The 57,671-nt window shown below is 33.5% G+C and carries 57 protein-coding genes (1 of these 57 running past the window's edge); 37 read left to right on the plus strand and 20 right to left on the minus strand.

Annotated elements, in window-relative coordinates; translation table 11 throughout:
• Positions 1-413: 413 nt before the first annotated feature.
• Genes EKM01_RS00525 through rnr form a run of 3 tightly spaced genes read right to left on the minus strand, consistent with a single transcriptional unit; the run spans position 414 to position 4,071 of the window.
• On the minus strand, positions 414-1,091 hold the full coding sequence (locus EKM01_RS00525) for a LysE family translocator (protein WP_126452318.1): 678 nt from the start codon (positions 1,089-1,091) through the stop codon (positions 414-416).
• A gap of 41 nt (positions 1,092-1,132) precedes the next feature.
• A complete protein-coding gene (locus tag EKM01_RS00530; protein ID WP_126577111.1) occupies positions 1,133-1,876 on the minus strand; it encodes a head GIN domain-containing protein in 744 nt (247 codons plus the stop codon).
• A gap of 5 nt (positions 1,877-1,881) precedes the next feature.
• Positions 1,882-4,071, minus strand: a complete 2,190-nt coding sequence (gene rnr / locus EKM01_RS00535; protein ID WP_126766209.1) for a ribonuclease R — start codon at positions 4,069-4,071, stop codon at positions 1,882-1,884.
• Between the two features lie 108 nt (positions 4,072-4,179).
• On the opposite strand from rnr, the gene EKM01_RS00540 reads away from it, so the two are divergent.
• The gene (locus EKM01_RS00540; RefSeq protein ID WP_126454931.1) at positions 4,180-4,413 is read left to right on the plus strand and encodes a DUF2007 domain-containing protein; all 234 of its coding nucleotides are present in this window, start codon (positions 4,180-4,182) and stop codon (positions 4,411-4,413) included.
• A gap of 718 nt (positions 4,414-5,131) precedes the next feature.
• The gene (rpiB, locus tag EKM01_RS00545; RefSeq protein WP_126454933.1) at positions 5,132-5,560 is read left to right on the plus strand and encodes a ribose 5-phosphate isomerase B; all 429 of its coding nucleotides are present in this window, start codon (positions 5,132-5,134) and stop codon (positions 5,558-5,560) included.
• Here rpiB and EKM01_RS00550 read toward each other — a convergent pair.
• Positions 5,557-5,835 (minus strand): DUF1294 domain-containing protein, encoded by a 279-nt coding sequence (locus EKM01_RS00550; RefSeq protein WP_126766213.1) that lies wholly within the window; start codon positions 5,833-5,835, stop codon positions 5,557-5,559. The genes rpiB and EKM01_RS00550 overlap by 4 nt on opposite strands.
• A gap of 64 nt (positions 5,836-5,899) precedes the next feature.
• Between EKM01_RS00550 and EKM01_RS00555 the strand changes: the two genes are divergently transcribed.
• Positions 5,900-8,023 carry a Tex family protein gene (locus EKM01_RS00555; RefSeq protein ID WP_126766217.1) on the plus strand — a complete coding sequence of 708 codons (2,124 nt, stop codon included), beginning with the start codon at positions 5,900-5,902 and terminating at the stop codon, positions 8,021-8,023.
• A 40-nt stretch (positions 8,024-8,063) separates the two neighbouring features.
• Here the strand turns inward: EKM01_RS00555 and tatA are convergent, their stop codons facing one another.
• A complete protein-coding gene (gene tatA / locus EKM01_RS00560) occupies positions 8,064-8,237 on the minus strand; it encodes a twin-arginine translocase TatA/TatE family subunit (protein ID WP_126454940.1) in 174 nt (57 codons plus the stop codon).
• Between the two features lie 214 nt (positions 8,238-8,451).
• Between tatA and EKM01_RS00565 the strand changes: the two genes are divergently transcribed.
• The 7 genes from EKM01_RS00565 to EKM01_RS00595 all read left to right on the plus strand — a co-directional run bounded on the left by EKM01_RS00565 (position 8,452) and on the right by EKM01_RS00595 (position 16,964).
• Positions 8,452-8,973: a peptidase gene (locus EKM01_RS00565; RefSeq protein ID WP_126552842.1), complete on the plus strand. Its 522-nt coding sequence runs from the start codon at positions 8,452-8,454 to the stop codon at positions 8,971-8,973.
• A 67-nt stretch (positions 8,974-9,040) separates the two neighbouring features.
• On the plus strand, positions 9,041-10,540 hold the full coding sequence (locus EKM01_RS00570) for a GH3 auxin-responsive promoter family protein (protein ID WP_126766223.1): 1,500 nt from the start codon (positions 9,041-9,043) through the stop codon (positions 10,538-10,540).
• A gap of 36 nt (positions 10,541-10,576) precedes the next feature.
• Positions 10,577-12,256: a hypothetical protein gene (locus EKM01_RS00575; RefSeq protein ID WP_126561364.1), complete on the plus strand. Its 1,680-nt coding sequence runs from the start codon at positions 10,577-10,579 to the stop codon at positions 12,254-12,256.
• A 7-nt stretch (positions 12,257-12,263) separates the two neighbouring features.
• Entirely contained in the window at positions 12,264-13,247 is a 984-nt protein-coding gene (locus tag EKM01_RS00580; protein WP_126457764.1) for a hypothetical protein, read from the plus strand.
• Between the two features lie 34 nt (positions 13,248-13,281).
• Positions 13,282-14,592 (plus strand): MATE family efflux transporter, encoded by a 1,311-nt coding sequence (locus EKM01_RS00585; RefSeq protein ID WP_158616075.1) that lies wholly within the window; start codon positions 13,282-13,284, stop codon positions 14,590-14,592.
• 31 nt (positions 14,593-14,623) lie between these two features.
• Complete coding sequence (locus tag EKM01_RS00590) at positions 14,624-15,688, plus strand: hypothetical protein (RefSeq protein ID WP_126561362.1); 1,065 nt, start codon at positions 14,624-14,626, stop codon at positions 15,686-15,688.
• Entirely contained in the window at positions 15,660-16,964 is a 1,305-nt protein-coding gene (locus EKM01_RS00595) for an O-antigen ligase (protein ID WP_126766228.1), read from the plus strand. The genes EKM01_RS00590 and EKM01_RS00595 overlap by 29 nt, the downstream gene beginning before the upstream one ends.
• Here EKM01_RS00595 and EKM01_RS00600 read toward each other — a convergent pair.
• Entirely contained in the window at positions 16,900-18,006 is a 1,107-nt protein-coding gene (locus tag EKM01_RS00600; protein WP_126766232.1) for a glycosyltransferase, read from the minus strand. The genes EKM01_RS00595 and EKM01_RS00600 overlap by 65 nt on opposite strands.
• Before the next feature lie 290 nt (positions 18,007-18,296).
• Between EKM01_RS00600 and EKM01_RS00605 the strand changes: the two genes are divergently transcribed.
• The 3 genes from EKM01_RS00605 (at position 18,297) to EKM01_RS00615 (ending at position 21,538) form a co-directional block, all read left to right on the plus strand.
• Positions 18,297-19,280, plus strand: a complete 984-nt coding sequence (locus EKM01_RS00605) for a UDP-glucuronic acid decarboxylase family protein (RefSeq protein ID WP_126457769.1) — start codon at positions 18,297-18,299, stop codon at positions 19,278-19,280.
• Between the two features lie 120 nt (positions 19,281-19,400).
• Entirely contained in the window at positions 19,401-20,753 is a 1,353-nt protein-coding gene (locus EKM01_RS00610; RefSeq protein WP_126457770.1) for an exopolysaccharide biosynthesis polyprenyl glycosylphosphotransferase, read from the plus strand.
• A 2-nt stretch (positions 20,754-20,755) separates the two neighbouring features.
• Complete coding sequence (locus EKM01_RS00615) at positions 20,756-21,538, plus strand: glycosyltransferase family 2 protein (RefSeq protein ID WP_126577100.1); 783 nt, start codon at positions 20,756-20,758, stop codon at positions 21,536-21,538.
• Here the strand turns inward: EKM01_RS00615 and EKM01_RS00620 are convergent.
• The 3 genes from EKM01_RS00620 to EKM01_RS00630 are packed head-to-tail and all read right to left on the minus strand — an operon-like array spanning position 21,522 to position 23,426.
• The gene (locus tag EKM01_RS00620) at positions 21,522-22,832 is read right to left on the minus strand and encodes a phenylacetate--CoA ligase family protein (protein WP_126766235.1); all 1,311 of its coding nucleotides are present in this window, start codon (positions 22,830-22,832) and stop codon (positions 21,522-21,524) included. The two genes, EKM01_RS00615 and EKM01_RS00620, sit on opposite strands and share 17 nt — an antisense overlap.
• On the minus strand, positions 22,832-23,134 hold the full coding sequence (locus EKM01_RS00625; protein ID WP_126766238.1) for a HigA family addiction module antitoxin: 303 nt from the start codon (positions 23,132-23,134) through the stop codon (positions 22,832-22,834). Before EKM01_RS00625 ends, EKM01_RS00620 begins: the two co-directional genes overlap by 1 nt.
• 10 nt (positions 23,135-23,144) lie before the next feature.
• Positions 23,145-23,426: a type II toxin-antitoxin system RelE/ParE family toxin gene (locus EKM01_RS00630; protein WP_126766240.1), complete on the minus strand. Its 282-nt coding sequence runs from the start codon at positions 23,424-23,426 to the stop codon at positions 23,145-23,147.
• A gap of 95 nt (positions 23,427-23,521) precedes the next feature.
• Here EKM01_RS00630 and purD point away from each other — a divergent pair, with 95 nt between their 5' ends.
• The gene (gene purD, locus EKM01_RS00635; protein ID WP_126766243.1) at positions 23,522-24,796 is read left to right on the plus strand and encodes a phosphoribosylamine--glycine ligase; all 1,275 of its coding nucleotides are present in this window, start codon (positions 23,522-23,524) and stop codon (positions 24,794-24,796) included.
• Between the two features lie 27 nt (positions 24,797-24,823).
• On the opposite strand, the gene EKM01_RS00640 is transcribed toward purD, so the two are convergent.
• Positions 24,824-25,054, minus strand: a complete 231-nt coding sequence (locus EKM01_RS00640; protein WP_126454980.1) for a uracil phosphoribosyltransferase — start codon at positions 25,052-25,054, stop codon at positions 24,824-24,826.
• Positions 25,055-25,197: 143 nt separating this feature from the next.
• On the opposite strand from EKM01_RS00640, the gene EKM01_RS00645 reads away from it, so the two are divergent.
• Positions 25,198-26,127: a DUF6427 family protein gene (locus EKM01_RS00645; protein WP_126766245.1), complete on the plus strand. Its 930-nt coding sequence runs from the start codon at positions 25,198-25,200 to the stop codon at positions 26,125-26,127.
• Here EKM01_RS00645 and upp read toward each other — a convergent pair.
• Positions 26,122-26,775 (minus strand): uracil phosphoribosyltransferase, encoded by a 654-nt coding sequence (gene upp, locus EKM01_RS00650; protein ID WP_126561355.1) that lies wholly within the window; start codon positions 26,773-26,775, stop codon positions 26,122-26,124. The genes EKM01_RS00645 and upp overlap by 6 nt on opposite strands.
• 86 nt (positions 26,776-26,861) lie before the next feature.
• Here upp and EKM01_RS00655 point away from each other — a divergent pair, with 86 nt between their 5' ends.
• Positions 26,862-27,467: a DUF4254 domain-containing protein gene (locus EKM01_RS00655; RefSeq protein WP_126563525.1), complete on the plus strand. Its 606-nt coding sequence runs from the start codon at positions 26,862-26,864 to the stop codon at positions 27,465-27,467.
• A 43-nt stretch (positions 27,468-27,510) separates the two neighbouring features.
• A complete protein-coding gene (locus EKM01_RS00660; protein WP_126766249.1) occupies positions 27,511-28,518 on the plus strand; it encodes a glycosyltransferase family 9 protein in 1,008 nt (335 codons plus the stop codon).
• A 237-nt stretch (positions 28,519-28,755) separates the two neighbouring features.
• On the opposite strand, the gene EKM01_RS00665 is transcribed toward EKM01_RS00660, so the two are convergent.
• On the minus strand, positions 28,756-29,301 hold the full coding sequence (locus EKM01_RS00665) for a GNAT family N-acetyltransferase (RefSeq protein ID WP_126766253.1): 546 nt from the start codon (positions 29,299-29,301) through the stop codon (positions 28,756-28,758).
• A gap of 174 nt (positions 29,302-29,475) precedes the next feature.
• On the minus strand, positions 29,476-30,528 hold the full coding sequence (locus EKM01_RS00670) for a ferredoxin--NADP reductase (RefSeq protein WP_126454992.1): 1,053 nt from the start codon (positions 30,526-30,528) through the stop codon (positions 29,476-29,478).
• 151 nt (positions 30,529-30,679) lie between these two features.
• Between EKM01_RS00670 and EKM01_RS00675 the strand changes: the two genes are divergently transcribed.
• From EKM01_RS00675 to atpG, 15 genes are all read left to right on the plus strand, one after another.
• Entirely contained in the window at positions 30,680-31,021 is a 342-nt protein-coding gene (locus tag EKM01_RS00675) for a PadR family transcriptional regulator (RefSeq protein ID WP_091259149.1), read from the plus strand.
• 10 nt (positions 31,022-31,031) lie between these two features.
• Positions 31,032-31,703: a hypothetical protein gene (locus EKM01_RS00680; RefSeq protein ID WP_126561352.1), complete on the plus strand. Its 672-nt coding sequence runs from the start codon at positions 31,032-31,034 to the stop codon at positions 31,701-31,703.
• Between the two features lie 6 nt (positions 31,704-31,709).
• Positions 31,710-32,411 (plus strand): hypothetical protein, encoded by a 702-nt coding sequence (locus EKM01_RS00685; protein WP_126561351.1) that lies wholly within the window; start codon positions 31,710-31,712, stop codon positions 32,409-32,411.
• A 47-nt stretch (positions 32,412-32,458) separates the two neighbouring features.
• Positions 32,459-33,928: a DUF5687 family protein gene (locus tag EKM01_RS00690; protein WP_126561350.1), complete on the plus strand. Its 1,470-nt coding sequence runs from the start codon at positions 32,459-32,461 to the stop codon at positions 33,926-33,928.
• Positions 33,929-33,978: 50 nt separating this feature from the next.
• The gene (locus EKM01_RS00695; RefSeq protein ID WP_126563518.1) at positions 33,979-34,674 is read left to right on the plus strand and encodes an ABC transporter ATP-binding protein; all 696 of its coding nucleotides are present in this window, start codon (positions 33,979-33,981) and stop codon (positions 34,672-34,674) included.
• A gap of 324 nt (positions 34,675-34,998) precedes the next feature.
• Complete coding sequence (locus tag EKM01_RS00700) at positions 34,999-37,623, plus strand: tetratricopeptide repeat protein (RefSeq protein ID WP_158616076.1); 2,625 nt, start codon at positions 34,999-35,001, stop codon at positions 37,621-37,623.
• Positions 37,624-37,625: 2 nt separating this feature from the next.
• Positions 37,626-38,036 (plus strand): polymer-forming cytoskeletal protein, encoded by a 411-nt coding sequence (locus EKM01_RS00705; protein ID WP_126457781.1) that lies wholly within the window; start codon positions 37,626-37,628, stop codon positions 38,034-38,036.
• Positions 38,002-38,229 carry an AtpZ/AtpI family protein gene (locus EKM01_RS00710; protein WP_126455003.1) on the plus strand — a complete coding sequence of 76 codons (228 nt, stop codon included), beginning with the start codon at positions 38,002-38,004 and terminating at the stop codon, positions 38,227-38,229. Before EKM01_RS00705 ends, EKM01_RS00710 begins: the two co-directional genes overlap by 35 nt.
• 102 nt (positions 38,230-38,331) lie before the next feature.
• Complete coding sequence (locus EKM01_RS00715) at positions 38,332-38,724, plus strand: hypothetical protein (RefSeq protein WP_126561349.1); 393 nt, start codon at positions 38,332-38,334, stop codon at positions 38,722-38,724.
• A 120-nt stretch (positions 38,725-38,844) separates the two neighbouring features.
• Positions 38,845-39,981 (plus strand): F0F1 ATP synthase subunit A, encoded by a 1,137-nt coding sequence (gene atpB / locus EKM01_RS00720; RefSeq protein ID WP_126563517.1) that lies wholly within the window; start codon positions 38,845-38,847, stop codon positions 39,979-39,981.
• Between the two features lie 107 nt (positions 39,982-40,088).
• Complete coding sequence (atpE, locus tag EKM01_RS00725) at positions 40,089-40,280, plus strand: ATP synthase F0 subunit C (protein WP_073353856.1); 192 nt, start codon at positions 40,089-40,091, stop codon at positions 40,278-40,280.
• A 117-nt stretch (positions 40,281-40,397) separates the two neighbouring features.
• Positions 40,398-40,898, plus strand: coding sequence for a F0F1 ATP synthase subunit B (locus EKM01_RS00730; RefSeq protein WP_126455009.1), 501 nt, complete (start codon positions 40,398-40,400; stop codon positions 40,896-40,898).
• A 5-nt stretch (positions 40,899-40,903) separates the two neighbouring features.
• Positions 40,904-41,437: an ATP synthase F1 subunit delta gene (gene atpH, locus EKM01_RS00735; RefSeq protein WP_126455011.1), complete on the plus strand. Its 534-nt coding sequence runs from the start codon at positions 40,904-40,906 to the stop codon at positions 41,435-41,437.
• A gap of 38 nt (positions 41,438-41,475) precedes the next feature.
• Positions 41,476-43,053, plus strand: coding sequence for a F0F1 ATP synthase subunit alpha (gene atpA / locus EKM01_RS00740; RefSeq protein ID WP_126457785.1), 1,578 nt, complete (start codon positions 41,476-41,478; stop codon positions 43,051-43,053).
• Positions 43,054-43,151: 98 nt separating this feature from the next.
• Positions 43,152-44,012, plus strand: a complete 861-nt coding sequence (gene atpG, locus EKM01_RS00745) for an ATP synthase F1 subunit gamma (protein WP_126766257.1) — start codon at positions 43,152-43,154, stop codon at positions 44,010-44,012.
• An 89-nt stretch (positions 44,013-44,101) separates the two neighbouring features.
• Here atpG and EKM01_RS00750 read toward each other — a convergent pair whose 3' ends face one another.
• From EKM01_RS00750 to EKM01_RS14685, 4 genes are all read right to left on the minus strand, one after another.
• Positions 44,102-46,276, minus strand: coding sequence for a peptidase domain-containing ABC transporter (locus tag EKM01_RS00750; protein WP_126766261.1), 2,175 nt, complete (start codon positions 46,274-46,276; stop codon positions 44,102-44,104).
• Positions 46,277-46,354: 78 nt separating this feature from the next.
• On the minus strand, positions 46,355-47,497 hold the full coding sequence (locus EKM01_RS00755) for an HlyD family secretion protein (RefSeq protein ID WP_199736771.1): 1,143 nt from the start codon (positions 47,495-47,497) through the stop codon (positions 46,355-46,357).
• Between the two features lie 279 nt (positions 47,498-47,776).
• Positions 47,777-47,962, minus strand: coding sequence for a hypothetical protein (locus EKM01_RS14610; RefSeq protein ID WP_091259184.1), 186 nt, complete (start codon positions 47,960-47,962; stop codon positions 47,777-47,779).
• 24 nt (positions 47,963-47,986) lie between these two features.
• Positions 47,987-48,160, minus strand: coding sequence for a bacteriocin (locus EKM01_RS14685; protein WP_231507447.1), 174 nt, complete (start codon positions 48,158-48,160; stop codon positions 47,987-47,989).
• A gap of 513 nt (positions 48,161-48,673) precedes the next feature.
• On the opposite strand from EKM01_RS14685, the gene EKM01_RS00770 reads away from it, so the two are divergent.
• From EKM01_RS00770 to EKM01_RS00790, 5 genes are all read left to right on the plus strand, one after another.
• A complete protein-coding gene (locus tag EKM01_RS00770; RefSeq protein WP_158614838.1) occupies positions 48,674-50,380 on the plus strand; it encodes an AraC family transcriptional regulator in 1,707 nt (568 codons plus the stop codon).
• A 141-nt stretch (positions 50,381-50,521) separates the two neighbouring features.
• Positions 50,522-50,701 (plus strand): hypothetical protein, encoded by a 180-nt coding sequence (locus tag EKM01_RS00775; protein ID WP_126457790.1) that lies wholly within the window; start codon positions 50,522-50,524, stop codon positions 50,699-50,701.
• Positions 50,698-52,362, plus strand: a complete 1,665-nt coding sequence (locus tag EKM01_RS00780) for a S8 family serine peptidase (protein ID WP_126457791.1) — start codon at positions 50,698-50,700, stop codon at positions 52,360-52,362. The genes EKM01_RS00775 and EKM01_RS00780 overlap by 4 nt, the downstream gene beginning before the upstream one ends.
• Complete coding sequence (locus tag EKM01_RS00785; RefSeq protein ID WP_126457792.1) at positions 52,362-54,572, plus strand: lantibiotic dehydratase family protein; 2,211 nt, start codon at positions 52,362-52,364, stop codon at positions 54,570-54,572. Before EKM01_RS00780 ends, EKM01_RS00785 begins: the two co-directional genes overlap by 1 nt.
• Before the next feature lie 3 nt (positions 54,573-54,575).
• Complete coding sequence (locus tag EKM01_RS00790) at positions 54,576-55,424, plus strand: thiopeptide-type bacteriocin biosynthesis protein (RefSeq protein ID WP_126457793.1); 849 nt, start codon at positions 54,576-54,578, stop codon at positions 55,422-55,424.
• A gap of 60 nt (positions 55,425-55,484) precedes the next feature.
• Here EKM01_RS00790 and EKM01_RS00795 read toward each other — a convergent pair whose 3' ends face one another.
• The 3 genes from EKM01_RS00795 to EKM01_RS00805 all read right to left on the minus strand — a co-directional run.
• Positions 55,485-56,462, minus strand: coding sequence for a hypothetical protein (locus EKM01_RS00795; RefSeq protein WP_126457795.1), 978 nt, complete (start codon positions 56,460-56,462; stop codon positions 55,485-55,487).
• Positions 56,456-57,226 carry a hypothetical protein gene (locus EKM01_RS00800; RefSeq protein ID WP_126552889.1) on the minus strand — a complete coding sequence of 257 codons (771 nt, stop codon included), beginning with the start codon at positions 57,224-57,226 and terminating at the stop codon, positions 56,456-56,458. The genes EKM01_RS00795 and EKM01_RS00800 overlap by 7 nt, the downstream gene beginning before the upstream one ends.
• Before the next feature lie 169 nt (positions 57,227-57,395).
• Positions 57,396-57,671 carry the 3' end of a hypothetical protein gene (locus tag EKM01_RS00805; protein ID WP_126457799.1) on the minus strand. Its footprint extends 351 nt past the window's final position, so the window shows 276 of its 627 coding nt (coding positions 352-627); the start codon falls outside the window, past its right edge; it ends in the stop codon at positions 57,396-57,398.

A 57,671-nucleotide genomic window follows, 5' to 3' on the forward strand; every position in this document is an offset into this window, starting at 1 on the left:
CTTCAAAGCAATTTGGAGGTTTTTTTTATGTCTAATTTTTAGGAAAAATTAAATAAATATAGGGTTCGAATCCGTCCTGAAGCTTCGAGAAATGCCTCTAAAACCTTCAAAGCAATTTGGAGGTTTTTTTTATGTCTAATTTTTAGGAAAAATTAAATAAATATAGGGTTCGAATCCGTCCTAAAGCTTCGAGAGATGCCTCTAAAACCTTCAAAGCAATTTGGAGGTTTTTTTTATGTCTAATTTTTAGGAAAATTAGGGTTCGAATCCGAATAAAATATAAAACCTTTAAAACACTTTAGTTTTTTTTTGACTCAAATTTTTACCATTAAGAAACTACATTTTATTAAGACTTAAGACTTAAGACTTAATTTTTCTTAATTTCTTAATGGTTTAAAAAAACGTAATAGACTTTAATTATCTATTTTATCAAATGCTTTTTTTACCAATTCTTTTTCTTCCGGAAACCAACCTTGGGTGATCAAAACCATCCCAAAAACCATCATTACAATACTGATTCCTTTTTTAATTTTAAGGATGTTATTAGGGGTAAGTTTTGTTTTTAATTGTTTAGCTAATCCAATTTTGATACAATCTATAAATAAATAGGTTCCAATAACTGCAATAAAAAAAGTGACCATTCTAAATGTTTGCATTTCTAGTTTTGGTCCTACTGAAATAATAATAGCCAACCAAAAACCAAGTACACCTATATTGATAATATTTAACAAAAAACCTTTTATAAAAAGGCTTAAATAATTTTTTTTAACTATTTCCTTATCGATAATGTCTGTATTTATTTTCTCTTCTTTTTTTAATTGCAGGAAAGAAATTACACCATAAGCGAGCATCAACACACCTCCAAAAATAAAAAGTGCTGGTTGGTCTTTTAAACTTTGAATTAACCGGTAACTGCCTAAATAAGCAATTCCGATGAAAACAATATCTCCTAAAATTACGCCTAAATCAAATATTAAAGCCGCTCTAAATCCTTTTATAATACTTGTTTCCAGTAAAATAAAAAAAACAGGGCCAATCATAAAACTTAAGAAAATTCCCCAAGGAATACCAGCTAGAATATCGTTTATCATTAAATATCTAAATTTATTGGTATGAAAAATAAACTAAAATACTAATTTTTCTCTAAGATAGTACCACCAATGAAAACACTTTTGTTAATCTGTTTTGGTTTTCCATAGATAAAAATTGAGCCTCCAGCTTTTACTTTTGCATCCACTAATATTGTGGCATGAATTTCTGATTGTCCTCCTGCAGCAACACTTATGGTTGTTTGAGAAGTCTCTAAATCCTTAGCATTAAGAATTCCGCCCGAGGTAATTACAACATCTTGATTTTTGGCTCTACCGGATACTGAAACTATTCCTCCTGCATTCGCTTTCACTTCTACTTTATCAACATCAATTTCTAACTTTATTTCGCCTCCAGATTTTGCATTCAAATCTAATACTGTTTGTTTAAAATCAGAGTCACTTGATACATAACTTCCCTCGCTTACAGCAATACTTTGCAAGGTTTTAAAATATAACTTAACTTTAATATCATCTCCAGATAATAATTTAGGGAAAGGCATTCTGATTTTTAATTCACCGTTTTTATTCACCGTTTCCACTTCATCTGCACGAGCACCGGTTATAATAATTTTGTTTTCTGAGGCTGCAATTAATTTAACACTGATTTTATCAAATACTTTTACTTCATCAAAATCTCCTAAATTTCTGGTTATCTGAGCATTTGTTATTTGACTTAAAAATATAAAAGCAATAATCACTAATTTTTTACTCCTATTTCTAATATTTATTTTTTGGTATTGCTTCGCCAGTTCGTTAGCACTCGTGTCGTGAATCTTTGATTTCATTTTTTTTATTTTAATGGTTCTCCAATTCTTCTTAAAAAATTAAAATCCAGTTGTTTTTTAACTAAATCAGCATTTTTTACTTTAACGTAAATTTCATCTCCTAATTGTAATAATTTTCCAGAAGTTGCACCAGTAAGTGCGTATTGTTTTTCATCAAAGGTGTAATAATCGTCTTTTATATCCCTGATTCTACACATTCCTTCACATTTATTTTCGATAATTTCTACATAAATTCCCCATTCTGTCACACCGGAAATTACACCCAAAAATTCCTCGTCCTGATGATCTTGCATGTATTTGACCTGCATGTACTTAATAGAATCACGTTCAGCATTAGTTGCTAAACCTTCCATTGTGGACGAATGAACGCATTTTGTTTCATACGTTTCTTCATCTACTGATTTACCTCCGTCCAGATAATGTTGCAACAAACGATGTACCATCACATCCGGATAACGACGAATTGGTGATGTAAAATGCGAATAATAATCAAACGCTAAACCATAATGTCCTATGTTATCCGTTGAATATTTGGCTTTACTCATACTTCTAATCGCAAGGGTATCAATTAAATTTTGTTCTTTTTTACCATTTACATCTTCCATTAATTTATTTAAAGCTTGTGAAATAGAACCTTGTTTAAAATTAATTTTATGTCCAAACTTAGCAATAACAGCTTGCATCGCAAAAAGTTTATCCTCATTGGGTTCATCGTGAATTCTGTAAATAAACGTTTTCTTTTGTTTTCCAATGTATTCCGCTACTTTTCTGTTGGCTAAAAGCATGAATTCTTCAATCAGATGATTGGCATCTTTCGAAACTTTAAAATAAACGCCTTGCGGTTCACCGGCTTCGTCTAAATTAAATTTCACTTCCACTTTATCAAAAGTAATAGCTCCTTCAGCCATTCTTCTTTTTCTAAGAATTTTAGCTAATTCATCCATTTTTAGCGTCGCAGCGACAATTTCTTTCGAAACTTGATACGAACTTGCCGTGATCGAAATTTCTGATGGAATCACATCGTCTTTGGTCTCTATGATATACTGCGCTTCTTCATACGCAAAACGTTGATCAGAGTAAATTACCGTTCGACCAAACCATTGGTTGATAACCTCGGATGTTTCGTTAATTTCAAATATAGCCGAAAACGTATATTTTTCTTCATTTGGTCGCAACGAACACGCAAAGTTTGATAATACTTCGGGTAACATTGGCACTACTCTATCTACTAAATAAACTGATGTTGCTCTTTGATACGCTTCATCATCCAGGATTGTTCCTTCTTGTAAATAATACGAAACATCAGCAATGTGAATACCAATTTCGTAATTACCATTTTCTAGTTTTTTAAATGAAAGTGCATCATCAAAATCCTTCGCATCTTTTGGATCAATCGTAAAAGTCAACGTATCTCGCATATCGCGACGTTTAGCAATTTCATTTTCTTCTATTGAAGTATCAATTTTTTGTGCAAACATTTCTACTTCAATAGGAAACTCTGACGGCAAACCATATTCTGCAAGAATGGCATGAATTTCTGTATCGTGTTCCCCTGGTTTTCCTAAAACTTTTATTACGGAACCAAAAGGACTATCAGCTCTGGCCGGCCAATCTTCAATGTGTACCAAAACGACATCACCTTGTTCGGCCTCGCCTATTTTATCCTTTGGAATAAAAATATCGGTATACATTTTTGGATTTGCAGTAGAAACAAAAGCAAAATTAGCTTGAATGTCAATTACACCCACAAAATCTGTTTTATTTCTTTCAAGTACTTCAATTACTTCACCTTCGGGTCTTTTTCCTTTTCTGCGGTTGTATACATACACTTTGACAATGTCTTTATCTAAGGCGTGGTTCAAGTTATTGGTCGGGATAAAAACATCTTCTTCCATTTCAGCACAAACAAAATAAGCTGTTTTACGGCTTGTCATATCAATTTTACCCTCGTAATACTCCTTACTTTCTGCTTTTACTAAGTATTTACCCGGCTCTGATTCTATGATTTTGTTTTGCGAAGCCAGAATCTTCAAATCTTTTATAATTTGATTTCTGCTTTCGGTATCATCAAGCTCAAGTTTTGCTCCTATCTGTTTATAATTGAATGCTTTATTAGCACTTTGCGATAATATTTTTATTATTTTTTCAGAGAAATCTTTCTCTTTTTTTATCGGCTTTCTTAGTCTTTTACTCATAAATCGGTTCTTAAAAGTCTAAAATTACAAAGAAGATATCATATTACAGATTTTACGGATTATATTTATTAAAAAAATAACTTTCGTATCTTTATAAAAATTGAAAAAATGGAAGATTTCAAAATAATTAGAACCTTTAATTATTCACATGAAATTGTGGTACTAAAGCATTTATTAGAACAGGAAAAAATCAACTATTTTTTTGAAAATGAAACGTTGGTTTCCATCGATCCGTTTGGCAGTTTTGCTTATGGTGGAATTAAACTTAAAGTTCATATTAATGATTTTGAAAAGGTTCAGGAATTATTAGATAACCTGAATACAAAACTGACTATTGTTTAAATCTAAAACAGTACTTTTTTTGAAAGTTGTCAACATCTATTATTTTAAATAAAAAGAAAAATTAAATTTAAATTATTTTTTGGTTGTTATTATAGTATGTTAATAGTGGCAATAAATTTATTTTAAAAATGGTTGAAATCAAGTTTAAAGATGTTATTAAGAGTTATTAACATACTTATTTTAAGATAAAGTATTAATTTTAAAGTCTTTTTATATTTTAATTAACAATGGTTGATAATATAAAAACTAGTGGTTTTGTAAATAACTCACACAACACTATTTTGTTGATAACCCACTTTTTAATATTAATAACTATTCTAAAAATTAACGAAACTAAATTAGGATTTAAAAACTAGGTTTTGGATTACTTATTTTTTAGATATTACCCAAAAATAGTTCTAAGATTCTATCTTAAGTTATGAACATAGTACGTTAATTTAAAGTTAACTGAATATCAAGCAATTGTATTTCGTTATTAACAATGTAAAATTTTAACATTTATAATACAAAATTTATATTGATTTACAACTATTTATGGATTAAAAGGAATTGTTAATAACTGTTAATTAAATAAGGATCTGATAGTTACAAAATAAAATATTAAATTCAATTTTAAAGGTATATTTAAATTGAATTTATCAAATAAATAGGACTTATTTAATTCATCAGAATAGATTACTTTATTTAAATTTGCACAACATTATTTAATACATAGTATATGAAAATCTCCATAGGAAACGATCATGCAGGCCCGGAATACAAAAAAGCAATTGTGGAAATGCTTCAAGCAAAAGGACATGAAGTAACTAATTACGGAACAGATTCAGCAGCAAGTGTAGATTATCCAGATTTTGGTCATCCTGTTGCTACAGATGTTGCAGAGGGAAAAGCTGATTTTGGAATTGTTATTTGCGGGAGTGGCAACGGAATTTCTATGACAGTCAATAAACAATCTAAAGTTCGTGCGGCTTTATGCTGGATGAAAGAAATAGCAGTTTTAGCTCGTCAACATAATGATGCTAATATTATTAGTATTCCCGCTCGGTACACTTCAATTCCACAAGCAGTAGAAATGGTTGAAGCATTTTTAAGTACTGAATTTGAAGGTGGAAGACACCAAAATAGAGTAGATAAAATTTCTTGCTAGAATTTAATTATTCCAAAATTATACAGTCCCAAAAGGATTAAAATTTGAATTACTATAATTCCGTAAAACCTCAAAAGGAAGCTTTCTTTTGAGGTTTTATGTCTAAATAAAAGCATTGCTAACCCGGAACCAATTGTTCCGCCAATAACGCTTGGCAGCAACAAATTAAGTTCTGAAATGCGTCTTTTTTGATTTACAGCTAGCTGTTTGTCAACTGCTATTATTGAAAAAGCAACCAAATTAATGAGTGCAAAATACCAGAATAAAAAAGACATAAATAAGAAATTTTGACTCAAAGATACTATTTTAGCAACATGATTTTATAATCTTAAATTTAAAATGACTAACATACAATTCATATCAAAAGTCGTTGCGACTGCAGCAATAAACATTCAAAAAACAGTACAATTATTACAAGAAGATTGTACTATTCCTTTCATTTCTCGCTATCGAAAAGATACAACAGGAAATCTGGATGAGGTACAAATAGAACAAATTGCAAAGCTTCAAAAAGAATACGAAGTGATTGTAAAACGTAAAGAAGCGATTTTAAAATCGATTCAGGAACAAAATGCGCTCAGTCCAGAATTAGAAAAAAAAATACAACAAAGTTTCGATTTACAGGAATTGGAGGATTTTTATCTCCCATTCAAAAAGAAGAAAAAAACCAAAGCCGATGTGGCTAGAGAAAATGGATTGGAACCACTAGCCAAAATCATTATGGCGCAAAATAATGATGATGTCGATTTTATTTCGACAAAATATTTGAACGAAAAAGTAAGCAATGAAGCAGCAGCTCTACAAGGCGCCAGAGATATTATTGCTGAATGGATTAATGAAAATAGTTATGTTCGAAAGCAACTCCGACGATTGTACGAACGCAAAGCCATTATTACGACTAAAGTGGTAAAAACAAAGAAAGAAGATGAAAAAGCACAAAAATTTAATCAATATTTCGATTGGTCTGAGCCGTTGACTAAAACACCTTCACACAGATTATTAGCCATGCTCCGTGCCGAAAATGAAGGTTTTATTAAGGTTAAAGTAGAAGTTGATATTGATGAAGCGTATGTTATTATTGATGCGTTAGTTTTAAAAAGTGAAAATAAAACCACACCGCACGTTCAATTAGCTATCGAAGATAGTTACAAACGATTGCTGAATCCGGCGATTTCAAATGAAACTTTGCAAGAAGCTAAAGTGAAGGCTGATGCCAATTCTATTCAGGTTTTTGCGAACAATCTTGGACAGTTATTACTGGCGCCGCCGTTGGGTGAAAAACGAATTCTGGCGATTGATCCCGGTTTTAGAAGCGGATGTAAAATTGTTTGCTTGGACGAAAAAGGAGATTTGTTATACAATGAAACTATTTATCCGCATGCGCCTCAAAAAGAGGAAGCGATGGCGATGAAAAAAATTCGTTCGATGGTAAATTCGTATAAAATTGATGCTATTTCAATAGGAAACGGAACGGCTTCGCGTGAAACCGAATTCTTCATCAAGAAAATAGCTTTCGACAAACCGGTCCAGGTTTTTATCGTTTCAGAAGCGGGAGCATCGGTGTATTCTGCCTCAAAAATTGCTAGAGATGAATTTCCGAATTATGATGTCACGGTTCGAGGTTCGGTTTCTATAGGTAGACGATTAAGTGATCCATTGGCCGAATTAGTAAAAATTGACCCGAAAGCCATTGGCGTAGGCCAATACCAACATGATGTGGACCAAAACAAGTTGAAAGAAGAATTGGATAATACAGTGGTTCGTTGCGTGAATTCAGTTGGGATAAACATAAACACTGCGAGCAAGCATTTATTGAGTTACGTGAGTGGAATAGGAGAGAAGCTGGCTGAAAATATAATACAATACCGCTCGGATAATGGTCCTTTTACAGATAGAAAACAACTTAAAAAAGTGCCGCGTTTGGGTGAAAAAGCGTACCAACAAGGCGTTGCTTTTATCCGAATTTCGAATGCAAAAAACCCATTGGATAATTCAGCGGTTCATCCGGAAGCCTATGGAATTGTAGAAAAAATGGCTAAAGATTTGAAATTGACGGTGCATGATTTGATTGCCAACAAAGAGAAAATCGCTTTGATAAAACCAGAAAACTATAGTACACCAGAAATAGGTTTATTGGGATTGAAAGACATTTTCAAGGAATTAGAGAAACCAGGATTAGACCCCAGACAATCAGCTAAAGTATTTGAATTTGATCCGAATGTAAAAATGATAAAAGATATAAAAACAGGAATGATTTTGCCGGGAATTATCAATAACATTACTAATTTTGGTTGTTTTGTGGATATTGGAGTCAAAGAAAGCGGGTTGGTTCACATCTCGCAACTCAAAGCCGGTTTTGTTAGTGATGTAAATGAAGTGGTTAAATTGCACCAACATGTTCAAGTCAAAGTGACCGAAGTAGATGAGGAAAGAAAGAGAATTCAGTTGACGATGGTTATTTAAATTATAAAAAAAGGCTTTTCAAATTATGAAAAGCCTTTTTTTATTTTGTTTCGTCTACTTTTTTATCAGCTGACGGATCTTCTTTAGCTGCGTTTTTGAATTCTTTGATTCCGCTTCCTAAGCCTTTCATCAGTTCCGGGATTTTTTTACCTCCAAAAAGTAATAAAACAACCGCCAATATAATAAGGATTTCTGTAACACCTATACTACTCATAATACGATAATTTTTTGCCGAAGCAAGTTTGTAATAAACCTATCAGCAAAGGTATAGAGAATTAATTAATAGAAACTCATTTAAATTCATTTATTTTAATTTTAAAAACGTTAAAAATTTATTAAAAACGAATGCAAGATTAAGAAATATGATCCTAGAAAAGCGAATACAATCAACGACAATAATTGTTATATTTGTTAAATAATCAAAAAAGATGCCCGACAAAGGATTAAAAAGACAGAAATTAAAGGAAAATTTATTTAATAAAAGACGTTTAATCATACTAAACGAAGATACTTTTGAAGAAACTTTTTCATTGAAACTTACCCTAATGAACGTTTTTGTGGTAGCAACTTTGGGCGCTATAATTATTACATTTGTCACCACCTTTATCATTGCATTCACTCCTTTACGAGAATTTATACCGGGCTATTCTTCTTCAAAATTGAAAAAGGATGCAATGGAATTGTCTTTAAAATCGGATTCTTTGTCACGCGCATTAAAACAAAACGAAGCCTATATCCAATCGATTCAAAAAGTGCTGACCGGAGAATTAGAATATGCAAAATTCAATAAAGATTCAATACTCGCGGAGGCAGAGGAAGCGCCTTCACAGGTTGATATGTCTGCATCAAAACAAGAATTAGAATTGAGGCAACAGGTTGCGCAGGAAGAGAAAAATGTAAATTCCCTGCGATCCTCCAACAAAGGTAAGGGTCAACCTCCAATAAAGTAAAATAGTTTTTATTACAATAAAATGGAGTGCGCCCAGCGGCTCAAACAATTAAAATCAGAAGGAAGAAATGTCACTAAAATCAATTGCAGCAAAATTATTTGCAAAAAAAATTTACAATACCACACAAGCTTGGTCTACTGATCCTATTGAAACTCAAAAAAAAGTTTTTTTACAATTAATAAAAGACGCAAATAAAACCCAATTTGGCGTAGACCATCATTTTGACCAAATTAAAAATTACGATGATTTTACGAATCAGGTTCCTGTTCGAGATTATGAAGGGTTAAAACCTTATATTGATAAGGTGGTCAAGGGGTCAGTTGATGTGCTCTGGAAAGGAAAACCACTTTATTTTGCCAAGACTTCCGGAACAACATCTGGGGCTAAGTACATTCCTTTGACAAAAGAATCCATGCCGTTTCACATTACAGCAGCCAGAAACGCTATTTTGCATTATATTCATGAAACCGGTAACGCTGATTTTGTAGATGGAAAAATGATTTTCTTGCAGGGAAGCCCACTTCTGGAGGTGAATAATGGAATAAAATTTGGTCGTTTATCTGGAATTGTAGCGCATTTTGTTCCAAAATATTTACAAAAAAACCGAATGCCCTCTTGGGAAACCAATTGCATTGAAGACTGGGATACTAAAGTGAATGCAATTGTCGAGGAAACAATCAACGAGAACATGGCTGTGATTTCTGGAATTCCTTCCTGGGTGCAAATGTATTTTGAGAAATTGCATCAAAAAGCAGGGAAGCCTGTTGGGGAAATCTTCAAAAACTTCAATTTGTTTATTTACGGCGGTGTAAATTATGAACCGTACCGCGCCAAATTTGAAAATTTGATAGGTCGAAAAGTAGACAGTATTGAGCTGTTTCCGGCTTCGGAAGGATTTTTTGCGTACCAAGATTCACAAAAAGAAAAAGGAATGTTACTGCTTTTAAACTCGGGAATTTTTTATGAATTTATTAAATCGGACGAATTTTATACGAATCCCGAAGGTTCGGGACCAAGACGTTTTACGATTGGTGAAGTGGAACTGGGCGTGAATTACGTTTTAATCATTTCTACTAATGCAGGACTTTGGGGATATGATTTAGGCGATACCGTTCAATTTACCAGTTTAAAACCCTACAGAATTATAGTATCCGGAAGAATCAAACACTATATTTCGGCTTTTGGAGAACATGTAATTGGGAAAGAAGTGGAAAGTGCGTTACAGGAAGCAATTCTTGGAACTACCATTCGAATCAATGAGTTTACCGTGGCACCACAAATCACTCCTGCAGAGGGATTGCCGTATCATGAATGGTTTATTGAATTTGAAAACGACCCGGAAGACAGCGTATCTTTTGCGGAAGCGCTGGACAATGCCATGCGAAAACAAAACATGTATTATGATGATTTGATTGTTGGTAAAGTGTTGCGAAAAGTGGTTGTCACCAAAGTGGCTAAAAATGGTTTTCAGGAGTATATGAAATCGATAGGCAAACTGGGCGGTCAAAATAAAATCCCGAGGCTTTCCAATGACAGAAGTATAGTGGATTTATTAAGAAGTAAATAAATATCTTACCTTTGAAGGTTAGAAAATAAGTAGAAAATGAAAGAAACAAAAAATATATCACGCTCCAGAGCACAAGAGTCTTCGGCAGCAATTGAAAAAATGTACATCACGATGCGCCACCTTTTTAACAGGGGATTTTACAAACCGATGGGAATTTCAGGCGATACATTGCGCGAAGCATTATTAGCATTACGACCAGAAATTTATGGAAATATTGCCGAAGAAAAAGTAGAATTGAACGGACTTTTATATGTAATTGAACGTCTGCCAGTAGGAATAGAAGAATGCAGATTTATCAATTTAACTTCGGATGAAGGGTATTCTAAATCGCATTTTCAGGCAATTGTACCGCCAAAAAGGCGACGTAATTGTTACCGTATCGATGAGGAGCAAATGAATGTAGAAATTACGCGAGGACGTTCGGATATTTATGATATTCTGACGCATTTGACGTTTATTTTCATAGAATCACACAAAATTAGAAACCGAGTTTTACTGGATGATGCCGGCGAAGTTTCTCGAGACTGGTTCAAACTGGAACAAGCAGTTTCCCAAAAGAAGAAACTGACTCTTGTAGAAAAAGAGAAAGCCATTTCGCATGCCGCTAATATTCTTGGGAGAACATTTGAGGAAGTATTGGATATTTATGACGCATTTGGTTCAGCTGCTGCGCCAGATCGTTTCTTGCATGTTATCTTTTGGTTGGGGAAACTCGCCATTGAAGAAATTGTAGACGATAATAAGAGAACAATCACCTTTAGTCCTATTTTAAGAGAGCGATTGGGACACCACATTCATGGAGAAATTTGGGCTACCAAAATTAAAGAAGTGCTAGAAGAAAACGAACTTTTAGACCGCCCTATTCACGTGATTAGTGCGAACATGCACAGTGTGATGAATTCTATTTTTGCCACCGAAGTGTTGAAAACTAAGTTCAAAGACAAATCAGATTTCTTTATTTACGAGGAATTGAGTAAATCCGGAGCAGATGCTGTGCGAAACCAAGTGGAAGAAGTAGCCTTGAAATTTGGAATGATTTCGTTGCCGGATACCTCAGGAACGAATATCGATATTCAGATTTTTGATACTGCCAAAATTGACTGGGAAAAAACCTCATTTCCAAAGGCAAACACCGGAGATAAAAAACCAGTACTGATTGTTATGGATTATGCTTTTGGGGAACAGGCGTATGAAACGATTGATGAGTTGCTGAAACCGTTTAAAAAAGACACTTTATTGAATGTGGAATCGGTTTCTATCATGGGGAAAGCTGGGATTCTGGAAGGTGGAAAAGGGGACATTATGATTCCGAATGCACACATTAATGAAGGAACGGCAGATAATTATTTTTTCCATAATGAATTGTCGGCTGAGATGTTTGAAGGCAATGATATTGCTGTTTTTGCCGGACCCATGGTTACTGTTTTAGGAACTTCATTGCAGAACAGGGATTTATTGAAGTTTTTCCATGAGTCGACCTGGGGAATTATTGGGTTGGAAATGGAAGGTTCTTATTACCAGAAAGCCATTCAATCAGCTTCAAAAATCAGAAAGAGTGTTCCACATGATGTGAAGGTCAGATATGCGTATTATGCATCAGATAACCCGCTGGAAACGGGAAGTACATTAGCTTCAGGCGGACTAGGAACCACTGGTGTAAAACCAACTTACTTGATTACCATTAAAATATTAGAACAAATTTTCAACGTAAAATAATTAGCTCATGAATTTAAACGCGCATAGCGATTCAGAAATTGATGTATTTCAAATTACCAGTAAGCTAAAAAAAGGGTTCGGAAGGTTGAATACCCTGTTGTTCTATTGTATTCAGTTTTTTTTAAATCAACGGAAGGTTGTTTTAGTATTACTAATCATCGGTTTTGGTTTGGGATTGTTTTTGGATAAGAATAATAAATTGTATACTACTGAAATTACTGTAATTCCTAATTTTGGGAGTGTGGATTATTTGTATGCAAAAATCAATTTGATTCAATCTAAAATTAATGCTGGCGATATCGTTTTTTTACAAAATGAAATAGGATTGTCCCAACCTGAAGATCTAATAAAAATTGAAATTAAACCCATAGCTGATGTTTATAAATTCATTGAAGATAAAGAGCGAAACTTTGAGTTGATTAAGTTAATGGCAGAAGTTGGAGAGGTAAAAAAAGTACTTGAAGATAATATTACTAGTAAAAATTATACGTACCATACGATTGCGGTTGTTACCAATGGAACTACTAGTGAGAAAAAATTGATTACACCATTATTGAATTATCTAAATCAATCTGAATATTTTACCGCCATACAAAAGGTAGGATTGGCAAATTTAAAACAGGATATTACTCAAAATGACACGATTATTCAACAAATAAATGGAGTTCTTAATGGGTTTACAGCCAATGTAAAAAGTGCATTAAAAAATGATAAGCTCATGTATTATAATGAAAATACACAACTGAATGATATTATTAAAACCAAACAGGAATTGTTATACATTCAAGGGCTAAACCGATTAAAATTAATCAATTTTCAAAAAACGATTAGAGAGGTAACATTCACATTGAATAGTGATACTTCAAAATCAGTAAATGGCGTTATGAAGTTTGTATTGCCAGTATTGCTAGTATTATTATTTGTTTTTATTCATTTGTTCATTCGATTTTATCAAAAGCAATTAGCAAAATCAAAAGTAATTGCTTCTTAAAAAAAATATTTTTCTTTTGCAAAACAGAGCCATTGTGTTAAAAACAATTCGATACTACTTACTTACAACAGTCCAAAATCCTGTAGTTCGGCAAAGTTTACTAACCTTATTGATTCGGGTTTTTGGTGTGGTTCTTTTATTTGGTTTTACTTTGTTTTTAACTCAAAAATATGATCCTAAACTAGTTGGGCAATATGATTTTGTGCGTACGTTTCTTTTCGCAATCGGTAGTATTTGTTTGCTAGGATTTGACCAATCCATATTGTATTTTAAAGGGCGTTTGTATCCTAATTATTCTTTAGGCCATTTGAAGAAAGTATATTTAAAAATGGTTTTGATGCTGTTTTTAGCATCCTTACTTTTATTTCTTTTTTTTGTACTATTGGACGCTTCTGTTATTACACAATTTTTTGCTGATAATGCAACTTATTTCCTTCTATTCAAAGCCTCCGCAGTTATGTTTTTTTATGGACTTGCTATTCTAAACGTTGAGGTTTTTAGAGCATTAGAGGAAATAGTAGTAGCTGAATTATTTCGAAATGTTTTTAAATACTTGCCTATTATTGTTCTGGCTGTTTTATTAGTTCAATGGCAATTAGAATTGTATTTAGTGGATGCTCTATTGTTGAGTTTTGTTTTTTTGGGAATTGTTACTACAGTTCTAACTTTTTATTTTTTTACAAAAAAAACAGCTATTTGCACTACAGATTGTTTCTCAGCTCGAGAGATTATCACTCAATCTTTTCCCATAGCTGTAAGCGGAATGGCTATTTTTTTGATGATGAGTTTTGACATCTTGTTTTTAAAAAAATACCAAGGTGACGCAGCAGTTGCTTTTTATTCGGTGGCGGTCAAGTTAATGACATTGTTGTCTGTTATTATTTTAACAATAAACATTACCGTTTCGGCATCTATTGCAGCAAGTTTTTCGAATAAAGAAATTGAAAAAGTACAGCAAATAGTTCAAAATAGTTCCCGATTAATTGTAGCGATTACGCTGCCCGCAGTTATTGGATTGCTTATTTTTCCGGAGTTTGTTTTGAATTTTTTTGGCCCCAATTATTTAGCAGCGAAAGAGGCATTAGTAGTATTGGTTTTGGGACAAGGTTTTTGTGCCTTTTTTGGGTCGGCTCCTGTTTATTTAAACATGACTGGGCGGCAACGAATTTTTCAACGTATTGTTTTGGGCGCTCTTGGTCTTAATTTTATTCTCAATTACTGGTTAATTCCTTCCTATGGAATGTTAGGAGGGGCAATCGCTTTTTCGGCAAGTGCAATTTTTTGGAATTTTGGAACAGCTCTTTTTGTGTATTACAAAGACGGGATTAAGTTGTTTTTGAGTTAAGTTTGTCACTTCTATTTTCAATCAGACCTAAATGTCTTTACTCATAAAAAAAAATAAAGTAGCTTTTTTACTCCTTGTGGGACTCAATCTATTTGTGGCCTTTGCTGCGAGTTTTATTTTACCGAAACGTTTTTTTTATGATGCTGCTATAATTGCTTATGATAATGGTAACGAAATTGGTTATTTTGGAAGTTACCCATTGACTATTTTGTTTTATAAAATTACAGGTTTGCGTTATTTGCCTTTTTCAATAATTGCATTGATTCAGTTTTCCATTTTAATGGGTATTTTGTATAAAATAGGAATTCCAAGTACGTTTGAGAAAGTTACAATTAAGAATATTTTGGTGTATTTTGCTTTCATCATGATTGCGATTTTTATGGCAATGCCTTCCAAGGAGTTTATTACTTTTTTGTACCTCTCCGTGATCGTTTTCTTATTTCAAAATAAGCATTTTACTTTTCAGACTACCTTATTTATAGCCTTGTCTCTTTTTGTGTTTTTTGGAGTTATCTACAGGCCTTATTTTGCGCTACTGCCTATCGTAGCCATGGGAATGTATTGGGTTACTTGTGTCAAGATTCCGAATCGTACTTTTGCAACTCTTTTTTACGGAATTGTAATTGTAATTTTTTTGTCATTGAGTTATGGCTTTGTACAAGGAGAATTTTTTTCAGAGCAAAGCAGAGAGCTTATAAATAGCGCCCGATTAGGATCTGTTGATGCTAATTCAAGCATTGTTTCACCTGTAAAAACAGACACTTGGTATGGTGAAATCATAGGGATTTTGTATGGTTTTTTTACTGTAAATGTACCCCTTAATGGGTTGAAGCATATTTTTTCTCCACAAATTTTGTTATTCGTAATTTGGCAATTATTTCTGTTTTATATTTTATTGGTTCGATTGGCACGTTGCATAAAAGATAAAAAAAAATATGTTTACGAGTTATGGATGCTTCTTTTTATATTTTCTTTTTTTATCATTCAAGGGGTTTTTGAACCTGATTTAGGATCAGCGATTCGTCACAAAATGGGTGTTTTCCCATTAATTTATTATGCTCTTTATTATGACCATTTCCGAAAAGCAGTTCAATAAAGTTTTCTCTTTTTTTTTGGTGGCGATAGCTTGTACGCTAATTTTCAGGAAGCCTTGTACTTGGTTAATTTTTGCTTTCGCTATTTTTAATATGTTCTATTTCAAGAAAATAAAGTTATCTAGAAAGGCATTGATTTTAGCCAGTACAATCGCGTCGCCTTTTTTGTTAGAATTATTGCTATTTTGGAACAATGATTCTTTTGCGCAAGGTATTAAATCTTTAGAAAAGACAGTCTCTTTAGTGTTATTTCCACTAATTATTTTGGGAAATTACAAACGCATTTCATTTCAAAAATTGTTACAATTTTATGTAAATAGTACCACATTAGTAATGATTGCTTTTGTGTTGCGTTTTGTATTTGTTTTTCCGGAGCATATCACTAAGTATTGGCATGGAATTCACCTATGGGAAATGGGCTATGTTTTTGCAAATTCTATCGGAATTCATGCTCCAGCTCTCAATATGCACTTGGTTTTTGTGAGTATTTCAGCCTTGTATTTGTTAATGCAAAGGTGCCAATCGAAAAAGAAGATTGGACTTGTGTTTATATCCTTTTTGATATTTGTAATCTCTTTTTTTGTTGTGCTTTTAGTTAATACTCGAATGGCTTTATTCAATGTTTTAGTTGGGTATTTATTGGTATTGTTTTCGTTTTTTGCAGCACAATTTGACCTAAAAAAGGTATTGCTTTATACTGTAGTTATTGGTGGTGTAGTGTGTGGGGTTCTTTTTCTCTTTATTCAAAAAAATTCGTATATGAAAGAAAAATATAGCACGGTAACTTTTGCTTACATGGACAAAGTGGGGAAGCTTGACGAAATTGATCATCCCGAAATAAAGGTTTTTAATTCTCTCGTAACCAGAGTTTCTATCTGGCAATCGGCTTGGGAATTATCTTTGCAACATTTACCTTTTGGCGTTGGAGCTTCGGATGGAAAACCAGAATTAGTAAATTATTATAAACAAACGAATCAGTATTTTTTAGCAAAATATGCTTTTCCTACACACAATCAATTTTTAGACTCTTTGTTGAAGTTTGGTGTTTTAGGGCCGCTAGTGGTTTTGCTTTTTATTGGAACGATTGGTTATCTGGGAATCGATTTAAAAAACGCATTAATTTTTGCTTTCTTTTTTCTTTTTTTTACTTCGAATTTGACTGATGATTTTTTATTGCGTTTCGACGGAATTACGTTTAGTGGCTTTTGGTTTTCTATTTTTGGAAGTTTTTGGCTGCAGCAAAAAAGTAACGTTCATACAACTTCTGAAGTGCTGTGAAATTAATTGTTGTATTAAATAAATCTTTACATCTTGTTTTGCCCTTGTTGCCAAATTGAGCTCTAACTTTTGAATCTTCAAGGATTTTGAAATAGACCGGTAACTCCGATAATTCTTGGTATAAAAAGCCAGTCTCTTTGTGAACAACGGTATCTTTATTGCCATTTATTTTAGTCGCAATTATTGGTTTTTGTAATGCCATAGCCTCAAGAACCGCGATAGGTAATCCTTCCCAAAGCGAGGTTTGAAGATAGATATCTAAAGCATTGATTTGCTCGTACACCTGTTTCTTTTCTATAAACCAACCTGTAATTTTGATGTTTGGGGCTGTAATTTCATCGCGTTCTTCTCCATCGCCAATCCATACAAATTGATACTCTGGAAATTGCAAAGCAATGGCATTGAATTGTCTTGGATTTCTAGCCGCAGTAATCCGACCTGCAATTCCTATGGTTAGTTTTGTATTATCAACTGCTTGAGAATAGTTTTCGATGGCAGAAATATCTATTCCATTTCTAATCATTTCGGCTTTTCCTAGTTGTTTTGCCATTTCAAACTCCGAGTCACCACAAGCGATGGTGATTCCTCCGAAAAATTTTTGAAAGAATTTCTCGATGTACCAATATCCTTTTTTGGCCATAGTAGAAATATCGGTACGCAAAAACGCATATCCGTGCGGTGTATAAAAAACTTTTGGTTTTGGGTTCAAAAAACTGCAAGCGATTCTCCCTAAAACTCCTGCTTTAGAAGAATGTAAATGGACTATATCAGGTTTGATTTTTTGAAGTTCAAAGACTAATTTTTGTAATGCTTTAAGGTCTGAAATGAAGTTTATTTCTCGCCTCATCTCAATTTTGACAGTTGGAATAGTAGCAAATAATTGGGTTACTTTTTCTGGGTCAATCTCTTTGCGATTGGCACTGTATAGGATGGAAGTTTGTACTTTTTGAAGAATGATTTCTTTTTCGAAATGATGGGTTAGATCTTCAAAATAGGTATAAATGCCTCCGCCTAATGCTTCAATTATATGTACAACTTTCAAATGTTTGTTTTTTGCGTGGGAAACAAAAATAAAGTATTCTTTTGCACTTTTACAATAAACGGAGATAGAATTGATGTAAAATTAAATCCGAAAAAGCAATTTGTTGTTCCTTAGCCCCGGGAGGAGCGGTATCCTTTGTTTTTTCTTTTAAAAAGCAAAGATATAGTGGATCACGGCACGATATGTCCTAGAAAGCCTTGTATTTCTTGCTTCGAATTTAAAAAGAAAGATGCGGTTTGTGGGTGATTTTTCTTCAAATCAATTACATTTGTTACGTTTAAATAATTACTATGAAAAGAATACTTATCACCGGAGCCGCAGGATTTTTAGGATCACATTTATGTGACCGTTTTATCAAGGAAGGCTATTTTGTTATTGGAATGGACAATCTCATAACGGGAGATTTAAAAAATATTGAGCATCTTTTTAAATTAGAACAATTCGAATTTTACCATCATGACATCACTAAGTTTGTCCATGTACCGGGAAATTTAGACTACATCCTTCATTTTGCCTCCCCGGCAAGTCCTATAGATTATCTAAAAATTCCAATTCAAACCCTGAAAGTGGGTTCTTTGGGAACGCACAATTTGTTGGGATTGGCCAGAGTAAAAAATGCACGAATTCTTATCGCATCCACTTCTGAAGTGTACGGAGATCCATTGGTTCATCCGCAAACCGAAGAATATTATGGTAATGTGAATACCATTGGACCAAGAGGGGTTTATGACGAAGCAAAACGTTTTCAAGAATCAATCACTATGGCATATCATACGTTTCATGGCGTCGAAACCAGAATCGTTAGAATCTTTAATACGTATGGGCCAAGAATGAGACTTAATGATGGTCGTGTTATTCCAGCATTCATAGGTCAGGCGATTCGCGGAGAAGATTTAACCATTTTTGGTGACGGGATGCAAACGCGTTCGTTTTGTTATGTAGACGATCAAGTCGAAGGAATCTACAGATTGCTGCATTCGGATTATGTTTATCCGGTCAACATTGGAAATCCGGACGAAATTACGATCAAAGATTTTGCCGAGGAAATCATAAAACTAACCGGAACCAATCAAAAAGTGGTGTATCATCCCTTACCCATAAACGATCCGTTGCAGCGTCAGCCAGACATCACAAAAGCTAAAAACTTGTTGGGATGGGAAGCTAAAGTGGGTCGCACCGAAGGAATGAAAATCACCTATGATTATTTCAAATCGTTATCTAAAGAAGAACTTTCTAAAGAGGAGCATAAAGATTTCTCAAAATATATCTTTTAATTCAACGATTTTAAAACAGTTTAAAAAGCCTAAGTTTAGGTATGAAAATTCAGCATCAGAGTAATTATGGATTATAGTAGTAAAAGAAGAGTATTACACTTTTTCTAATCAGATAAATTTGTGAAAACCAAAACGGGAAGGTATTCAGGTTACATTCGCCCTTTTTCATTTGTAATAGACTTGATCTTTATCAATGTGCTTTCGGTATACTTGACTGACTTTCCTGTAAATAAGGTTTTTTATTCCTTATTTATAAGTGCCAGCTGGTTTATTATAGCGGCCAATCTTGGGTTTTATGAAGTATACAGATACACAAAATTGATATCTATATTAAACTGTGCTTTAAAACAAGGTGTTTTATTTACCCTTTTTTGTCTCGTCTTCGCTTTTTTTGACTCTGAAAACTCCAGTTTTCAAAGAATCGTTCTCTTCACTTCAGTTTCGCTGTTCTTAATTCTAATCATTAAACTGTGTATTTATTATTTTCTAAAAAGGTACAGAGTGCTTTTTGGCGGTAATTTTAGAACTGTAATACTGTTAGGAAATTCTAAAAGTGTGGAGCCATTACAACAGTTTTTTACTAAAAATCCAGATTATGGATACAAATTAGAAAAAGTTTTTGACTTGAAAAAAGATAAAGTGCGAAAGCTTAGGGAGAGTTTTGCCTTTGTTTTGGAACACAAAATAGATGAAATGTATTGTTCGATGAGTGATTTGACGCAAAGTCAAATTAATGAAATTGTATATTTTGCTGACAATAACCTAAAAACATTAAAATTTATTCCGGACAAAAAGCAGATTCTTTCCCGGAACTTTACTTTTGAATATTACAATTACATTCCAGTAATTTCCTTGAGAAATATCTTGTTAGACGATAGCTTGAACAAGGTGATCAAACGGGTTTTTGATATTTTATTTTCGGTTGTGGTGATTCTAGGGTTGTTATCTTGGCTTACCATAATTCTCGCAATTTTTATAAAATGGGAATCCAAAGGGCCTTTATTTTTTATCCAAAAAAGGAACGGATTAAATTATAAAGAATTCAATTGCTACAAATTCAGATCGATGGAATTAAACGATGAAGCTGATATAAATCAGGTTTCTAAAAATGATATTCGGGTAACTACAGTAGGTCAGTTTATACGGAAAACAAGTATTGATGAGCTGCCACAGTTTTTAAATGTACTATTTGGCGATATGTCCGTTGTAGGTCCCAGACCCCACATGGTAAGTCATACCGAAATGTATGCGCTGAAGGTGGATAAGTTCATGGTACGCCACTTTGTAAAGCCAGGAATAACCGGACTTGCTCAAACCAAAGGATTTCGTGGTGAAGTCGAAACAGATAAAGATATTATCAACAGAGTAAAATTTGATATTTTTTATTTAGAAAATTGGTCTATTTTATTAGATATTAAGATTGTTTTTAACACAATATACAACACCATAAAAGGTGATGAAAAAGCGTATTAATAATGGAAAAACCACTTGTATCCATAATTACGCCTTCTTTTAATTCGGAAAAATTCATCACTGAAACCATTCAATCCGTGCAAAATCAAACCTATAAAAACTGGGAAATGATTATTGTAGACGATTGCTCTACGGATCAAACGGTATCTATAGTTGAAGAAATCACAAAAAAAGATAGCAGAATCCACCTTTTTAAACTTATAAAAAACTCCGGAACAGGAATTGCCAGAAGTGCCGCTTTGGCCCAAGCTAGCGGGAAATTTATTGCTTTTTTAGACGCGGATGATTTGTGGAAACCCGAAAAACTAGACAAACAACTTGATTTTATGAAAGTGAATAAGCTTCCTTTCACATTTTCATTTTATGATTGCATAAACGAAGGGGGAAACCCGTTAAACAAAAGAATTGAAGCGCCATTGCATCTTTCCTACCAACAGTTATTTTTTTGTAATTATATAGGGAATCTAACGGGAATCTATGAAGCTAATTACTTTGGAAAAATCGCTGTTTCCCCCATTCGAAAGCGTCAGGATTGGATACAATGGCTTACAGTACTCAAAAAAATAAAAACTGCACAGCCCGTTCCGGAAAGTTTAGCTTTTTATCGCATCCGAGAAAATTCTATTTCGGCTTCTAAAATGGAGTTAGTAAAGCATAATTTTGCCGTGTACAGAACGCATCATCATTTGAATTTAATTAGCGCAACACTTTGCATGGTTGGGTTTTTATTTACGCAGTTAATTCTCAAACCACGGTATTCCAAGACCATTAAAGCATCGATTTAAATTGCTTCAATTTGCCTCGATTGCTTCTTTCTAAACTTTTTTTTCGGATAAATATAAAATTCAAATTCGGTTCGAGATATTGTTCAATCGCCTTTTTAATTTTTTCAATTTGTTCCAAATTTAATTCGGTTTCACTCACATATTCAATTTCAAAAGTATCTATTTTGGTTTGTTTTATCAGAAATTCTTTCACGTTTCCGTCGTCTTCGATGATGCTTTTTGTCACATAATAAAAGGTAAGTCCAGGTGATTTTTTCCCGCTGGGTAAAATGGCAACATCATTGGTCCGGCCTATTAATTGCTTGAGAATGGGTTTCTGTAATGTGCTTTTTTCGTCTAGAATTCCAAGATCGCCAATGTCATAGCGAATAAAAGGATGTGCTTTATTGAACAAGGAAGTAATCACGATTCGGCCTGAAGTACCATTTGGAACAACTCGATTATTTTCATCCAAAATTTCCACAAATAACGTTTCTGAATTCACTTGCCATTTTCCTTCCTTATTCTGAAAAGCAATCAAATCAAGTTCTGATGCACCGTATTCATTGACAATAGGAATGCCAAATTGTTTTTCCAATAGGAGTTTGTCTTCTTCAAAAAGCATTTCAGAAGTTACCATGCACACTTTCAAACTCGGACAAATTGCTGATAATACGATGTTTTTCTTTTGTAAAAATTTAGCAAACAAAACAATGGAACTTGTATACCCATTGATATAATCGAATTTTTTAGTTCGAAAATGATTCAAAAATCCTTCTAAAACAGCATCTGATAAATCAAAAATGGAGAACCGAAACCGATGGCTCAAAAAATCCTTGAAACGTTCTTTTTTGTTGCCAATAAAGTTTATTGGAATTCCATAAAAACGCGCTTGATAGGAAGTATTAAAATCAATTTCATACCAGCCAAAACGATACATGTTTGAAGCCCAAGTCAACGCATGGCAGTATTTGTCTTTGGCAAAAATAAAAGGAGTTCCGCTGGAACCAGATGTTTTATTGATGTAACTGTTTTTAGCGGAATAGCCTTCCGAAAGCCGTTCCTTTAAAGGTTTTTGTAAGTTTTTTTTATTTAAAATCGGTAAGTCTTCCCAGTTTGTAAAAGTTGTATTTCCAACTAAATCTTTGTAAAAAGCATTATTTTGCAAATGAAAATGGACAATTTCCACTTTTTTATTTGCAACGAAAACTTCAAGTTCTGTTTCAGAAAAGGCTACAATTTTTTGCAATTCGGCTTTAGCCTCCTTCATTGGAAAACCATTTAGCTGCAACGATAAGTCAAATAGTGAAAACATCACGCTTCTTTTGGAATATCAAATCGTTTTATGGATTGCAATTCTTCGGCTTTATTTTCCTTTTCTTCTTCAATATCAAAATCATCTTGAAGACCCAACCAAAACTTTGCGGAATTTCCAAAATATTGACTTAAACGTAAAGCAGTATCAGCTGTAATTCGTCGGTTTCCTTTAGTAATTTCAGAAATTCTGGTTTGCGGAATTTTCAAATCTTTAGATAAGCGGTAAGCTGTTATTTCCAAAGGAATGAGAAATTCTTCTAATAAAATTTCACCAGGATGTATGTTTTTTAATTTTTCCATTTTGACTATTTTAATGATAATCTATAATTTCTACGGCAGTTGCATTTCCGTCTTTCCAAATGAAAATAATCCTCCATTGATTATTAATTCGAATGCTATAAAAGTCTTTTAAATATCCATTTAATTTTTCTAATCGGTTAGACGGAGGAATTCTTAAATCGATTAAATCTTGAGAATTGTTCAGCATTCTTAATTTTCTTCTACTAATTTGCTGTATTTCTATTGAAGGTTTCTTTACAACAATTCCATTCCATATTTTTTCGGTTTCTTTAGATCCAAATGAAATTATCATATCTTTTGCGTTACTAACGTCAAAAGTAAGTAAAAAAAATTATTATTTCAACATAAAACGAACTATTTTTGCACTACAACTAAACACAACTACACATGACAATTTTACTACTGGGTTCGGGCGGAAGAGAACATGCTTTTGCGTGGAAAATGATTCAAAGTCCGCTTTGTGATACACTTTTTGTAGCACCAGGAAATGCTGGAACAGCTTCAATAGCTACTAATGTGGCTATTAGCCCAACTGATTTTGAAGCTATAAAAACGTTTGTTCTTCAGGAAAAAGTAGCAATGGTTGTGGTAGGACCAGAAGATCCTTTGGTAAAAGGGATTTATGATTTCTTTCTAAACGATGCTACATTAAGTCATATTCCGGTTATCGGTCCATCAAAAATGGGGGCACAACTCGAAGGAAGTAAAGAATTTGCCAAAGAATTTCTAATAAAACATAATATTCCAACGGCTGCTTACGATAGTTTTACTGCTGAAACAGTAGAAAAAGGATGTAAATTCCTAGAAACATTGCAACCGCCGTATGTTTTGAAAGCAGATGGTTTAGCTGCCGGAAAAGGGGTGTTGATTATTCAAGATTTGGCAGAAGCCAAAGAAGAATTAAGAAATATGCTCGTGCATCAAAAATTTGGTGCCGCCAGTTCTAAAGTCGTTATCGAAGAATTTCTGGATGGTATAGAATTAAGCTGTTTCGTTCTTACGGATGGAAAAAACTATAAAATCCTGCCAACTGCCAAAGATTATAAGCGCATAGGTGATGGTGATACAGGTTTAAATACAGGCGGAATGGGAGCCGTTTCTCCAGTTCCTTATGTTGATGCTGTTTTGATGGAAAAAATAGAAACACGCATTGTAAAACCTACAATTGACGGTTTCCAGAAAGACGGAATTGCATATAAAGGCTTTGTTTTTATTGGATTGATTAATGTAAAAAATGAGCCAATCGTAATAGAATATAATGTGAGAATGGGTGATCCGGAAACTGAGGTGGTTATACCGAGATTGAAAACGGATTTAGTAGAATTATTTTTGGCTGTCGCCAATGAAAAACTAGACGAAATTAATCTGGAAATTGATGAAAGAAGTGCTACTACCATTATGGTTGTTTCCGGTGGATATCCGGAGGAATTCGAAAAAGGAAAAGTAATTTCAGGATTAGAAACCATTGAAGATTCGATTGTTTTTCACGGAGGAACTACACTCGATAACGGAAATGTAGTTTCTAACGGAGGAAGGGTTTTGACTGTAACTTCGTATGGAAATGATTTTGAAGAAGCCATAAAAAAATCCTACCAAAACATAGACAAGCTACATTTTGATAAGATGTATTTTAGAAAAGATATTGGAAACGACTTAAAATAGTTTCCAGTTATCGCTCATTTTTAATTCTTATTTTAAGAAAGAGTGAGCGGTAGTATCTTGTTTTTCTGTTCCTGCTTCTTCAAAAATTTTCAATTGTTTGATCCAATATACCATTGCTGAGGCACAAATAATCATGAAAATCCAGTTAATTGTGTTTGCAGCAAACCAAGAGGTAAGCTCTAGTGAGCGTAAAAAGTCTAGAGGAGCAAATAAAATATTTACAAATAAGTATTGTATTCCTTCGAAAAATGCTTTCATAATGTATAAAATTAATTTTAGTAGTTGTCTTTTGGGAACTCTGACGGGTAAAAATTCTTATTTAGAAGAATCTTTTTGAACTTGCAGGGTTTGCTTTTTAAACAAGTATTATATTTACGAACACAAAAGTATAAAATATCCGTATGATAACAAGTATTTTTAGAAAATCTACACCATTAAATTTTTCATTTGTCGTAATTTTGATGCTGGTTTTCTTTTCTATATACCAATTTCAAGATTTATCGTGGGTGAATTCCTTTTTTTCGATCCTAAATAAAGCAGGATTGTTCTGTTTTGTAGTGGCTTCTGTTTTTATTACCGATTTTGTGGCCAAAAAAAATGGATTGAGCAAAGACAGTACCTACACGATTTTTTTTTACTTTTTGTTGTTGCTTTTTTCCCCAACTATATTCGACAATACAAATCTGATTATTTCGAATTTCTTCATTTTATTAGCCCTACGTCGATTGATTTCATTGCAGTCCCTGAAAGCTTCTAAAGAAAAAATATTTGATGCCTCATTGTGGATTTTTCTGGCTGCTTTATTTCATTTTTGGAGCATAATCTTTATCGTATTGGTTTTTATATCTATAATTTTTCATGTTTCCAGAGATTATAGAAACTGGATGTTGCCTTTTATTGCTTTTTTTATTGCAGGAATTATGTTTCTGCTTTTTGCAACAGTTTTCAACCTGAATGTGGTTGATTACGTTTTGAAAAGTGTAAAAATTAATTTTAAAATTGATTATTTCACTACCAATTATCAAAACGGCGCCTTGTCTATTTATGCAACAATCGCGCTATTTTTTCTGGTTTCGATGTTTGCCACATTATCTAACAGGCCACAATTGGTGCACACTTCTTTCAAAAAAATTGTTGCTTCGTTTTTTATTGGGGTACTTATTTTTCTGATTTCATCAAATAAAAGCAGCGACTTATTAGTGTTTACATTTGCTCCTTTGGCCATTATGGCAACCAGTCACATTGAACTGCCTCAACTTAAACTAAAACAGGAAATGGTACTATTTGTGCTTATTGCCTGCAGCTTGTTTGCTTTTTTTACGCAATTATAGCTTTTCACCGTAGGCTAAATCACCTGCATCTCCTAAACCGGGAACAATATAACTGTGCTCATTTAGCTTTTCATCTAATGTACCGACCCAAAGATGACAATTTTCCGGCAAATGTGCTTCCAGATGCGCGATGCCTTCAGGAGCAGCAATAACGACCGCAATGTGAATCTCTTTAGGTGTGCCTCTCTCCATCAATTTATTGTAAACCGCAACGATAGATTGACCGGTGGCAAGCATAGGATCTACTAGTACTAAATTTTTGTTGTTGATGTCAGAAATGGCCTCGTATTGCACAAGTATATCAAAGGAATCATCATGGTTTGGATGGTGCCTAAAAGCAGAAACGAAACCATTTTCGGCATAGTCAAAATAATTCAGAAAACCCAAATGTAATGGCAATCCGGCCCGTAGAATGGAACATAAAACCAATTGATCCTTGATTTCAGTGGTTTTTTTAAGGCCTAATGGTGTTTTGATTTCTACACTTTTATACTGTAATTCTTTACTCAATTCATACGCCATTATTTCACCAATACGTTCAATGTTTCTTCGGAAGCGCATGCTGTCATTGTGAACGTTCACATTTCTAATCTGCCCTAAAAAATGATTTAGGACGCTGTTTTCCTCTGATAAATAATGGATTTGCATGATCGTATTTTTGTAATTAAACTTATAGTTATTTTTATATGGTATAAAAGTATAAAAAGTATCTTTGTCTTTTAATATATAAAGATATGTTTTCAAAATTAGCGTACTCCGTATTCGAACAAAGTATCAACTATTATCATCAATTTGATAATGTGGATCAGCCCATAAATAATCCTTTCCCAAAGGATAAATTTGAACATTTGTTGTATCACAAAAACTGGATTGACACCGTGCAATGGCATTTTGAGGATATTATTCGGGATCCAAATATTGATCCGGTTGCCGCTTTGACCTTAAAAAGAAGAATCGATGCTTCTAATCAGGAACGTACCGATATGGTGGAATATATTGACAGTTATTTTCTTCAAAAATACAGTGCTGTAAAAGTAAAAGACCAAGCAAAAATCAACTCCGAAAGTCCGGCTTGGGCTTTTGATCGATTGTCGATTTTAGCCTTAAAAATTTATCACATGAATGAAGAAGCTACTCGTACAGAAGCTTCACAAGAGCACAGAGATAAATGTCAGGCTAAGTTGAATATTTTATTGGAACAAAGAACAGATTTGTCAACTGCCATTGATGATTTATTAACAGACATTGAAAATGGCAATAAATTCATGAAAGTGTACAAACAAATGAAAATGTACAACGATGATGATTTGAATCCTGTTTTGTACCAAAACAAGAAGTAATTTAAACCCTCTTTTGTCAAAAAAAATCCAACATATAGCCGTCATGAGACTTTCCGCAATGGGAGATGTCGCCATGACGGTTCCTGTTTTACGCGCTTTTGTAAACCAGCATCCGAATGTTAAAATCACAGTGATTTCCAGACCGTTTTTCGAACCTTTTTTTGAAGGAATTCCGAATCTTTCTTTTTTTGCTTTCGATGAAAAAGTACGACACAAAGGGGTTGCAGGATTGTTGCGTTTGTTCCAAGATTTAAAAGGTTTAAACATTGATGCTTTTGCCGATTTACACAATGTCTTGCGCTCTAAAATCATCCGAAACCTTTTTGCTTTAAGCGGAAAAAAAGTAGCTTCTGCGGATAAAGGAAGAGCCGAGAAAAAAGCGCTGACCAAGCCAGAAAACAAAGTGTTCCAGCAACTCCCTACGATGTTCGAAAGACACGTTAAAGTATTTGAACAACTCGGTTTTACAATTAATTTATCACAACCTGAATTTCCTCAAAAAGCAGTTTTGAGTCCAGCCATTCTAGCGATAATTGGAGAAAAAAATCAAAAATGGATTGGAATTGCTCCTTTTGCACAATACGATTCTAAAGTGTATCCGTTGGATTTAATGCAGGAAGTAATTGACAAATTAGCTCTGGACACAACCAATACCATTTTGCTTTTTGGCGGTGGAAAAAAGGAAATCGAAATCTTAGATTCGCTTGCTGCTAATAAAGAAAACATGATTGTTGTTGCGGGGCAACTCAAATTGCGACAGGAATTACAACTCATTAGCAATCTTGATGTAATGCTTTCCATGGATTCTGGGAATGCACATATTGCAGCAATGCTAGGCGTAAAAGTGATTACACTTTGGGGCGCGACGCATCCGTATGCAGGATTTTCACCGTTTAATCAGCCATTGGAAAATTCTTTGGTTTCCGATAGAAATATGTTTCCAAAATTACCGACTTCGGTTTACGGGAATAAAAAAGTAGCTGGTTATGAAGATGCGATGCGTACGATTTTGCCGGGGACAGTAGTTTTAAAAATAAAAATGTTTTTTTGAACCATTAAGGGATTTAAGGTGTGGTGCAACTTAATTATGTAATAGTTTTAATTGCTTTTCTAATAACAAAATCTGGTAACATTTGAAATATTTCACCTGAAAACTTAATGTTTCCCAGTTTCTTACAGCTTAGGAAAAGGTGAGACTAAATTTTATCGATTACTCGATATTCAAGGATAAGACAACTTCAAATTAAGCCTAAAATCAAATAAAGTAAAACTGTCCTTAGAGGTAATTTTAGTTAGTTTTTTTATAATTCATGTTAATTAAATTCCAATATATCATATCATTTTCTATTCTTATTTGTGTAAAATTAAATTTATTGAGAAGATTTATCGAACTACTATTTTCGGTTAAACAATTTGCAGTGATTTCTTTTATTATTTCGTTTGAGAAAGCCCATTTTATTATTTCTCTTACTGCTTCTTGTGCGAAACCTTTTCGTCTTTCCTCTTTAATTATGCCATATCCTATATCAATATTTTCCTCTTTATTGTTAAATCCTTTAAATCCTAAATCTCCAATTATTTCCAAGGTATCTTTTTTGATTATCATCCAAGATTCATAACCCGTTGGAGAACCTACTTTAGTTAGATTATTAATAATTCTCGGTAATGTTTCTAAAACATCACTGTCTGGCCAACTTTTTCCTTTTTGATAGTTCCATTTTTCTAAATCACTAAAATCATTGTTTAAAATATTTTGACAAAATGAAATTGTAAAAGGTTTAAGTATTAATTTTTCAGTTATTAGTTGTTCAATTTCAATTTTTTTAATTTTCATGTTTTTTTGTAGAAGATTATCAAAGTAAATAAATATAAGGTTACCTCATAGGATTTAAAACAGCTTAGATTTTCACTGTACTATTATTCTACTAATATACTACAAACCAAAACCTCCTTAAAATAAAAAAACTTCCCTTTTCAGAGAAGTTTTCGTTATCATTTAGACTATTTCCTAAACATCATCATAATCTACATAGATAGTTTCAGAGGTAGGATGCGCTTGACAGGTAAGAATAAGTCCATCTGCGATTTCTTTATCGGTAAGGATAGAATTTTTCGTCATTTCGGCAGTTCCGGAGGTAATGCGAGCCAGACAGCTGCTGCAAATTCCGCCTTGGCAGGAGTACGGAGCATCAAGGCCTTGTTTTAAAGCGGCATCAAGAACGGTTTGTTTTTGTGACATTTCAAAAGTCGTTTCCTCATCATCCACCATAATCGTGATTTTGGTATGTCCACCCAATGATTTTTTTATTTGATTTTCTTCGGCAGACGGAGTGAAAAGTTCAAATTTTATAGCCGATTCCTTGACATTATTTTCTTTTAAAACATCCGAAACCGTATTGATCATTGTTTCCGGACCACACAAATAGAATTTTTCGAATTCTAATTCTTTGTGTTTATTTTTCAAAATGAAGTTGACGGTTGATTTTTCAATTCTGCCGAATAATTCACCTTCAATTTTGGACTGACTGTATACATAGTGAACAAAGAAACGAGCTACATATTTTTGTTGTAAATCATGTAATAGTTGGTGAAACATGGTTTCTTCTGGAGTTTTATTTCCGTAAACCAAGATAAAACTGCTTTTAGGTTCGCTGCTGAGAACACTTTGAATGATGGATAAAACCGGAGTAATTCCGCTTCCGGCTACAAAAGCTGCATAATTTCTGGCGCGATCCGCATCAGCAACAAAGGTAAATTTTCCTTCTGGAGTTCCTACTTCCAGGGTATCTCCCGCTTTTAGTTTTGTATTAGCCAATTGAGAAAATGCACCACCTTTTACGGCTTTTACCGCAATTCGCAATTCGCCGCTTTCCGGAGAAGAACAAATGGAATACGCACGACGGATCTCTTCACCGTCAAGTTTCAATTTTAAGGTTGTGTATTGACCAGCCAGATAGGTATAAAAAGCTTTAAATTCTAATGGGACGTTAAATAAGACCGAAACCGAGTCTGTGGTTTCTCGTTTAACTTCTTTAATGTTTAATTTATAGAATGACGACATGATGTTTTTTTTGCAAATATAGTAAACAGAATAGGTTTTTTGAATTCAAAATATTTGAAATTTAACATACATCACTAAGTTATGTATAAGTTTCTTATGTATATTTGTTAGGTACAATCGAGATGATTCCAAAACGCTCAATGACAAAAAAATGAAAAACTCACAATTATACAAAGGAAGTCTGAATACGATTATCATGAAATTGCTCGAAGAAAACGGCAAGATGTACGGATATGAAATCACTCAGAAAGTAAAGTTAATTACCCAAGGCGAACTCAACATCACCGAAGGTGCTTTGTATCCGGCCTTGCACAAACTGGAAGCCGAAGGTTTGCTGGATGTAGAGATCGAAAAAGTGGATAACCGCATGCGTAAATACTACAAACTCACGGAGAGTGGTCAGAAAGAAACCGTAAACCGACTCTCAGAACTCGAAGATTTCATTCGGAATATGCAGAGTTTAGTGAACCCAAGTCCAAAATTAGAATTTTAATTTTTTGAAGATGAAACTAACCACCCAACAAATAGAATATATAGCTAATTATGTAAAGTCCTTTGACATCAAATGGTATGAATTGCAAGTAGAATTTACAGATCACATGGTAAGCAGTATAGAGGAAATTTGGGAGAAAGATCCCGAACTTACTTTTCATCAAGTGAAACAATATGCTGAAAATAAGTTTACAGAGGATTCTAGTTTTAAAGCGATTCAAGAGGAAAGAAAACGTATTTTACAAAAATTGTACAGAAAAGTACAATGGAAAATGATAACTGAATATTTGAAGTTTCCTAAAATTTTTGGAAGTATTCTTTTAGTATATCTCGCTTATACTTTTTCAGCTTATTTTGTTAGTCCTCAGAAATATTTAGCGGTATTATTTTGTTCTTTATTACTCATTGGTTTGCCATCGTTATATTACTGGTGGAAAAGCAAAGAAATTGATGGTAAGCACTTTTTAACTTTAGAAACCTTAAACCCTAATCTTTTGGTATTTTCTTTTCCTAATTTGGGAATGAGTATGAGTAATCTACTGAAACAAGAATTAGTCCAATACCAATGGTTGGTATTACTCTTTTGTTGTATTTGGGTATTAGGAATTTTGATTTCAATTACAGCAATTCACCTTCAAAAAGAAACAAAGGAAAATGTCAAAAAACAATACCAACTGAATTAATTTCACATGAAACTAACCCACCAACAAATAGACCAACTTTACCTTTTTACCCGTCAGCATTATGTGGAATATTACGATCTACAAACGGAATTGGTCGATCATTTAGCAAACGCTATTGAAACTGAATGGGAACAAAATCCTAGACCAACTTTTGACGAAGTTCTACATAAAGAGTTCAGGAAGTTTGGCGTTTTTGGTTTTATGGATGTGGTAGAAAGTCGGCAAGTAGTTTTAGGAAAAAAATACAACCGTATCGTATGGAGTCATTTCAAAGGTTTTTTTACCATACCTAAAATTATATTAACTGGGTTTTTGATTTTAGCAGTGTTTTATTTTCTTAAAGAATATTATACAAAAGAGATTTTTACCGCAACGATGCTTTTTTTAATTAGTAGTATGCTGCCTTTTTTGTTTTTTGAAAACAGAAAAATGAAGAAGCGCAAGCAGGAAACGGGAAAAATTTGGCTTTTTGAAAAGATACTATCTAATTATGGAACTTTTCCGTGGTTAATGATTTTGCCCATTCATTTTTTTAATATCATTAGAATTGATCGAATTTCAAATCCAAGTGACTTGGTACTATTTTGCATGAGCCTGTTTATAGTCTCAATGTCTTTGGCGATTTTCATTGTATTAAAAATAATCCCTTCCAAAGCTGAGGCCTATTTAAAACAAACCTATCCGGAATATAAATTAGAAAATTTGTAACGTTTTCTCATTTTGACTACCTACTATAAAACCAAAAGAACCAAACTATGATTCAAAAATTTCTTTATCTCGAATGGAAAGCATTTTTTAGGTCAGCTTCCTTCGCAACTAATTTGGCTTTGAAAATCCTGATGGGTTTTGTTGCCATTTATTTCATTTTAATTTTCTTGGCATTAGGAGTCGGGGCTTTTTATATTCTGAAGAAAATGAATCTGGATCCAATTGTTACCGTAAATCAATTCCTGATTTATTATGTGTTGATGGATTTAATCATCCGATTGCTGTTGCAAAAAATTCCGGTAATGAACATTCGCCCCATGTTAATTTTCCCCATAAAAAAATCCACGATTGTTCATTTCTCACTAGGGAAGACGGTTTTGTCCTTCTTCAATTTGGTGCACTGTTTTTTCCTGATTCCGTTTTGTGTTGTTTTAATTATCGAAGGCTATGATGTAGTTTCCGTAATGCTTTGGTACACTGCAATCTTTTCTTTGCTATTTACCAACAATTTTCTAAATATTCTACTGAGTAATAAAGACAATTTATTTGCCATTTTCTTAGCACTAGCTGCTATTTTAGGAGGATTACACTATTACGGACTCTTTAATATTACGGAGTTTACAGCGCCATTTTTTAATGCTATTTTCAATACGTATTGGGCTTTTGCCATTCCGGTTTTGGTTTTAATCGTGCTATATTATATTACTTTTCAGTATTTCAAAAAGAATTTATACCTCGATGCGGGGTTGTCAAACAAACATGATGAAGCCAAAACAGAAGAGCTGACTTGGTTAAACCAATTTGGAACCATAGGAACCTTCTTGAAAAACGACATAAAATTAATCAAAAGAAACAAACGTTCTAAAACCACTGTGGGATTGAGCGTCATGTTCCTTTTTTATGGCTTTCTTTTCTTTACTAATGGGATTGAAGCGTATAATAATCCTATAATGCATATTTTTGCAGGGATATTCGTTTCGGGTGGATTCTTAATCACTTTCGGACAATTTGTACCGAGTTGGGACAGCGCGTATTACCAATTAATGATGACGCAAAACATTCCGTACAAAGGCTATTTGAGTTCGAAGTGGTGGCTGATGGTAATTGCTACAATTGTGACTACAACCATTGCTTCGTTTTATCTTTACTTTGGATGGCAGGTATATTTAACCATTGTTGTGGGTGCCATTTATAACATTGGAGTCAATTCTCATTTAGTTTTATTGGGTGGCGCGTACACTAAAACACCAATCGATTTGAGTTCCGGGAAAGGCGCTTTTGGAGATAAAAAAGCATTCAATGTAAAAACGATGCTAATTTCACTGCCGCAATTAGGATTGCCCGTTTTACTGTATTGGGCCGGTTCTACTCTAGCTGGTGCTAATGTGGGATTAGCCATAGTGGCTTCGGCAGGAGTGATAGGTTTTGCATTCAAAGACAAAGTTTTCACCTTGATTGAAAAAATCTATAAATCAGAGAAATACGCAACCATTGCGGCTTACAAACAAAAAGGATAAATAGCAATCACATTATCCAAACAACCAGTTAACCGACTAAACTTCAAAAAATGATACAAGTAAATAACCTTTCGAAAACATACAACGGAACAACCGTATTAAAAATAGATACTTTAGAAATAAAAAAAGGCGAAAGCTTTGGATTAGTAGGGAATAACGGAGCCGGAAAAACCACTTTTTTCAGTCTTTTATTAGATTTAATTCAGCCATCAACGGGAAATATTATCAACAATGACATTCAGGTAAACACCAGCGAAAACTGGAAACCGTTCACCGCTTCTTTCTTGGACGAAAGCTTTCTCATTGGGTACTTGACGCCCGAAGAATATTTTTATTTCATTGGCGATTTACGCGGACAAAACAAAGCCGATGTGGATGCTTTACTGGCAACACACGAAGAGTTTTTCAACGGAGAAATCCTCAATAACAAGAAATATTTACGCGATTTATCCAAGGGGAACCAGAAAAAAGTAGGCATCATCGCCACTTTAATTGGGAATCCGGAAGTCATTATTCTGGATGAGCCGTTTGCCAATTTAGATCCCACGACCCAATTTCGATTAAAAAAAATCATCAAGGATTTAGCGGGTAATCCGGAAGTAACCGTTCTGGTTTCTAGCCACGATTTACTACACACCGTTGAGGTCAGCAACAGGATTGTTGCGCTGCACAAAGGCGAAGTGGTCAAAGACATTCAAACTTCGGAGGAAACCTTAAAGGAATTAGAACTATTTTTTGCCGTTTAAAATTCAACGCAACAGTCGTAGACTAAACTTTTACCGCTAATTTGCTAATTGCATTTATTAATTTAAATGTTCAGTTTGCGAATTAGCGGTTTTTTTTGGGCGTAACCCTCCGTGATTGCTTCGTCGTTCCTCCTCGCAACTTCGGGTCGGGCTGTACGCTGTATCCACGCTAAAAAGCGAGGGATGCCGCTTCCATCCCTTACGCACGATAGGAAAACCGAAATATAACACCATAATTTTCACGATAGCAAAAAGAAATGTATTTTTACCACTAAATATACTAAAACGGGTATTTACTAGTTAATTGATAAAAAACGTTTTCCATTGAAAATCAATAGATTCAAGCAGTTATTTTTCTTTTTCTTTTTTTCTTTTTTGGCAGCCTGTTCTACCAAGAGAGATACTTTTATGGCAAGAAATTCACACGCGTTAAGTACCAAGTATAATATTTTATATAACGGTCAAGTAGGATTGGAGAAAGGAGTTCTGGCGGTAAATGCCAATAGCGATGATGATTTTTGGCAACTTCTGCCGGTAGAAAAAATGCAAATTGTAGAAGATTTTACTTCCACAACAAAACCTAAAAATACCGATTTTGAATTGGCAGAAGCCAAAGCGACCAAAGCCATTCAAAAACATTCGATGAACATTGGTGGCAGAGAAAAAAACAGTCAAATAGACGAAGCGTATCTGATGCTTGGAAAAGCCAGGTATTACGACCAGCGATTTGTTCCGGCACTCGATGCTTTCAATTACATTCTCTACAAATATCCAAACAGCAGCAAGATTTATGAAGCCAAAATTTGGCGGGAAAAAACAAACATGCGTCTGGGAAATGATGCTTTGGTCATAAAAAACATCAGTAAATTAGTAGAAGATCACGACCTGAAAAATCAAGTTTTTGCGGATGCAAATGCCCTTTTGGCCGCTTCTTTTTTTAATTTAGAAGAAAAAGACAGCGCCGTTGCTAAGATCAAAAACGCGATTGAATTCACTAAAATAAATCAGGAAAAAGCACGATACCGTTTTGTTTTGGGACAACTGTATCAGGGATTAGGATACAAAGACAGCGCGGTTGCATCCTATCAATCCGTGATTGACATGAACCGAAAATCCGAAAGAAGATTTGTCATTCAGGCGCATGCCAAAAAAGCCGAATTGTTTGATTATGAAAAGGGAGATTTTAATTCTTTTGTTGAAACCTACGATGAATTAATAGAAGACAGAGAGAACAGGCCTTATAAAGATATGATTTTTCATCAAATGGCAGTGTTTTATGATAAACAAAACAGACAGGAACAAGCCTTAGATTTTTATAACGCCTCGTTAAAGACCAGTTCAAAAGACACCTATTTAGTAGCGTCAAATTATAGAAATTTAGGAAACCTGTATTTTAGAAATGCGGATTATCCTGTGGCGGCAAAATATTATGACAGTACCTTGGTTAAATTGAATACAAAATCAAGGGAGTTTAATAAAATACAAAAAATAAGAAGCAATCTCGATGAGGTGATTTTGTATGAAGCGCTAGCAAAGCGAAATGACAGCATCCTGAATGTGGTGGCGATGAACCCTGCGGATCGTCAAACTTATTTTGAAAAGTATATCGTTCAACTAAAAGAAAAAGAGGAGGCCAAAAGACTTTTAGCGGAGCAAAATAAAGCAAAACAGGAAAACATAGAGCGGAATAATTCGATTGGATCGGCAGGTTCGGCTTCAGATCAAGAGTCCGCAAAACCCATTCGGAAATCACCCATGATGCCACCAACCATTCCCAGCGCGACGACCCAATCAGCGGGTAGTTTCTATTTTTATAATCCTACAACAGTTGCTTTTGGAAAAGTAGACTTCAAGAAAAATTGGGGCGAAAGGAATTTAAATGGGAATTGGAGACTTTCATCAGGAAATGCTAACCCAACTTTGGCCGCTGCTTCGGTTGAGAACAGTCAATCCGTTGAAAAGAAAACGGAATCAAATAAAATTATAGAAAAACACACACCGGATTTTTACCTGAAACAGCTTCCTACGGCACAAATCGAGTTAGACAGTATAGCCAAAGAACGTAATTTTGCTTACTATCAATTGGGTATTATTTATAAGGAAAAATTCAAAGAAAATAGTTTGGCTATTGCAAAACTGGAACAATTATTAAACAATAATCCAGAGGAAAAACTGGTGCTTCCAGCGATGTATAATTTGTATAAATTATATCAAATCACCGATGTAAACATGGCAACTGCGATGAAAAAGGAGATAACAATTCGGTTTCCGGATTCGCGTTATGCACAAATAATTAACAACACCAATCCGGATGCAATTTCTCAAACTGAAACCCCGGAAAGCGTCTATGCTAAGTGGTATAAAGCATTCCAAGAAGAGCAATTTATTGCCGTTATAGAGCATTCAGACAGCTTGATTACTCAATTTTCAGGCGAGGATATTGTATCTAAATTCGAATTGCTCAAAGCAAGTGCCATTGGAAAACTAAAAGGTGTGACGGCCTACAAAAACGCATTACAAGAGGTGGCTGATAATTATCCAAATAGCGAAGAAGGCAAAGGAGCACAGGTTATTTTGAATGACCAAATCCCGTTTTTAGAGAAAATGGAGTTGAATACAACGGATTCAAATAATTGGAAAATTCTATATCAAGTAGGTTCTCGTGACGATAAAAATACAAAAGCAGTGGAAGAAAAAATTAAAATGTTCATAGCCAGTGAAAATCTTCAGAAACTATATTATTCCTATGATATTTATACGGAGAAAGAAAATTTCATTACCATTCACGGTATAAAATCACGGGTTTATGCAACTGACATAACATTGGTTTTAGCAGAGAACATAAAATATAAAATCACGGATGCCGCAATAGTGGTTTCAGGTGAAAACTACAAAGTAATCCAAATCAAGAAAAATCTCGAAACGTATTTGGTACCAAAAAAGCAATAATTATGTTTGATAAAAAAGCAAAATCCTATACCGATCTTTTAGGAAAAACGAATCGGATTGTTGAAGGAACTACGATAAAAGGCGATATTATTTCGCAGGCTGATTTTAGATTAGACGGAAATTTAATTGGTAATTTTCAGTCAGAAGGAAAAATAGTGATTGGACCCGCAGGAAGTGTCACTGGAGATATTGTATGCAAAAATGCGGACATCGAAGGAAAATTTGAAGGTAAAATTCAGGTAACCGAAGTATTGAATGTAAAATCAAAGGCCAGTATTCATGGAGAAGTTATTGTAGGGAAATTAGCAGTAGAGCCAGGCGCTGATTTTAGTGCATCTTGTGCCATGAAAACAAATATTAAAAATGTAATGCAAAACGATGGACAACAAACCACCCCCGAAAAGAGCGAATAAATGGCTGCAGTTCATTAATATTCCAATTCAAATGGGAGTTATCATATTTTTGTTTTCCTATCTTGGGGACTGGTTAGACGAGAATTATCCCCATCCAAGAGTATATTACAGTAAAATTGTAGTGATGGTTGGCGTGGTTTTGGCATTGTACAATGTAATCCGTCAGGTAAACGAAATCAATAAAACGCAGTAATTTTTCAAAATAAAAAGCGTAAAAACCAATCGTAACACGTTCCGATTTTACAAATTAAAATAACGTTGCGCCTGAGTGCCTTTGCGGCAAAAAACAAATACAATGAATTTAAAAAAATACAAACCACTGCTGCCTTTATTGGTGCTTGCGGGATTGGCTTACGGTATTCATAGAGTTATTTTTTATGTTTTGCACATAAATGACTCCACTTTTTACTATTCGATAGAAACCCTATACCTGCTGTTCTTGGCGTTGTCAATTATGGTATTTGTGGTTTTGCTGAAAGTGAAAGAACGAAGTTTTGATAATGTAGGCATGTCATTTCTTTTGAGCACCAGTATCAAAATGATAGTTTGTTATTTGATTTTAAAGCCTATATTGCGGGTTACAATTGAAATTAAATCAATAGAGAAAATTAATTTTTTTATAATGTTTATTCTCTTTTTAGCAATCGAAACCATATTAACAATACGTATCTTAAACGAAAAGCAATAAATATATTTTTTAAGGAACAAATCCATCAAAAATAATTTTTTATATTCTTTTGCATATTAATAAAAGATGTACATTTGCACCAAATTTCAGAAACGTAATAAATTAAGATAATTAACTGTTATGGTGATTTCAAACAAACCACTTAGATTCATAGTAGCGACTTTAGTAGCGTGTCTTCCTTTAATTAGTTTTGCAAATCCGGAACAGGATTCTGTGAAAGTAAAAACAGAAGTTGCTCATGAGGCAGCTGAAGGAGCTCATGCTGAACCAACAGATGTAAAATCTGAAATTAAGGAATTTATCAATCATCATCTTTTAGATTCACATTCTTTTACCTTCAATGCGGATAAAGAATCAGGATCACATAATGGTTTTTCATTGCCTGTTATCCTTTGGGACAATGGTTTGCAAGTATTTTCTTCTTCAAAATTTCATTATGGTGAAGAAACAGCAGAACACAATGGAAACTTCTACGTATTGCACCACGAAAAAATATACAAAACAGCTGCGGACGGAAGTTTAACAGAAGGCGAACATGGTCATCCTACTAATGTAACGCCACTTGATTTATCCATCACTAAAAGTGTGGTTGGTATTTTGTTTGTCGCCATTTTAATGTTTATCTTGTTTAAAGGTTTAGCAAAATCATATACTAAAAACGGAGGAATCGCTTCAGGAGCCGGACGCATATTTGAACCGATTGTTTTGTATGTCAGAGACGAAATTGCCATACCAAATATTGGAGAAAAAAATTATAAGAAATACATGAGTTACTTGTTAACGATATTTTTCTTTATTTTATTTCTAAACATTTTAGGGTTAACGCCACTGGGATTCAATATAACGGGAAATATTGCTATAACAGCATCGCTGGCTATTTTGACGTATGTAATTACCACTTTCTCAGCCAATAAAAATTACTGGGCACACATTTTCTGGATGCCAGGGGTGCCAACTCCAATGAAATTTATTTTGGCGCCAATTGAATTATTGGGAACCATCATCAAACCATTTTCATTAATGATCCGTTTGTACGCTAATATTTTAGCAGGACACGTAGTTTTGATGAGTATCATTGGTTTAATGTTTATTTTTAAAAGTTGGATTGGAAGCAGTTTGTCATTTGGATTGGCATTTGTGCTTATGATTCTTGAAATATTAGTAGCTTTTTTACAAGCGTATATTTTCACTATGTTATCCGCACTTTATTTTGGAGCAGGAAACGAAGAGCATCATCACGAGGAGGCTCACCATTAAGTCGAAAGTCAAACGTTGAAAGTTTAAAAGTCACCTTGACTTTATGACATTCGACCTTACAACTTTAGACTATTAATAAAGAATGTTTAATTTTTAATTTATATATTATGGAAATTCCAACTATTGTAGGAGCAGGATTGATTGTTATCGGAGCAGGTTTAGGTATTGGTAGAATTGGTGGTTCAGCAATGGACGCTATTGCTCGTCAACCAGAAGCTTCTGGAAAAATCCAAACAGCTATGCTTATCGCAGCTGCACTTATTGAAGGTATTGGTTTTGCTGCGTTATTCGCATCTTAATTAAAACTAAAAAAAACAATAGTTACAACGGTTGGTTGTAACTATTGTTTTTAAAATTAAAACATTACAAATTGCGATTAAAAGCAATTCATACTTTAAAATTTATAATTAGATATAATGGATAAGTTAATAAATGATTTTTCGTTTGGTTTGTTTATTTGGCAAATAGTAATATTTGTAGGATTGATATTCTTGTTAAAAAAATTCGCTTGGAAACCAATTCTGGATGCAGTTAATGATAGAGAAGAAGGAATTAAAAATGCCTTACTATCTGCTGAAAACGCTAGAAAAGAAATGCAAAATCTTCAAGCTGACAACCAACGTATTTTACAAGAAGCAAGATTAGAGCGTGACAACATGCTTAAAGACGCTCGTGAAATAAAAGAGAAAATGGTTGCTGATGCAAAAAATGAAGCACAGGCTCAAGGATTAAAAATGATCGAGCAAGCGAAAGCAGCAATTGAAAGTGAAAAAAATGCAGCCATGGCCGAATTGAAATTACAAGTTTCAACATTGTCATTGAATATCGCAGAAAAAATATTGAAAGACGAATTATCTAACAAAGAAGCTCAAACTAAATTAGTTGAGAAAATGTTAGGTGATGTAAAGTTAAACTAACAATTATGGCAAGTACAAGAGCAGCAATTCGCTATGCAAAAGCAATTCTAGACTTAGCAAACTCAAAAGGTGTTGCCGAAGTTGTAAATAACGACATGAAATTGATTGCTTCGACAATTAAGGGTAATTTAGAATTGAGTACTTTTATTCAAAACCCGACCATGAAAGTGGAGGTAAAAGAGAAAGCACTGTTAGAAGTTTTTGCCGGTATAAATGGCGTAACTCAAGGGTTGTTTCATTTATTATTTGAAAACAAAAGATTCGAAATTCTAGAAGCAATTGCCATAGAGTACAGTAAATTATCGGATATTATGAATGGTATTGAAGTAGCGCAGGTTACTACAGCGATTCTTATGGATGCAGCATTAGAAGCTAAAGTTTTGGCTAAAATTGCAACACTTTCGGATAAAAAAATCACAATAGAAAATATAGTAGATGCTTCAATCATTGGAGGATTTATTCTTAGAATAGGCGACAAGCAATACAATGCTTCAGTAGCCAACAGATTACAAGTATTAAAAAGAGAGTTAAGTAATTAGTTTTATTGCACATTTAAGTGTCTAAATTATAAATTAAGATGGCGGAAATCAAACCTGCTGAAATTTCAGCAATATTAAGAAAGCAAGTAGAAGGTTTTGAATCTGGTGCTACACTAGAAGAAGTAGGAACAGTACTTCAAGTTGGAGATGGTATTGCTCGTGTTTACGGGCTTTCGAATGTTCAATATGGAGAGTTAGTTGAATTTGACAATGGATTAGAAGCTATTGTTTTGAATCTTGAAGAAGATAATGTAGGTGTAGTTCTTTTAGGACCATCTACAGGAATCAAAGAAGGTTCAACTGCTAAAAGAACACAACGTATTGCTTCTCTTAAAGTAGGAGAACAAATGGTAGGTCGTGTAGTAAACACACTTGGTTTTCCTATTGATGGAAAAGGACCAATCGGTGGAGACTTATACGAGATGCCTTTGGAAAGAAAAGCTCCTGGAGTTATCTTCCGTCAACCCGTTACTGAGCCATTACAAACAGGAATAAAAGCAGTAGATGCTATGATTCCAGTAGGTCGTGGACAACGTGAGCTAGTTATTGGTGACCGTCAAACAGGTAAATCAACTGTTTGTATCGATACGATCTTAAATCAAAAAGAATTTTACGATGCTGGGAAACCAGTGTTCTGTATATATGTTGCAATTGGACAAAAAGCGTCAACGGTAGCAGGAATTGCTAAAATGTTAGAAGAAAAAGGCGCAATGGCATATACCATTATTGTTGCTGCAAATGCTTCTGATCCAGCTCCAATGCAAGTGTATGCTCCTTTCGCAGGTGCTGCAATTGGAGAATATTTTAGAGATTCAGGACGTCCGGCTTTAATTGTTTATGATGATTTATCTAAACAAGCGGTTGCATACCGTGAGGTTTCTCTGTTATTGAGAAGACCACCGGGACGCGAAGCATATCCTGGAGACGTTTTCTACCTTCACAGTAGATTATTAGAACGTGCTTGTAAAGTAATTGCAGATGATGGAATTGCTAAAGACATGAACGATTTACCAGATTCATTGAAATCAATTGTAAAAGGTGGTGGTTCATTGACGGCGCTGCCAATTATTGAAACGCAAGCTGGTGACGTTTCTGCATACATCCCAACAAACGTAATTTCTATTACAGATGGTCAAATTTTCCTTGATGGAGATTTGTTTAACTCTGGGGTTCGTCCGGCAATTAACGTAGGTATTTCGGTATCTCGTGTTGGAGGAAATGCCCAAATTAAATCAATGAAAAAGGTAGCAGGTACATTGAAATTGGATCAAGCACAATTCCGTGAATTAGAAGCGTTTGCTAAATTTGGTTCTGATCTTGATGCCGTTACTTTAAACGTAATTGAAAAAGGAAGAAGAAACGTTGAAATCTTGAAACAAGGTTTGAACGATCCATATACTGTTGAAGATCAAGTTGCAATTATCTATGCTGGTTCTAAAAACTTATTGAGAAATGTTCCTGTAAACAAAGTAAGAGAATTTGAGAAAGATTTCTTGGAATTCTTGAACAACAAACACAGAGCAACTCTTGACGCTTTAAAAGCAGGAAAATTAACAGACGAAATTACAGATGTAATTGAATCTGTGGCAAAAGAATTATCAGCAAAATATAACTAAAACTAGTCAAAAGTTGTAAAGTCGAAAGTCTTAAAGTCAGTTTATCTGCTTTTGAGGACTTTAGACTTTATGACTTTACGACATTAGACTAATATAAAATGGCAAATTTAAAGGAAATCCGTAATAGAATTACTTCCGTTTCATCGACGATGCAAATTACATCGGCAATGAAAATGGTTTCTGCAGCAAAGCTAAAGAAAGCACAAGATGCAATCACAGCAATGCGCCCTTATGCCGAAAAATTAACGGAATTATTGCAAAATCTTTCTGCCACGCTTGATGGTGAGATAGGAGGAGAGTTTACTACACAACGAGAGATCAAGAAAGTTTTATTAGTTGTAATAACATCTAACAGAGGTTTAGCGGGTGCTTTTAATACGAATGCAATCAAAGAAGCTAAAAATCGCGCTGAATTTTATACAGGGAAGCAAGTGGATATTTTTGCTATTGGCAAAAAAGGAAATGATGTTTTGAGTAAAACACATTCAGTGGTTGATAATCAAAGCGTTATTTTTGATGACTTGACTTTTGATGCTGTAGCTAAAATTGCGGACACATTAACGGAGAAATTCGTTTCAGGAGAATATGATAAAATTGAGTTGATTTATAACCAATTTAAAAATGCCGCAACACAAATCGTTCAAACCGAACAATTTTTACCATTGGCACCCATAAAATCTGATGTTCCTGCTTCGACTGGTGATTATATTTTTGAACCTTCAAAAGAAGAAATCGTGTTGACTTTAATTCCAAAATCATTAAAAACACAATTGTATAAAGGAATTCGGGATTCATTTGCTTCAGAGCACGGAGCGCGTATGACAGCCATGCATAAAGCAACTGATAATGCAACGGAAATGAGAAATCAATTGAAATTAACGTACAATAAAGCACGTCAAGCTTCTATTACTAATGAGATCTTAGAGATCGTTGGTGGTGCGGAAGCATTGAATGGATAATAGATTATTGATTCAAAATATATAAAGAGTCACGCTATGCGTGACTCTTTTTTTGTTTCTAAGGGAATTGTTTAATAATCTTTTTTTTCTTATACCAATCCTTGTTTATTCCATAAATCGTAGTACTTTCCTTTTTGTTCTAATAATGCGACATGATTTCCGGACTCCACGATAGTGCCATTTTCCATTACCAAAATAGTATCTGCATTAGCTATAGTACTCAATCGATGGGCTATGACAATAACTGTTTTTCCCTGAGATTTAAAATTATCAATCACTTCTTTTACAATGTGTTCCGAGTTAGTATCTAATGAAGAAGTGGCTTCATCCATTAATAACACTTCCGGGTTTTTGTACAAGGCTCTTGCTATAGCAATACGTTGTTTTTGTCCTCCAGAGAGCATGGCGCCATTTTCTCCAATTTGAGTTTCAAAACCATTGGGCAATTTCTCCACAAACTCTGTAATTCCCAATTGTTTGGACAAATCTAAAATGCGTTGAATATTTGGAAATGAATCGCCTAAAGCAATGTTTTCGATAATATTTCCCGAAAACAGATTGAGCTGTTGCGGAATGACACCAATGCAATTCCGTAAACTCTGATAATGTATGAATTGAGAATCATATTCTCCAATATAAATTTTTCCTTCTTTTATGGGATATAAGTTTTGCAACAGTGAAATCAGTGTCGTTTTACCACTTCCGCTTTCGCCAACGATAGCTGTGGTTTCATTTTTCTTGAAAACCGCATTAAAATTTTTGAAAACTTCTGTTCGAGAGCCATAACGAAACGTTACATTTTCGAATTTTATATCTCCTATGTTTTCTCTTTGTAATTCGACTTTATTTTCTGTCTCTTCTCGTTCTAAATCCATTATCTCAAATAGACGATCTGCGGCAATTAAGGCATTTTGAGCGGTTTTATTCATCCCAATTAATGATGCTACTGGTGAGGTAAAATAGCCAATTAATGCATAGAATGAAAACAATTCACCTGGAGTTATAGCTCTGTCAATTACATAACCAGAACCTATCCACATAAGTATTACTGTAAATATAGAGGCCAAGAACTGCGTTGAAGTCCCAGCAAAAAGACCATTTAGTCCAGATTTGTAGCCAGTAAAAAGTAATTTAACAAACTTGTTTTCTGTTTTTAAATTTGAAAATTCTTCAATTCCAAATTCTTTAACCGTTCTAATATGGGTAATACTCTCGACTAATTGCGTTTGCAATTCCGCAGCATTCTCCATGATAACGCGTTCCACTTTTTTATTGAACTTATTTAAAATAAAATAAATAGCTCCATAAAATGGAATCACCAGCAGAATCACCAAGGCCAATTTCCAATAATAGGTAAACATCAAGGTAAAGGAAAAAATCACAATGAAGATATTTACAATCATATCAATCGCCACTTCATTGATAAAAGATCTAATTTTTACCGCATCGCCAATCCGGGATGTGATTTCTCCAACTTGCATCGTGTCAAAAAAACGTTGCGGAAGATGGAGTAAATGTTTATAGTATCCTAAAATTAATTTGGCATCAATCAATTGCCCCGTTTTCATAACAAAAACACTCTTTTGAGAACCGATGTAGGCTTGCAATATGATGATAAAAATCATGGAAACACTCAGCAAATTGAGTAAGTTTCTGTTGCCTTCAACCAAAACATAATCGGTAATTTTTTGAATGTAGATGGACATGGCCAATCCTAAAACGGTAAAAAGTATGGCACCCGCCAAAGCCTGAATTAAAATGGTTTTATGTGGCTGTACCAAATCCCAAAAGCGTTTTAATGGAGTAACTTTTTCGTTATATTCCTTGAAATCATCATTCGGTGCAAAAAGAATCAGTACACCAGTCCAGATTTTTTGAAATTCTTCATACGTATAGGTTTCCATTTTGCCAAAAGCGGGATCCATTACCGTTATGGTTCCCCCTCCTTTGGAGGGGTTAGGGGAGGATTCAACTTTATAAATCACCACATAATGATGCAATTGTTCTTTTACTATAATGTGAGCAATAGCAGGGAGCGGAATTTTATCAATAGCATCTATGCCTCCTTTTACTCCCTTGGCAGAAAAACCCATTTTTTCGGCAGCTTCAATTATCCCCAGCACATTGGTACCTCTTTTATCGGTATTCGCAAATTGACGAATGCGCGCTATAGGCAGATTAACTTTGTAATGATTGCCAATAGAAGCGAGACAAGCAGCACCACAATCTTTAATATCATGTTGTTTTATTTTTATTGAAGCCATTATAAGAGTATAGATGATAGAAAAAAGACTTTAGAATTTTCTCAGAGAGTATAAATTATTTTATAAAATTTTACCAGTTTAAGATTTGGATGCAATTTGTTTTGGGTTGAGCCAATCATCGACTTTGTCAAACAATAAATCAAATAAGCTTCTTCTTGTAATGATGTATCGTGTGGTTAGGGTCATTCCTTTTGTAATTTGGGTTTTGTAACCGGATTGCAATTGCATTGCGGTAGTATTCAGTGCGCATCGTACTTTAAAAAAAGCTTGTTCCCCTTGAATGGTAATATTACGGTCAATATCGATTACTTTTCCTTCTAGCAAACCCCATTGGTTGTAATTGAAAGCATCGAGTTGAAATTTCACCTTTTGATTTTTTCTAATTAAACCTATATCGTTTGGTGAAACGGTGCTTTCTACAATCAATTGATCTATTGCCGAAATAGAGGCTATAGGTTGAGAGGCGTTCAAGAAAGAACCAGCTTGAATTCCTGAGAAATTTTCTATAGTTCCAGATAATGGTGCTGTTATATAATAGTTTTGCGCTTCTACTTTTATTTTTTCTAGGGTGCCGTTTAGGTTTTGAAGTTGCATTTGTAGCTCTCGTTTGCTGTTTTGCCAAAGGCTACGTTGGTTTTTTTCTAAACCAGAAAGTGCTTGCTGAGCATACGTATAATCAAAACTATATTTCTCAAATTCAGCTTTGGCAATTATGCCCTTATCATGCAACTGTTTGTTTCGGTCATATACTATTTTTGATTGGGCAATTTTGCTTTGCAATTCCTCTCTTTTATTATTGTAACTCTGCCACTCTTGCTGCATAGCAAGTGTTTTAAAACCCGTAGCCCTGCCTTGTGTAACTTGAGTTAAATCATGAATTTGATCCTGAATAGTAGCCGCCGTCACTTGATTATTGGCTTTCTCGGTATTTAAATTTTCTTGGGTAATGGCAATCAGGGTATCTCCTTGTTGCACTACTTGGTTATTCTTTATTTTTATAAAAGTTACTTTGCCATTCACTAAGCTACTTACTGGAACATTGTCAGTAGTACTTCGCACGATACCGCGACTCTGACTGCTAATGTCTATTTTGATGACAGGCAATAGTGCCAGAAAAATAAGTATAGCCAGAATCAAGACCAAGTAAATAGAAATACTCTTGGTTTTGTTTTTTGCGATAAGGTTTTCGAGAGTGTTTATGGGATCTTGACTGAAGTTCATTTTTTTTAGTGAATTTATAAGACACGTTTGTATAGATAATAAAAACATGGAGAACCTGCAATCCAACAAACAAATTTCCTTTAACTGATTACTATTTCAATACTAAAAAGACTGCCTAATAAAATAGGCAGTCTCACAATAAAAATCTTGATTTAAAAGTTATTTTTTAACTTTTGAATATGAGCAATTAACGCTCCTAAAGCAATACCTATGATAAATATCTTAAACCAATAAGGAGCTAAGTATTGCATTATTTTATGATAAGTCATTGTGTTAATTTTATGATGTTGCCCAGTCTACAAATTTATAGACGCCATATCCAACTAAAGCACCTACAACAACAACGCCAACAACTGTAGCCCCTGCAGCAGCCACGGCTATCACTGCTGGAGCAAGATAACCTCCTTCAGTCTCTTTGGACTCTTGGATACTAATTTCCTTTAAATTCAACGCTTCTAAATTCATATTTTAATTTTTTGATATTTAACATTATTTTTGTCCTTGAGCAACTGCTGCACCTACACCAACTCCTACCCAAAATGCAGTAGCTACAGTTTCAGCAGATATTGCTATTCCCCATATTAGAAGAGGTATAAACCCACCTTCTGTTCCTTTAACTTCTTGAGCATTAAGCTCCACTAAATTCAAATTATCTAAATTCATTTTTTAAGTTTTTAAAATTACACATTTCATTTCAATAAAAAGTTTCTCGAGAACTTTTGTGCTTGGTTTTTTTTAGAGACCATAGCTTTCAAACTCCTTGCTCTGTTTTTTTTGAAAGGGTTACAGTACAGCTGAATTATTCCCTTATGCTTTGTTTTTTGAGGAACAAATACCTTTACATAAAACCTCATGCTCTGTTTTTTTTGAAAGGGTTACAGTACAGCTGAATTATTCCCTTGTAATTGGCCAATTGATTTAGGAAAGTAATCTACATTTAAAAGTAACGTCTTACTCCAAACGCTTTCACTTTCTTTGTGCCAAAACTAGAGTAAGAAGAGGTTCTAAGCAAACTGTTGTTATCGGAATTCCTGAATTCCGATACTGAATTCACGGAATTCCACAAATTGTATTTTATAAATCACTGAAAATATGCTATTTAAATAATGTAAAAAAATCATTATTTTTAAGATTATTTTAGTGATGTTGCTGTATTTTTGTGCAAAATCTACTGTAATGACTAACCAACGTTTTATTAAAATAGTGCTTTTAATACTGTTTCCTTATTGTTTATTGGCGCAAACGGCTGATAAATTTATCGGAAAAGATTCGTATGAAGATTTAAAAAAAGAGTTTATTTTACAGAAAAGTGATAATAATAAGAAAACATTTATTTCGGAAATCATTTCTAAATCTTATTCTAGAAAAAATAATTTAAGTCTTTCACGGGGTTTTTATCTTTTATCAACATTATACAAAGGAAATAAAGCAATACAATACCTTGATTCATCTATTGCCTATTCAACTAATCAAAATGATTATAATTTTCCAGCATTGTCTTATTCTAGAAAGGCATATGAGTTAAGAATGCAATTTAAGTATAGCAAGGCTTTAGCTAATTATTTCAAAGCAGAAAAATATGCTAAAGACAATAATGAAGATTTAAATTTTTATATCAAGCGGTCAATTGGTGTTTTAAGGTCAGAGGAATTAGGTGAAGTAGAGGAGGCATTGCTACTATATCGTGAATGTTTAAGTTACATAAGAAAAAAAGACATATCATCTTTAAAATACAGTAGCGATTATCACAATCTTTTATTTGTGATTGCCGATGCGCACAAATCATTAAAGAATTTAGACTCTGCTAGTTTTTATAACAAATTAGGGTACAAAGAATCGATTATAACCAACGATAAGTTTTATATACCATATTTTATTTTAAATGAAGGTGCAAATGAAATGTTAAAGAAAAATTACAAAGCATCTTTAGATAGTATAAATAAGGCATTGCCTCAAATAATATTAGATAAAAATTTTGGTAATATACTGGCGTCTTATTTTTATTTAGGAAAGTCGTACGCTGGTATGAGTAGTGAAAAGAAAGCGATTCAAAATTTTATCAAAGTAGATTCCATGTATTTATTAAATAAAAGAATTACACCAGAGTTTATAAGTGGGTATTCCTATTTAATTGAATATTACAAAAAAACTGGAGACAAAGAAAATCAATTAAAATTCTTGAATAAGTTTATGAGTATTGATAGCATATTACAAAGAAACTATAAGCATTTAAATAAAGTTTTAGTCAAAGAATATGACACTCCTCGTTTACTTGCAGAAAAAGAATCCCTTGTACAATCCTTGCAAAACAATGAATCTAGATATTTTATATGGATTTTGATTCTAATAGTAGGTATTGGAGGCTTAATAGGCTACCAATTTTATTCAAAAAAACAATATCAAAAACGATTTGAAGCAATTATTCGTCCTACATCAGTTGATTTTCAGCCTTCTGGTGCTATAAAAAAGGAAGATGATTTTAAACAAGAAAGTAAATCACAAGAATCACGAGGTATAGCAATAGAGGTTGTGGAGCAATTATTAGAGAAGTTAGTCTACTTTGAACGCAATAAGGGATATTTAGAGAATACGATTACCATTCAAAAAGTAGCTTTGCAGTTAAATACAAATACAAAATATTTGTCTAATGTTATTAATGAACATAAAGGAAAAACGTTTGTGCATTATATTAACGATTTGAGAATTACACATGCGGTTGACCAATTGCAAGCCCAAACGAAATTACGAAATTACACCATGCCTTTTTTAGCGAAGGAGTTTGGATTCAATTCTGCCGAAGCTTTTGCTGCGGCTTTTTATAAGAAAAACAAGATTAAGCCTACTTTTTTTCTAAAAGCACTAGAAAATGAAAAATATTCATAACTATTTCGTTTTCAGTTAATTATTTTATATAGCGCTATCGGAATTCACGGAATTCCGCCAATAACTTTTAATTTTTTTTAGCTATTATCAGGCCAAGCTTTTACTTTTGCAACTTGTATAATAAATAAATAATTTTATCACATGAAAACAGAAAAAAAACAAACAAAAACGCAATCAAAGTTCAATTTAGAAAAAATGAAAGTAGCTCAATTGGATAACTTACATTTAATAAATGGTGGTTTTTTAAAATTGACTGGTGACATTGAAACTGTAACTGACTCTTTAATGCCTCCTCCCAATAACTTTAACTTAAAAAAATGAAAAATATTTATTTAATTTTTTTAGTCTGTATAATTTTAAGTTGTGCCACAAAAAAAAATGGAGTTTATGTTTTAAAAAATGAATCAATTAGCTCTGGTTGGCGAAGTTTAGATTCTTTAAATTGGTTTCATAAAGTCAATAAAGATCAAAATGCTTTTATCATTGATTTTATTCAAGTCAAAAAAACATCTAAAAGTAAAGTTCGAAACAATAATGTTGTGGTTGCTATAATTGACACTCCATTAGATACTAATCATGAATATTTAAAGAATAATATTTGGTTCAATAAACATGAAATTCCTTCTAACGGTATAGATGACGATAAAAATGGCTATGTAGACGATATTAATGGTTGGAATTTTATAGGAACAAGAGATAATGGTTATTTAGTTTGGGTTAATTTTGAATTTGTAAGATTTTTGAAAATTTTGAACGCTAATTCTAATCCTCAATTAACTATTCAAAACCTAGGCGGTGATGAATATAAACGTATAATCAACACTTATAACAAGCAATTTGGAGCTTATGACAACTGGTTAAAATCACAACAATACATTGTTGATAATTATCAAATAGCAAAAGATAGCTTAAAAAGATATTTTCCTAATGAAAAGTATTCAATCAAGGAATTAGATAGTTTGTATCTCAAGCATAAAATTAATGATAAAACTTTTAAACAAAGACGTGAAGACAAGGATTATGATATTGGTGCAATGATAGGTTTTATAAAGTCAAGATTGCAAGCAGGAGAGAATACAATTGAGGAAGCTTTAGATACAAGGGTTCGAATAGATTCGATAGTCAACAGAAATCTAAATGTAAATTTTGATGAAAGAATATATATTAAAGGCAATCCTTATTTAGTTAGTAAAGGATATGGAAATGCGACTATCTCAGAAAACAAGGCAGGCAAAAGATCTACGCATAATCATTCAACTAAGGTATCAGGTATTGTATCGATGATTGCAAAAAATAATTTCAAGATAATGCCGTTAGTAATTTCGGCATCAGGTGATGAATACGATCAGGATATAGCTAATGCGATATATTATGCAGTAGATAATGGTGCAAAGGTTATCAATATGTCATTTGGTAAAGAATTTTCTTTATATAAAGAATTGGTAATAGAAGCATTAAAGTATGCAATGAAAAGGGATGTATTGATTGTACATTCTGCGGGTAACAATAAATTCAATATTGACGAAAACCCTTATTATCCGTCAGATACAGAATTTAAGGATGATGCAAAAGAAGTCGTAGATAATTTTATCAATGTAGGCGCCACTACTGCAAAAGCAGACAGTACTTTTGTGGCCTCTTATTCAAATTACGGCAAGAAGAATGTAGATTTATTTGCTCCTGGAGATAAAATTTATACCACAACCGCAGGCAATAGTTATGGCTATGATTCAGGTACTTCACTTGCAGCACCCATGGTTTCTGGAACAGCGGCTTTAATATGGTCGTATTATCCTAAACTAACAGCTAAGGAGGTTAAACAAATTATTCTAGAATCAGGAACGGCTTACGATTTAGACGTTTTGGTCCCTGGTGGAGAGGGCAAAAAAATCAAATTTAGTGAATTATCTAAATCAGGAAAAGTATTAAATGTCTATAACGCGATGCAACTCGCTGAGAAAGTGAGTAAAAAGAAACGATAATGCACCACTATCAAGTTCGTCCTTTCTCGCACTATGTTTTAAGAACCCCTTTATTTCCATTGCCTTTCTATTTTGATTTATTGGAAAATTATTCCGAAGAGGCCTTATTGCTGCAGTTTGAAAACCCTTATGTTAGAGAAGCCATTCGTATGGCTTCACCGGAACTACTAACAGCTTTAAAAAAATGGAAAGCTGATCCTTCCAGTGTATCACCTAAAAAAAGGGAGAGTTTGCAGCTTAGTTTACTGAAATACATTGCGCGAATATCAACTCGTTGTACTCCTTTCGGGTTATTTGCGGGTTGTTCAGTTGGAAAAATAGCTTCTGAAACGAACATTATACTCAATTCAACTGAAAATTTTAGTCGTTTTACACAATTTGACATGCAATTTTGGGTGGCATTATTACGAGAATTTGCTAAAAGAGAAGAAGTTATACCTTATCTTAAATATTATCCTAATAATTCGATCTATGCTCTTGGGGATTTTTACCGCTATGTTGATTACAACTATGTAAAAACAAAAAGAGTCCATACCATTTCAGCATTGCGAAAAACAGCCCTTTTAAGTGAATTAGTGCTTAAAGCAACATCAGGGATGACTGTTGATGAAATGGTTTGTCTTCTTGCCGATGATGATTCTGAAACCGCAGAAGCTTTAGAATATATTAATCAGCTTATCGATTTTCAGTTTCTTGTAAGTGAATTGGATGCAACAGTTACAGGTAGTGATGAATGGGGACGCGTTTTTTCTATCATCGATAAAATTCCGAACTTAAAAAAAGATTCTCAACTTTTGCAAAGTATAAGAACTCAATTTTTAGTATTAGACCAAACGCTTGTTCCTTCTGAAAAAGACTATGAAGCGATACAGGATTTAATTGAGAAAACAGGTGTGGAGTTTGATGAAAAATATCTTTTTCAAACTGATTTAAATACGACCGCTTCCGTAAATACTTTGAGTACTAGTTCACAAAATAAAGTCTTCCAAGCGGTTCGTTTTTTAAACGGAATTCAAAAGCAAAAGAAGTCTGAAAACCATACTAATTTTATAAAAGCATTCACACAAAGAAATGAATCAAGAGAAATGCCTTTGACAACTGTTTTAGATACTGAAACGGGAATTGGGTATCTTCAAAATTCTGAAATGAATGATACGCATGAGATTTTGGAGCATTTTTCTTTTAAAAGTAAAGTTCAAGAAACAATCCTCGAACCTTGGACGGCTTATGATTTTATAATGGAGAAGAAACTTCAGCAATGTATTCTTAAAAATGAAGAAGCAGTATCGCTTTCTGAAAAGGATTTTCCGGATTTTGATCCTAGTTGGAATAATGCACCAGCTACTTTCTCGGTAATGATTGAAATTGCATTGCATCAAGAAAAAGAAATCATATCAATTGAATCTTCGGGGGATGTTAGTGCCGCCAAACTATTAGGGCGTTTTTGTAATGGAAATGATGCTATTTTCAATTTAACCAATGAAGTTGTAGCCAAAGAAGCGACCTATCATTCTGATAAAATTTTAGCAGAGATTGTTCATATTCCGGAATCAAGAACTGGTAATATATTAAGAAGACCTGTTTTAAGAGCATTTGAAATTGCCTATTTGGCTAATTCGGCAGCAACTAAAGACTACACGATTGACTTAAATGATTTAATGATTTCGATACGCAACAACAAAATTATTTTGCGATCTAAGAAACACAATAAAGAAGTTATTCCTTGTTTGTCAAATGCCCATAATTATGTTACTAAATCGCTGCCTGTTTATCATTTTTTATGTGATTTACAGTCGCAAGATGTAAAGCCTATTTACAGTTTCAGTTGGGGTGTTTTAGAAACGCATTATGATTTTTTTCCAAGGGTTGAATATAACGGAGTACTACTTTCAAAATCAAAATGGATCGTAAGTAAAACTGAAATTATGCCTTTTTATAAAATGGATGGCATTCTATTATTTGAAGCTTTTTCGATTTGGAGAAAACAACGAAGCATTCCTAGTCTTGTAAATTGGGCTCATTTTGACAACACATTGTTACTTGATTTTGAGACAAATATAGGGATTCAATTATTTTTGAAATCAGTTGTAAATCATGTTAAAATCACTTTAGAAGAATTTCTATTTACAGAGGAATCTGTGGTGAAAAACGCAAAAGGTGAAAATTTTGCCAATCAGTTCATTCTATCCTATTATAAAGACCAATTGTAAAGTATGAAAAGGGATTTTTGCATAGGAAGTGAATGGCTGTATTATAAAATATACACTGGAGTAAAAACAGCAGATCTTATATTATCTGAAAAGTTGTATCCCTTAATTTTAGATTTACAAAAGGAAAAGATAATTGCCAAATGGTTTTTTATTCGGTATAACGATCCTGATTCGCATCTTCGTCTTCGTTTTTTAGTAACCAAACCAGAAGCAATAGCTACCATTATCAGTTCATTCCATCCTGTTTTTGAGAAGTTATTGGTCAACCATTTAGTTTGGAAAGTACAAACGGATACTTATAAGAGAGAATTGGAGCGGTACGGAGAGGCTACCATGGTAGATTCTGAGACTTTGTTTGGGTATCATAGTGAGTTGATTGTAGCCTATTTAAAGCATAAATCCAATTTTGAGGTAGCAGCACAGCTATTGTTTGGACTGTTTACAATTCATCATTTTTTAGAAAGTTTTCAGTTATCAATGTCTGAAAAACATGAATTGATGCGCCGGTTACAAATGAATTTTAAAAAAGAATTTAATGCCGATGCGGCCACAAATAAGGGACTAGATACCCAATACCGCAAGCGTGAAGTAGAAATTACTGCCTTGCTACTAGGCAAAACGGACTTGCCATTTGAAGTATTAACTCCCTTCATAGAAACTAAAATATCAGAAATTGCTTTGTTAAGTTCCAACATAAAAAGTCAGTTGGAGATTCCTCTTTTTGATTTTTTAAGCAGCCATATTCACATGATGGTTAATCGTCAGTTTACCTCCCGCCAACGACAATATGAGCTCCTGATATACGACCATTTGTATCGGTTTTATAAAACTCAGGAGCTCAGAAGGCATTAAAAATTGGGATTGACTTTTGAGTTAAGCCCTTTTGCTCTATAATACAATAGAATGTTTTAGTTAAAAATCAGTGACAACAAATTTACCATTTGTAATATTGTGAATCAAAGCGCCTTTATTATAAACTTGCAGATTCATTTCGCCTCTAGTTACTTTTTCTTCATTTATAGTTGTATGCTCAAGAATTGTGTAACTGCCAGCTGTTTGGTATTTTTTCCAATCAATATCTCTAATCCACAATAACTGGGTAGCTCTAAATATGCCAACATATTGATCAAAATCAATTCTGTTCTCTATTGTATTTTGGTCAAATTTATACGTGCCTACTGCTAAATTTGGCAATTTAATTTTAGATTTAATTAAAGCTCTAAATCCGTTATCTGTGTAAAAGTACATTTGATATGGATTATTTAATAGTTTCGGATCATATTCGCCAAAATGAAATGCGGTAAAAAAACTTAAAGCAGTTCCTTTAAAATTCATATTTGTAAAAGTATATGGGCACTCGGTAGTTCTTACATTATTACTAGTTACCGACCCTTCGATATATTTTCTTTTTTTATCAATGTCTAATTCATCATAGTAAGATTGTTCTAATAGATATCCTTTAAAATCAAAATGAAGGTACTTTTTTGTTTCATCGTAGTTGAAATTTGATATTGTCATTAAGCCTTTAGGGTTAAAATCGGCAGATTCAAAATGTGCATTTTGATTTCTATAGTCAAAAAGTGTAATATTTTTTAACGTACCATTTTTCAATAGCGAGAATTCAATTCTAAAACCTGGATTTTTATTGTTTTGATAGCTACAACTAAAAAATAAACTTTCACAACTTTCGTTGGAGCCGATGCGACTATTTATTAAATTTAACTGTTCATTGTCAATTTTAATATTTAGAGAATTCACAACTTCTTCTTTAAGAACTTCTTCTCTTTCACAAGATGCTATAAAAAGGAATAAAAGCAAACTATTTGCTTTTATTAAAAACCACCTACAGTACTTACCGTAGGTGGATATGTTTTTTTTTGTGCCTACCATTGAACTTGAATTGGTCTTACTTGAAACTCTACTTTACCAGTATAATATGTTCTTGTAGCAAATTGCCCAGTATTAGGATTTTTATTTACTACATTATCGTAAAAAGGAATTACAGAGTCGAATAAATTGTTGCTTTTCGTTGTTCTTTTGACGATATAATCATTTGATTTTGATTCTTCAATTGACGCTCCATATTTCGTGTTCACTTTAACAACCTCAAAAATTGTCCCGCTTAATTCGGTAGAAAAGTTAGCATTGAATTTTGAGCTTATTGATTGTTTAGTTTCAATTATTAATGGATCATCTACTTCTTCAAAAGAAAATTTCCATTCATTTGAAAATCTATTTAAATCCCACGTTTGAAATTCTAACACTGTACCGTAATTATTATTCAAAAAATTTATAGTTTTTAAGCCAATTATAGTTGTACGAATGTAAGTTTTTTTGAAAGGCCAATTAAATCTGCTGTATGCTTCATGTTTTAATTCAAATAAATCAGACGGTTTAGCAAAAAAGCCTTTTTTATCTGATTCACCAGTGTTTGATGCTTTTGATCCATAAAAGCAATAAATCATAAATTCAAATTGTCCGTCTGTCCATCCGGAGGAGCTATTGAGTCTATAATCAGTTACTTGTTTTGGGTCATCTGTGTTTGAAATAGTATTAAATGCTCCTTGTGCATCATTTCCCGACATTTTGAAAGAGGTTATGTATTCTCTATACTTCCCACCACTAATTGCTCCTTTTTGCTTGCTAGGAGTCAATCCATAATAGATGTTGTCTCTTTGCCAACCCTCTGATGCAGTACCTTCCCAAACATTGTAAGCATCCTTTAAAAATTGACTTTAGCACCATCATTTTTTATGTTGGAAAATAGCAAAATTACTGAACATTTCTATTCGATTTGCTACATAACAAGTAACAATCATTACGTTATAATTTTACTCTTAAAGTAGGTAATATAGCTATGGTTTCAACACCATTTAATGAATAATACAACTTGCTTTTTAAACCAAGTTCAGCATAACTATTGAGTTTGAAATAATATTCTAAAGATCCAAATAAACCCAAATTGTCTGCTCGATTTTTTTCGTTTATTAACACAAACACAGTATTGTTATCAATATTAGTAATATCGCTTCTGTTCATATTTTCAATAAAATAGTATGCTCCAAGCGTAAACTGCAAATTGTTTTTAAAAACGGTTCT

Origin of the sequence: Flavobacterium sp. RSP46 (genome assembly GCF_003984825.1) — a bacterium.
GTDB lineage: Bacteria > Bacteroidota > Bacteroidia > Flavobacteriales > Flavobacteriaceae > Flavobacterium.

Excerpts from the sequence above, each read along its gene's own strand:
- EKM01_RS00525 (WP_126452318.1), bottom strand. The coding sequence starts at position 1,091 with ATGATAAACGATATTCTAGCTGGTATTCCTTGGGGAATTTTCTTAAGT.
- EKM01_RS00530 (WP_126577111.1), bottom strand. The coding sequence starts at position 1,876 with ATGAAATCAAAGATTCACGACACGAGTGCTAACGAACTGGCGAAGCAA.
- rnr (WP_126766209.1), bottom strand. The coding sequence starts at position 4,071 with ATGAGTAAAAGACTAAGAAAGCCGATAAAAAAAGAGAAAGATTTCTCT.
- EKM01_RS00540 (WP_126454931.1), top strand. The coding sequence starts at position 4,180 with ATGGAAGATTTCAAAATAATTAGAACCTTTAATTATTCACATGAAATT.
- rpiB (WP_126454933.1), top strand. The coding sequence starts at position 5,132 with ATGAAAATCTCCATAGGAAACGATCATGCAGGCCCGGAATACAAAAAA.
- EKM01_RS00550 (WP_126766213.1), bottom strand. The coding sequence starts at position 5,835 with ATGTCTTTTTTATTCTGGTATTTTGCACTCATTAATTTGGTTGCTTTT.
- EKM01_RS00555 (WP_126766217.1), top strand. The coding sequence starts at position 5,900 with ATGACTAACATACAATTCATATCAAAAGTCGTTGCGACTGCAGCAATA.
- tatA (WP_126454940.1), bottom strand. The coding sequence starts at position 8,237 with ATGAGTAGTATAGGTGTTACAGAAATCCTTATTATATTGGCGGTTGTT.
- EKM01_RS00565 (WP_126552842.1), top strand. The coding sequence starts at position 8,452 with ATGCCCGACAAAGGATTAAAAAGACAGAAATTAAAGGAAAATTTATTT.
- EKM01_RS00570 (WP_126766223.1), top strand. The coding sequence starts at position 9,041 with ATGTCACTAAAATCAATTGCAGCAAAATTATTTGCAAAAAAAATTTAC.
- EKM01_RS00575 (WP_126561364.1), top strand. The coding sequence starts at position 10,577 with ATGAAAGAAACAAAAAATATATCACGCTCCAGAGCACAAGAGTCTTCG.
- EKM01_RS00580 (WP_126457764.1), top strand. The coding sequence starts at position 12,264 with ATGAATTTAAACGCGCATAGCGATTCAGAAATTGATGTATTTCAAATT.
- EKM01_RS00590 (WP_126561362.1), top strand. The coding sequence starts at position 14,624 with ATGTCTTTACTCATAAAAAAAAATAAAGTAGCTTTTTTACTCCTTGTG.
- EKM01_RS00595 (WP_126766228.1), top strand. The coding sequence starts at position 15,660 with ATGACCATTTCCGAAAAGCAGTTCAATAAAGTTTTCTCTTTTTTTTTG.
- EKM01_RS00605 (WP_126457769.1), top strand. The coding sequence starts at position 18,297 with ATGAAAAGAATACTTATCACCGGAGCCGCAGGATTTTTAGGATCACAT.
- EKM01_RS00615 (WP_126577100.1), top strand. The coding sequence starts at position 20,756 with ATGGAAAAACCACTTGTATCCATAATTACGCCTTCTTTTAATTCGGAA.
- EKM01_RS00620 (WP_126766235.1), bottom strand. The coding sequence starts at position 22,832 with ATGTTTTCACTATTTGACTTATCGTTGCAGCTAAATGGTTTTCCAATG.
- EKM01_RS00625 (WP_126766238.1), bottom strand. The coding sequence starts at position 23,134 with ATGGAAAAATTAAAAAACATACATCCTGGTGAAATTTTATTAGAAGAA.
- EKM01_RS00630 (WP_126766240.1), bottom strand. The coding sequence starts at position 23,426 with ATGATAATTTCATTTGGATCTAAAGAAACCGAAAAAATATGGAATGGA.
- purD (WP_126766243.1), top strand. The coding sequence starts at position 23,522 with ATGACAATTTTACTACTGGGTTCGGGCGGAAGAGAACATGCTTTTGCG.
- EKM01_RS00640 (WP_126454980.1), bottom strand. The coding sequence starts at position 25,054 with ATGAAAGCATTTTTCGAAGGAATACAATACTTATTTGTAAATATTTTA.
- EKM01_RS00645 (WP_126766245.1), top strand. The coding sequence starts at position 25,198 with ATGATAACAAGTATTTTTAGAAAATCTACACCATTAAATTTTTCATTT.
- upp (WP_126561355.1), bottom strand. The coding sequence starts at position 26,775 with ATGCAAATCCATTATTTATCAGAGGAAAACAGCGTCCTAAATCATTTT.
- EKM01_RS00655 (WP_126563525.1), top strand. The coding sequence starts at position 26,862 with ATGTTTTCAAAATTAGCGTACTCCGTATTCGAACAAAGTATCAACTAT.
- EKM01_RS00660 (WP_126766249.1), top strand. The coding sequence starts at position 27,511 with ATGAGACTTTCCGCAATGGGAGATGTCGCCATGACGGTTCCTGTTTTA.
- EKM01_RS00665 (WP_126766253.1), bottom strand. The coding sequence starts at position 29,301 with ATGAAAATTAAAAAAATTGAAATTGAACAACTAATAACTGAAAAATTA.
- EKM01_RS00670 (WP_126454992.1), bottom strand. The coding sequence starts at position 30,528 with ATGTCGTCATTCTATAAATTAAACATTAAAGAAGTTAAACGAGAAACC.
- EKM01_RS00675 (WP_091259149.1), top strand. The coding sequence starts at position 30,680 with ATGAAAAACTCACAATTATACAAAGGAAGTCTGAATACGATTATCATG.
- EKM01_RS00680 (WP_126561352.1), top strand. The coding sequence starts at position 31,032 with ATGAAACTAACCACCCAACAAATAGAATATATAGCTAATTATGTAAAG.
- EKM01_RS00685 (WP_126561351.1), top strand. The coding sequence starts at position 31,710 with ATGAAACTAACCCACCAACAAATAGACCAACTTTACCTTTTTACCCGT.
- EKM01_RS00690 (WP_126561350.1), top strand. The coding sequence starts at position 32,459 with ATGATTCAAAAATTTCTTTATCTCGAATGGAAAGCATTTTTTAGGTCA.
- EKM01_RS00695 (WP_126563518.1), top strand. The coding sequence starts at position 33,979 with ATGATACAAGTAAATAACCTTTCGAAAACATACAACGGAACAACCGTA.
- EKM01_RS00705 (WP_126457781.1), top strand. The coding sequence starts at position 37,626 with ATGTTTGATAAAAAAGCAAAATCCTATACCGATCTTTTAGGAAAAACG.
- EKM01_RS00710 (WP_126455003.1), top strand. The coding sequence starts at position 38,002 with ATGGACAACAAACCACCCCCGAAAAGAGCGAATAAATGGCTGCAGTTC.
- EKM01_RS00715 (WP_126561349.1), top strand. The coding sequence starts at position 38,332 with ATGAATTTAAAAAAATACAAACCACTGCTGCCTTTATTGGTGCTTGCG.
- atpB (WP_126563517.1), top strand. The coding sequence starts at position 38,845 with ATGGTGATTTCAAACAAACCACTTAGATTCATAGTAGCGACTTTAGTA.
- atpE (WP_073353856.1), top strand. The coding sequence starts at position 40,089 with ATGGAAATTCCAACTATTGTAGGAGCAGGATTGATTGTTATCGGAGCA.
- EKM01_RS00730 (WP_126455009.1), top strand. The coding sequence starts at position 40,398 with ATGGATAAGTTAATAAATGATTTTTCGTTTGGTTTGTTTATTTGGCAA.
- atpH (WP_126455011.1), top strand. The coding sequence starts at position 40,904 with ATGGCAAGTACAAGAGCAGCAATTCGCTATGCAAAAGCAATTCTAGAC.
- atpA (WP_126457785.1), top strand. The coding sequence starts at position 41,476 with ATGGCGGAAATCAAACCTGCTGAAATTTCAGCAATATTAAGAAAGCAA.
- atpG (WP_126766257.1), top strand. The coding sequence starts at position 43,152 with ATGGCAAATTTAAAGGAAATCCGTAATAGAATTACTTCCGTTTCATCG.
- EKM01_RS00750 (WP_126766261.1), bottom strand. The coding sequence starts at position 46,276 with ATGGCTTCAATAAAAATAAAACAACATGATATTAAAGATTGTGGTGCT.
- EKM01_RS00755 (WP_199736771.1), bottom strand. The coding sequence starts at position 47,497 with ATGAACTTCAGTCAAGATCCCATAAACACTCTCGAAAACCTTATCGCA.
- EKM01_RS14610 (WP_091259184.1), bottom strand. The coding sequence starts at position 47,962 with ATGAATTTAGAAGCGTTGAATTTAAAGGAAATTAGTATCCAAGAGTCC.
- EKM01_RS14685 (WP_231507447.1), bottom strand. The coding sequence starts at position 48,160 with ATGAATTTAGATAATTTGAATTTAGTGGAGCTTAATGCTCAAGAAGTT.
- EKM01_RS00770 (WP_158614838.1), top strand. The coding sequence starts at position 48,674 with ATGACTAACCAACGTTTTATTAAAATAGTGCTTTTAATACTGTTTCCT.
- EKM01_RS00775 (WP_126457790.1), top strand. The coding sequence starts at position 50,522 with ATGAAAACAGAAAAAAAACAAACAAAAACGCAATCAAAGTTCAATTTA.
- EKM01_RS00780 (WP_126457791.1), top strand. The coding sequence starts at position 50,698 with ATGAAAAATATTTATTTAATTTTTTTAGTCTGTATAATTTTAAGTTGT.
- EKM01_RS00785 (WP_126457792.1), top strand. The coding sequence starts at position 52,362 with ATGCACCACTATCAAGTTCGTCCTTTCTCGCACTATGTTTTAAGAACC.
- EKM01_RS00790 (WP_126457793.1), top strand. The coding sequence starts at position 54,576 with ATGAAAAGGGATTTTTGCATAGGAAGTGAATGGCTGTATTATAAAATA.
- EKM01_RS00795 (WP_126457795.1), bottom strand. The coding sequence starts at position 56,462 with ATGGTAGGCACAAAAAAAAACATATCCACCTACGGTAAGTACTGTAGG.